Raw genomic sequence first — 55,973 nt, forward strand, 5'->3', positions numbered from 1 at the left:
TGTGATCCACACAGATTCACACTGATGCACCACTGATCCACACTGATCCATCGATGATTTGCCAGTGAGGTGCACCGCGAAGGTGCGCGTGTTGGGCTGACCGGGAGCGGGGGCTCCCGGTCGACCTGTTTTCGGGGGTGGGCGCCCCGTGTGGCAGAATGGACCGCTGAGTACTCGGCAGCCGGGCAGGACCCCTCTCTCCTTCGGCTGGCGTGTCCCTTGAACGGCCCACCGCGCAACCCCACGCGAGGGCGAGGCCGCTCACCCACGTCAACACCAGGAGATTCCACTCCCGTGGCAGTCAAGATCAAGCTGAAGCGTCTCGGCAAGATTCGCTCCCCGCACTACCGCATCATCGTCGCCGACGCCCGCACCAAGCGTGACGGTCGTGCGATCGAGGAGATCGGCATCTACCAGCCGACCTACAACCCCTCGAAGATCGAGGTCGACGGCGACCGCGCCCAGTACTGGCTGTCCGTCGGCGCCCAGCCGACCGAGCCGGTGCTCGCCATCCTGAAGCTGACCGGCGACTGGCAGAAGTTCAAGGGCCTGCCGGCTCCGGAGCCGCTGAAGGTCGCCGAGCCGAAGGTCGAGGACTTCTCGCACCTGTTCGCCAAGGCCGTCGCCGGCTTCGAGGACGCCACCACCGGTGTCGCCATCACCCCGAAGGCCAAGAAGTCGGACAAGGCCGAGGCTGAGGCCGACGCCGGCGCCGAGGCCTGAGCGTGATCGAGGACGCCCTCGACCACTTGGTGAAGGGCATCGTCGAGCACCCCGACGAGGTGCAGGTGCGCTCGCGCAACCTGCGTCGGGGCAACACCATCGAGGTGCGGGTGCACCCCGATGACCTCGGCAAGGTGATCGGCCGTGGCGGCCGCACGGCGCGCGCCCTGCGCACCGTGGTCGGCGCCCTCGGCGGTCGCAACGTCCGGGTCGACCTGGTCGACGTGGACAACATTCGCTGATCAGGCTGCTCGTTCAGCCGTCAGGGTTTTCGAGGCCGGTCGGGACGCATGTCGTCCCGGCCGGCCTTCGCCGTTTCCCGGCTGCGGTTCCGTGGCGGTTCCGCGGCACTCCGCAGTCCATAGAAGTCAGCACTCCGCAGCACTCACCAGGAGAACGATCACCGTGCAGCTCGTCGTCGGCAAGATCGGCCGCGCCCACGGCATCAGGGGGGACGTCAGCGTCGAGGTGCGCACCGACGAGCCGGAGCTCCGGCTCGGCCCCGGTGCCGTCCTGATGACCGACCCGGCCTCGGCAGGTCCGCTGACCGTCGAGTCCGGCAAGGTGCACAGCGGGCGGCTGCTGCTGCGGTTCGCCGGCGTCAAGGACCGCAACGGCGCCGAGGCGCTGCGCGGCACCCTCCTGATCGCCGAGGTCGACCCGGAGGAGCGTCCGGACGACCCGGAGGAGTACTACGACCACCAGCTGATCGGTCTGGACGTGGTCCTGCTCGACGGCACCCCGGTCGGTGAACTCACCGAGGTGATCCACCTGCCCTACCAGGACCTGCTCACCGTGACGAAGCCGGACGGGACGGAGGTGCTGGTGCCCTTCGTCACCAGGATCGTGCCGACCGTGGACCTGGAGAACCAGCGCGCCGTCATCGACCCGCCGGCCGGGCTGATCGACCCGGAGCACGCCGAGGTCGTCCGGAGCGAGGCCGACGACGCGGAGGACTCGCAGTGAGTTCCGAGGACGCCGTGCAGGCCGTGGAGGCCACGGAGGCCACGGAGGTCACGGAGGTCACGGAGGCCGTGGAAGCGGTGGAGAGCGCGGAGCCCGCCGCCGCGCGGCACGGGATGCGGATCGACGTCGTGTCGATCTTTCCCGAGTACCTGGAGCCGCTGAACATCTCGCTGGTCGGCAAGGCGCGCGCCCGCGGCCAGCTCGACGTGCACGTCCACGACCTGCGCGACTGGACGTACGACGTGCACCGGACCGTCGACGACAGCCCGTACGGCGGTGGCCCGGGCATGGTGATGAAGCCCGAGCCGTGGGGCGAGGCCCTCGACGCGGTGCTCGCCGGGGGGCCGGAGGGGGAGGTGCCGACCCTGGTGGTGCCCACCCCCAGCGGCCGACCGTTCACCCAGGAACTCGCGCAGGAGCTGGCCGGCCGGCCGTGGCTGGCGTTCACCCCGGCCCGGTACGAGGGCATCGACCGGCGGGTGATCGAGGAGGCGGCCACCCGGATGCCGGTGGTCGAGGCGTCGATCGGCGACTACGTGCTGGCCGGCGGCGAGGTCGCGGTGCTGGTGATGGTCGAGGCGATCGCCCGGTTGCTGCCCGGCGTCCTCGGCAACGCCGAGTCCCACCGCGACGACTCCTTCGCGCCCGGCGCGATGGCCGACCTGCTGGAGGGCCCGGTCTACACCAAGCCCGCCGAGTGGCGCGGCCGTACCGTGCCGGACATCCTGCTGAGCGGGAACCACGGCAAGATCGCCCGCTGGCGCCGTGAGCAGGCCTTCGCCCGCACCCTGGCCAACCGGCCGGACCTGGTGGCGCGCTGGCGGCACGCGGACTTCGACAAGAAGGACCGCGCGGCGCTCGACGTGCTCGGCCTCGCCTGGGACGAGGGGCTCGGCCGATTTCGGTCCGCGGCCGGTGGTGTGGAAGAATAGGCCGCTGCTGTCTGTCGCTGGGCTCCTCCCGTAGGGGTCACGTGGTTCGGCGCCCCCGCCACGGGGGGATCGTCGGTAGCCGGTGCGGCCCGCAGCAGACCCCATTTGTGACGACTTCCGTGGGCGGCCCGTGGCGCCTGCGATGGAGAGCAACATGAGCAACAAGCTCGCTGCTGTCGACGCGGCCTCGCTGCGTAGCGACATTCCGGCCTTCCGCGCCGGTGACACCCTGAAGGTGCACGTCCGGGTCATCGAGGGCAACCGCTCCCGTGTCCAGGTCTTCCAGGGCGTCGTCATCCGCCGTCACGGCGCCGGCATCGGTGAGACCTTCACCGTTCGCAAGGTCAGCTTCAACGTCGGTGTCGAGCGCACCTTCCCGGTGCACACCCCGGTCGTCGAGAAGATCGAGGTCGTGACCCGCGGTGCGGTTCGCCGCGCCAAGCTGTACTACCTGCGTGACCTCCGCGGTAAGGCCGCGAAGATCAAGGAGAAGCGCGACCGCTGATCCACCGGCCCCCGGCATCGCCGGGGGATCGGATCGCTCTGGGGGGCCGGGTTGCCGCACGGTAAGCTCAGCCCCCGATGAGCACGCACGAACCACCCGCGGACCGCGACGGCCGTCCCGCACCCACCGGTGCGGACTCGCCGACGCGGTCCGCGGTCGTTTCCGCGGAAGGCTCCGGGACCGCCGCTGGGAATGACTCCGAGACCGGCTCCGAGAGCGGCCCCGAGTCCGACTCCGGAGACGCCCTTGTCACGGAGGGTGATGACGCGGAGGGCGAGGCCGCGGAGCGGGAGGTCGGGCGCTCGCGCTCGCGGGACCTGCTGCTGCTCGTCGGGATCTGCCTGTCCGTGCTGCTGCTGGTGAACGCCTTCGTGGCGCGCCCGTTCTCGGTGCCCTCCGGGTCGATGGAGAACACCCTGCGCCCGGGCGACCGCCTGGTGGTGAACCAGCTGTCCTACGCCTTCGGCGACCACCCCCGGCGCGGCGACGTGGTGGTGTTCGACGGTACGGGTTCCTTCCTGCGCAAGCCGCTGGAGCGTGACGGCCTCTGGACCTCGCTGCGCTCCTTCGGTCGCGACGTCGGGCTGGTCCCGGCCGGTGACGCGGTCTACGTGAAGCGGGTCATCGGCGTCGGCGGGGACCGGGTCACCAGTGCCGGACCGGGACACCCGATCACCGTCAACGGCGTGCCGGTCGACGAGTCCGGCTACCTCTTCCCCGGGGACGAGCCGTCCGCCGTGGCCTTCGACGTGGTGGTGCCGTCCGGCAAGCTCTTCGTGCTGGGCGACCACCGAAGTGCCTCCCGGGACTCCCGCGACCACCTCGGCGACCCGGGCGGCGGGTTCGTCCCCGAGTCCAAGGTGATCGGCCGGGCCGCCTGGGTGGTCTACCCGGTCGGACGCTGGGCCACCGTGGACCGGTCGGCGGCCTTTGCCGCGACAGGGGGGACCGGTGGCCATGGGGACCAGAGGTAGGGGGAGGCTCGCCGACCGCCCGCGCGCCGGACCCGCCCCGGACGCCCCGCCCGGCCCCGCGGCCGGGACGGAGGAGGACGCCGCTCCCGCCCCCGCGGTGCGCGGGCGCGCCGAGCGCCGACGCACCGCCCGCCGGGCCGCCCGTCGCCGCCGGCGCTCCCGCCTGCGCGAGATCCCGCTGATCGTCGTGGTGGCGCTGGTCGTGGCGCTGGTGATGAAGACCTTCCTGGTGCAGGTCTTCGTGATCCCCTCCGGCTCAATGGAGCAGACCATCCAGATCGGGGACCGGGTGCTGGTGGACAAGTTCACCCCCTGGTTCGGCGCCGAGCCGGAGCGCGGCGAGGTGGTGGTGTTCAAGGATCCGGGCGGCTGGCTGGAGCGCGAGCACGGGGCCTCGACGGACGGGCCGGTCCTGCGCGCGGCCAAGCAGGTGCTGACCTTCGTCGGGCTGCTGCCCTCCGACAGCGAGCAGGACCTCATCAAGCGGGTGATCGGGGTCGGCGGCGACACCGTCGAGTGCTGCGACGACCAGGGCAGGGTCAGCCTCAACGGCAGCCCGCTGGACGAGCCCTACCTGGCGCTGGGCAACCCGCCGTCCCGGCAGCCGTTCAAGGTGAAGGTGCCGCAGGGGCGGCTCTGGGTGATGGGCGACCACCGGGACGTTTCCGCGGACTCCCGTTTCCACATGGGCAATCCGGGGCAGGGCACGGTTCCGGTGAGTGGTGTGGTGGGAAGGGCGTTCATGATCGCCTGGCCACCGGGCCGGGTTCATCAACTTGAGGTGCCGGTTTCACTCTCCTCGGTGGCGCGGGCTCCGGCGGGCGGCGGAATCGCGCCGAACTCGGCGGGCGGGGGGCCGGTTCCTGAGGAACCGCCGCTCGTTATGGGTGTGTTGGGCATCCTTCCGATCATCGGCCGCCGGGCGGAGCGGGCCCGGTTGTAGGCCCGGGAGGGCCGGTGGACCGCCGGACCGCGCGTGTGGGACCGCGAGCCGGATGCCCTGGAGTGATAGAGAAGTGCTGGGTGCGGCCGACTCCTGCCGGGAGGCCGTTCCCGAAGGCTGTGCCGGTGTCAGGCGGACCCGTCCGGGGCCGGACCTGGCGGGGTGCGGCCGGCGGTGGTACGTGGTGCCCGCTGTGCGGCACTGTGAGCGCGGACGCACGGGCGTCCGCACAGCAGGGAGGAGACGTTGTGGGGGATTTGGTGATCGGCGCCCGCTCAGGCGCCGGCGAGCCCGAGGGCTCCGGCGGCCGGGCGGCCCGGTCCGCGGAGACCGCGGCGCCCTCGGCCTCGGCCGAGGAAGCGGCGGCCCAGTCCGCGGACGGGCACGGCGACGGCACGGGTGACACCCCGCCGCCCCTCCCGGGCGAGCCCGGGCCGGCGGACGGTACCGAGGAGCAGCCGCCGCAGAAGGAGCGCAAGCAGCGTTCGTTCTGGAAGGAGCTGCCGATCCTCATCGGCATCGCCCTCGTCCTGGCGCTGGTGATCAAGACCTTCTTCGTCCAGGCGTTCTCCATTCCGTCGGAGTCGATGCAGAACACGCTGCAGGTCGGTGACCGGGTCCTGGTGGACAAGCTCACCCCGTGGTTCGGCGCCGAGCCCGAGCGCGGCGAGGTCGTGGTGTTCCACGATCCGGGCGGCTGGCTGGGCGACGAGCCCACCACGGAGAGCAGCAACGCCTTCGTCCGGGGCATCCAGGAGGTGCTGAGCTTCGTCGGCCTGATGCCCTCCGACAACGAGAAGGACCTCATCAAGCGGGTCATCGCGGTCGGCGGGGACACCGTCGAGTGCGAGGGCGAGGGCCCGGTGAAGGTCAACGGGATCGCGCTCGACGAGCCCTACGTCTACCCCGGCAACACGCCCTGCGGGACGAAGCCGTTCGGTCCGCTGAAGGTCCCCGACGGCCGGATCTGGGTGATGGGTGACCACCGCGCGGACTCGCTCGACTCGCGCTTCCACATGGACCAGCCGGGCGGCGGGGCCGTTCCGGTGGACGACGTGATCGGGCGGGCCTTCGTGGTGGCCTGGCCGGTCAACCACTGGTCGACGCTGCCGGTGCCGGACACCTTCGACCAGAAGGGCCTGGCGGCGGCCGTGCCGGCGGTGCCGGCCGCGGCCGGTGCCGTGGGCGCCGTCGCCCTGCTCCCGCTGGTCCGCCGGCTGCGGAACCGGCCGGACCGCGACCGGCGGTCCTGAGCCGTACCGGGGGCTCCCGGGTCTTGCGCGGGCCGTGGTACCGACGAGTAATCTGCTCGGACGTGCCACGGCCCGCCGGGTTTTCCGCCCGCGGCCCCGGCACGCCGCCGTGAGCGTTTCCGGGTCGGTCAGGGTTTGGACGGTGTCGATGAGCAGTGTCGTGGAACGGCCGACCGACGATCCGCCGGCCGCCGCCCGCCCCCGGCGCGGGCCCGGCGCCGTCGTTCAGGGAGTACTGCTCGGCCTCGGGCTGGTCCTCCTCATCGGCGGCTTCGCTGTGATCGCGGTGAGCTACCGGCCCTACGGCATCCCGACCGGCTCGATGGAGCCCACCGTCCGGGCCGGGGACACCGTCCTCGCCCGGAAGACCGACGGCGCGGACGTCCGGCGCGGCGAGGTCGTGGTCTTCCGCGACCAGGCCTGGGGCGGCCGGCTCATGGTCAAGCGCGTGGTCGCGATCGGCGGCGACACCGTCGCGGTCGGTACCGACGACCAGCGGCTGACCGTCAACGGCAAGCCGGTGGACGAGCCGTACCTCGCGGCGCAGGGCGCCCAGGGTGCGGCCTTCAGCGTGGAGGTACCGCCCGGCCGCCTCTTCCTGCTCGGCGACAACCGGCTCGGCTCGCTCGACTCCCGCGTCCACCTGGAGGTCGACGGCGGGACCGTCCCGGCCACCGAGGTGCAGGCCAGGGTCGAGGCCACCGTGCTTCCGCTCGGCAGGTCGGGCCTGCTGGCCGGCACCTCGGCGTTCCAGGTGGTCGGCGGGGACCGCCCGGCCGGCCCGGGACCGCTGGAGCCCGCGTTCTGGGCGAGCGTTGTAGGCGCGGCGACGATCCTCGCGACCACGGCGGTGAGCGGGGTGGCGGGGCTGGCTCGCCGCCGCCGTCGCGCGGCCTGACCCCGGTCGGCGCGGTTCGCGCCGGGACCGCTCTGCCCAACCTCGCCCCGGACGACCGCGCCGGGTGGCAGGATCGGGGGAGCGACCGGGGCGGACGAAAGGAACGTGGAGGCTCGTCATGGCGGCACAGCGGCGCAGGGCCTCGCGGATCCTGCTGCTCGACGGGCAGGACCGGCTGCTGCTCTTCCACGGGTCGGACCCGGCGGTTTCCGGCGTCAGCTGGTGGTTCACCCCCGGCGGGGGCTTGGAACCGGGGGAGGACCTCCGGGACGCCGCCGAGCGCGAGCTCCTGGAGGAGACCGGGTTGCGCGGCGTGGAACTGGGACCGGTGGTGGCGTACGGCACGGCTTCGTTCTCCTATCGGGGGCGGCGCTACGAGCAGGAGCAGTGGTTCCATCTGGCCCGCACGTCGGAGACGGCGCTGGACCACTCGGGCATGGGCGAGGACGAGCACGCCCAACTGCTCGCGGCACACTGGTGGACGGTCGGGGAATTGCGGGCCACCACCGAGATGGTCTATCCGCTCGGGCTGGTGGACTTTCTGGAGCGGCTGTTGGCCGAAGGGCCGCCGGCCGTCCCGGTAAGGCTCTGAGGGTGAGTGCGGTGGTCCACAATGGGTGGACGTGACAAGTTGAGGGGACGCCTGGATGAGTGCCGAAGATCTCGAAAAGTACGAGACCGAGATGGAGCTCAAGCTCTACCGGGAGTACCGGGACGTCGTCGGCCTGTTCAAGTACGTGATCGAGACCGAGCGACGGTTCTACCTCACCAATGACTACGAGCTGCAGGTGCACTCGGTCCAGGGCGAGGTGTTCTTCGAGGTGTCGATGGCGGATGCGTGGGTCTGGGACATGTACCGGCCGGCCCGGTTCGTCCGCAAGGTCCGGGTGCTGACCTTCAAGGACGTGAACATCGAGGAACTCGCGAAGAGCGACCTGGAGCTGCCCTCGGACGAGTCCGGCTTCGGGAACTGACGGTGGACCGCCCGGCCCCCGGATGTCCAGGGGAATTCCGGGTATTCCGGGTTAATCACTCCCGAGGGTGACAGGAGTTATCCACAGGCCCGAGTTGTCCACAGGGAAAAAGAACTCTCCGGCCCGATCCCGGAGCGCACGGCAACCTCCCCGGCGGAGGTGGTCACCGTGCAGGAGATCGAGCGCGCCACGCGCAAGCAGACCGCGAAGGCCCGGCAGGACGGGCAGCCGCGCCGGAGGGCGGCGCGGCCCCCGTCGGACGGCCCGCCCCCGGCGGCCGCGCCGGGACCGGGGAGGTCGACCAACGCCGGCCTCGGCCGCTACGGCGAGCAGGTCGCCGCCCGTCGGCTCGCCGAGGACGGGCTGCGCATCCTCGACCGCAACTGGCGCTGCGTCGAGGGCGAGCTGGACATCGTCGCCCTCGACGGCGACACGGTGGCCGTCTGCGAGGTCAAGACCCGCTCCGAGCGGGGCTTCCAGCAGCCCAGCGAGGCCATCGGCCCGACCAAGGCGGACAGGTTGCGCCGACTGGCCGAACGCTGGATGACCGAGCGCTGGCCCGGCCACTTCGCCCAGCTGGCCGGCCCCGACTACCGGCCCGGCGCCACCGACCCGCCATGGGCGCCGGTACCGCCCGGCGGCGTCCGGATCGACCTGGTCGCCGTCATCAATCGCGCCCGCGGCGCCGCCTCGGTCGACCACCTGCGGGGGGTGGTCTGAGGTGGCCTTCGCCAGGACGTGCTCGGTGGCCCTGGTCGGCGTCGACGGGGTGATCGTCGAGGTCCAGGCCGATCTGGAACCCGGGGTGGCGGCGTTCGCCCTGGTCGGCCTGCCCGACAAGGCACTCTCCGAGGCCCGCGACCGGGTGCGGGCGGCGATCGTCAACAGCGGCGAGGCCTGGCCGCAGCGGAAGCTGACCGTCGGGCTGAGCCCGGCCTCGGTGCCCAAGAGCGGCAGCGGCTTCGACCTCGCGGTGGCCTGCGCCGTGCTGGCGGCCGCCGAACGGCTCGACCCGACCTCGATCGCCGACCTGCTGCTCATCGGCGAGCTCGGGCTGGACGGGCGGGTGCGCCCGGTGCGCGGGGTGCTCCCGTCGGTGCTGGCCGCCGCCGACGCCGGCTACCGGCGCGTCGTGGTCGCCGACCAGACCGCCGCCGAGGCCGAGCTGGTCCCCGGGGTGACCGTGCTCGGCGTGCGCAGCCTGCGCCAGCTGGTGGCGGTGCTCACCGGAGCCCCCGAACCGGAGGAGCCAGCCGACCGCTCCGCCGGTCACCCGGACCCGCTGATGGCGGGCCTGATGCTCCCCAGCGCGGGGGTGCGAGGCCTGCCCGACGAGGCGGCCGCCCGGATGAACCTCGCCGACGTCGCCGGCCAGTACGAGGCCCGCCGGGCCCTGGAGATCGCCGCCGCCGGCGGACACCACCTCTATCTCAAGGGACCGCCCGGCGCGGGCAAGACCATGCTGGCGGAGCGGCTGCCGTCGCTGCTGCCACCGCTCACCCAGAAGGAGGCGCTGGAGGTCACCGCGGTCCACTCGGTGGCGGGGCTGCTCCCGGCCGGGCGGCCGCTGGTCGACCGGGCGCCCTACTGCGCCCCGCACCACTCGACCACCATGCCGGCGATCGTCGGCGGAGGCAGCGGGCTGCCGAGACCGGGTGCGGTCTCGCTGGCCCACCGGGGCGTCCTGTTCCTCGACGAGGCGCCGGAGTTCCCCGTCCGGGTGCTGGACGCGCTGCGCCAACCGCTCGAATCGGGCGAGGTGGTGATCGCCCGGTCGGCCGGATCGATGCGGCTGCCGGCCCGGTTCCTGCTCTGCCTGGCTTATGCGGGTGCGGACAAGTCCATCACTCTTTCAGGTGCTTGTTGTCCGCTGGCTACGGCGGCTCGCGAGGTCGGCGACGGCCGCGTTCTGGTGCACTTCGCTACGTGACTCTTCGTAGTCGAGGGTCAGTTGGCGGAGGGCTTCGGCGTACACCGCGACGGTCCGGCGGAGCTGGGTGTTCTCGCGGCGAAGGTCCGCGATGATCTCGTTCGGGGTCTTGCGCCGTCCGGCTTCCGGTTCGGCCCCGGGTGTCTGCTCGTGGGCGCCGGCCTGGGCCTTGAACCAGCCGATCAGGTCGGGGAAGTTGCGGTAGAAGGTGGCGTGCTTGATGCCCAGGCGCCGCTCGACCGCCGAGACTGTCGCGCGGCGCCCTGCCTCCTGGGCTTCTCGCAGCACGATGTTCATGGCCGTCTGGACCTGGTCCTCCGTGATCGTCGGCTGTGTCACTGGGTCTGCTCCGGCTGGCCGGTCGGGATGCTGTTCGCCGCGAGGAACTGGGTGATGTCGTCCCGCTGCTGTTCGAGGCGGTCCCGTACGTACGGGGCGAGGACCGTGGCGTTGGCCAAGCTGGCTTCAAGACGCTGCAGCCAGGCGGTGAAGGCTTCCTTGTTGTCGTTGGTGAGGGCCACATTGCGGCACTTCAGCGGCTGGCAGTCGGGCAGGGAGGGCCCGTCCGTGGCGTCGCGGCGGCACAGGGCCCGGTCGGGGTTGTAGACGCAGGTGACGAACTGGCCCGGGTAGATGTGGGGGTCGTTGCGGCGCATGAAGCGGTCCAATCGTTTGCGGTCGGTGATGATCTTGCCGAGGAACTGGACGTCGCTCTCCATGGCGGCGAGCCGGGCTTCGGCTTCGTCGGCGGCGGGACCGGCGAGCCGCTGCGGGGCCGGGCTGAGGATGATGTCGCCGAGCTTTTCGCCGCGGGCGATGGCTTGTTCTGCCTCGACTTCGTGCCGGAAGCCGGAGGCGGAGGTGCCGGCGTATCCCTCGAACATCTGGATGGAGTGGTGGCGGTACTGGATGGCGCCGGCGATCGATCCGCCGGGCTGCCGGGCGATGGACCAGGCGAGGGTGCGGCGGAACTGCCGCGTGTCGAGTCTCCACTCGCGCCCGTTGACCTGCGGGATTCCGTCGGCGCGTCCACTGCTCGTGCAGAAGGCGTTGACCCATTTCATGAACAGGGCGAGCTGCTGGAGAGTGGTGCTGCCCACTTGGGCGGAGTTGGTCCGTCCCCGGCTGTAGTGCCGAGAGGTGGGCGGGACGGCGAAGAGGTAGGGCTGGTCGGCCGGCTGGAGTGCTTCGAGCACGCGGACGGCCTTGGCCGCGGCGGTGCTGACGACCCAGGTGGCCTCGACGCCGTCGGGGGAGCCCTCGCCCTTGAACGCCTGGCTGGTGACTCGGTAGCGCACCGGGCGTCCCTGCTCGTCGCGCCAGACGCCCAGGCAGCCGCGCTTCATGTGCTTGACCTCGCTGTCGCGCATGCCGGACAGGTAGGCGATGGTGATGTAGCACGCCGCGTGCAGCAGACGGACGTAGGTTTCGATGCGGTCCCAGCGCAGGCCGTCCGTCCACGGTTCGCCGTCGAGCGTGCCGCGGATGTCGGTGTCGACGTAGGCGGTGTCGCCCAGCCCGAGTTCCGCGACGGCTGCCTTGATCAGCTCGAAGTAGCCGCCTTCCTTGCGGGCGGTGCTGTGGTGGATCTGGGCTTGGCGGGCGATGTGCTTGATGTTCACGCCGAGTTCGGGGGCGCTGGCGTGCATCTGCAGGACCTGCTCGTTCAGGGCGGGCAGCGGCCGTCGCGCGGCGCGGTAGGTGTCGAGTACCGCGGTGAGCCGCTGCACCGGCGTGGTGCCGTCGATCAGGCCGTGGCGCGGTAGCGCGCGGCTGCGGGCCTCCTGCCAGCCCTGCTGGGCGCGCAGGACATCGTCGGAGAAGTCCTCCACCCACCGCAAGGCCCAGGTAAGCAGCGGGATCAACACCTCTTCGGGGATGCGCTTGGTGGCGTTCTCGCGGGTGCCCCGGCGGACGGTGGGGTCGGCCGTGGCGGGCGAGTCGTCGAAGGCGATCTGGGGGTCGGAGGTGAGCGCGTCGCCGGTCAGCTTGGAGCGGTAGTGCCACAGGCTCCGAACAGCGGCACGCTTGCCGGACAACGCGGTGGCGCCATTGTGCTGGGCACTGATGTGGGCGTCGTACGCCTCGAAGGCATCCTGGCCGAGCTCGCTCAGGGAACGCGCGCCGCGTTCGTCCGCCCAGACGAGGAACTCCTTGACCTGGCTGAAGCGGCGGTGGACTGTCCCCATCGCGAGTTCAGGCTGGCCGTGCGGGTGGTCGTTGCGCAGGAGCGCGAAGAAGTACTCCTTGGCCGGGAGCCGGAACTGGACGGGAATGACCGGGAAGTTCAGCTTCAGGGCGCGGTTGTGCTGCATGTGGAGGGCCGGGGTCAGCTCCCAGATGTCGTCGGTGAAGCGTGCGCTCGTCCGGAGGTCCGCGCTGGCGACGAGGGTGCGGTTGGCCAGGACGAGTTCGTCGGCCAAGGGGTGGCTGAAGGCGAGTGCCGTGGCTGTGGTCATCAGGCTTCCTTGGGTCCGTCGAGGAGATCGAGCACGAGCGGGGCGGGCTTGGCTCGGGCCGCCTCGGTCTTCTCGGCGTCGGTGAACTGAGGCAGGATCAGGCGGGTCAGGGCGAGCCATGTGCGGCCGTGTTCGTGGACCCAGCCGTCGAGGGCCATGCTCTGCCGGGCCTGCTCGATCTCGGCGGTCAGGGCCAGGAGCACGGGCAGGTGCTGATGGGTGATCAGCGCGTTGGGGCAGCGAAGGCAGGTGCGGAAGGACACGTCGCAGCGGTCCTCGCTGAACGGGCTGTTCTCGATGTCCAGGCAGGAACTGGCAACGGTGTCGAGTTCGCCGTTCAGCGCCTGGCTCAGTGTGGTGGGCGTGGTGCCCAGGTCGGCGGCGGCCCCGTCGAGGTCTTCGCTCAGCTGGCGGCTGAGGGCCGGCGTGAGGACTCGGGGCGTTCGGCCGCGGGCGTGCTCCTCGGCGTCGCTGAGCGCGGTGACGAGGACCTCGTCCGCCCACTCGCGTACGACGGGATCACCGCGCAGGTAGTTGGCGAAGGACACGTCGAGCGTGTTGGTGCGGGAGGCGGAGGGAAGGTGCCCGCCCATGGCCTTGGTGGTCCGCACCTCGACGGTCGTCTTGATCCGGTTGCCGCTGATCTCCAGTGGCTTCCCGTTGTCGTCCATGAGGTTGTGACGCTCGGCGAGCTGCCGCAGGTACAGGTTGCGGGACAGCCGGTCCGCGAACGGGTCGAGGTGGCCGGCGGATGCCGCCTTGAGGGCCCAGTTGGGTCCGGGGCGTCCGCTGCTGCCGGCCCAGATGCTCCAGATCCGCGTGCTTGCGGAGAAGCGGCGGCTGCGGGCGGTGAGTTGCTGCAGCAGCAGGTAGTAGCCGCCGGGGGTGTGCAGCTGGCGGCTGTCACTGCCGCCGGTCTCCCAGTGCACGGTCTCACGGGTCTTGTTCTTGCCGCGGCGGCGCTTGGTGAGGGCGACCGCGACCGCCTGGTTCTCCAGGACACGGTGGTCGGCTGCCAGATCCTTGATGGTCTCGGCGTTGCGGCCGGTCAGGCCGACTCCGAGGACGAACAGGGGGGCGAGGTCGCTGTCGGTGAGGAAGAGGTGGCGGGCGATTTCGAGGCGGCCCTCCATGACCGGCCGACGCAGCTGGGTGCGGACCACCGGTACGTACCCGGTGCGGTCCATCGTGTCCAGGTGTCCGGCCAGCGTCCGCTCGTCGTCGGTGAGGGAGCCGGGGTCGGTGCGGAAGGTCTCCAGCAGGCGTTCACCCCGACGGATACGGTCGCGGATGGCGACGACCTCCGTGCGTGCGGCGCTCATGAGGTCACGGAACTCACGGTCGGAATACCCCGGCACACCCGGCGAGTTGGCGCCGATCTGCCACAGGGGCGCCCGCAGGTAGTCACGCAGGTCCTGGGAGAGCACGTCGGACGGGGTGACCTCGCGCAGCAGCAGCCGGATCGCATACAGCTCGCGCGTCGCGCTGAGCTCCTTCACGGTCTGGAGGCGGTGGAGACGGAAGCGATTCAGGTGCCGGACGGTGAGCTCGGACAGGGAGGCGGGCGGCTCCCCAAGGGTGGTGAGGAAGGTCAGGAACCGTGCGATGCAGCCGAACATGTTCATCGCGCTGGACTGGGTCCGCAGGCCCCCGGTGGGTCCGGTGCGGACGGCGAACGCCGAGGCGAGGTCGGCGTGGAAGGCGGGTGAGGGGAGCGTGGCGAAGTTGAACACATCGCTTCGCCCGTCCTCGCCGGTGAACGTCACCGTCAGGGACTTCACCAGCTCGGCGCGGGTGACATCCGGGGTGTAGGGGCCCTCGGGCATCGCGGAGCCGCGTCCCTTGCCGGGGCGGGGAGCCGGGATCACCCGGACGGGGTCCGTCACGGCGGGGAGGGCGATGCCGGCGCCTGTGGTCTCCAGAGCCGCCCGCAGGTTGGCGGACAACTGGTCGTATGGCCGCACGTTGCCCAGCAAGGAGTGGATGTGCAGGCGCATCCGCCTGGCAGTGTCCGGTGCCACTTCCGCGGCGATCCGGTCCGCGAACTCGGTCAGGTGGCGGGCGTTCAGTTCGCTCACCGACGCGAGGTCGGTGTCCGTCTGTGCCAGGTGCTGCAGGAACCGCCGCAGGGCCGAGTAGTGGCTGTTGGCGTGGTTGAGGCCGATGGGCCCTTCGTCGCGGGTCACCACCTTCTTGAACGCGGCTGCCAACTCCGCGTGCAGGGTGGGGACTTCCAAGGTGGAGAGGTCGAAGATCCGCTGTCGGCCGCCGGCCTCGGTGAACACGATCAGCAGCGGATTGTCGGGGTCCTCCTCGATGCGGGGCGTGGGGTCGAAGTCCTCGGGGGTGCCGTCCCATGCGGCGGCGGCGCGGGACTGGGCGAGGTAGGTCCGCAGCGAATGGCTGAGCAGGTCCGGCGGGCTGACGTGCCGCAGGAGGCTGGAGGCGGCGGTGTGCTGGGCGGTGCGCGAGTTCAGGGAAGCCGTGTCGCTGCGGTGGGTGCGGTACAGCCGCATGTGCTCGGCGGTCAGCTCGCTGATCGAGCCGGGCACCTGGTCGAGCTCGCCGAGGAAGTACAGGAACCTTGCCGTCGAGCCGTGCATCCCCAGCGCGGTCTTCACCGACCTCGTGTCCTGGCAGCGGGAGCGGAAGGCGGCGACCAGGTCGTGGTGCAGGGCCGGGACCGGCAGGTGGGCGAAGGAGAAGACCTGCTGGCGGCCGTCAACTCCGGTGAAGTGCACGTCGAGCGGCCCCAGGGCCGGGGCGTCCGTGTCGGACGGCCGGCTGGTCTCGACAGAGTCGGTGGTCATGCGGGAACCCCCTCCGGGGTGGCAGTAGTGGAGACGGCGGGTGCGGCGGTGGGCTCCCAGTCGTTGGGAATGAGCGCCATGCGGGTCTCCATCTCCAGGTCCTGCAGGGCGTGCAGGTACCGCAGAGTGGTGACGACGCTTCGGTGTCCGAGCCGGATGCGGACCCAGTTGAGCGGGTCACCGAAGACCATCTGGTGGGTCTGGCGCTGGCCGGGGTTCATCGCGGCCATGTCCTGGATGTGGCCGCGCCAGAGCTGTTCGAGGGTGATGACCGCGAAGCTGTGCCGCAGCGCGTGGGGATGGGCCCGTAGGTTCAGCCGGTGGCGGGTGCACCGCCGGTTGGCGGCCTTGAACACCTCCTGCCAGCACGAGCGGGCGCTGGGCAGCCCCTGTTCGTTCAGCCACAGCGCGGCGGGCTCCAGGCCGTCGGGGGTGTCGATCAGCAGCCGTCGGCGCTCGGCGTGGGTGAGCCGTTCCACCGCGATCCGCTGGCCCTCGATCACGACGACCGGATCAAGCGGATCGGCGACGATCAGCGGATTGCGGATACGCTCGTACACACCGCTCTCGCGGGCGTACTCCACGGCCTCGGCCCGCTCCTCCTCGACGTAGTCCCACGTCGCCTTCAGCGAGGAGGCCGGCAGGTAGATCCAGCGGGCGGAGCCCCACTTGGCGATCGCTTCCGGCAGCCAGGTGCGGGTGTTGGCGTTGCCCGGCACCTGGCGCGGCAGCTCGAACAGCGACAGCGAGGTCTGCTCGCACAGCCGCATCCCGGTGCGGATCATCTGATCGGCATAGGTCGCGTTGCGGGTGGCGAAGCGGCCCCGGTAGGAGCGGTCCGCCAAGCCGGCGGGCGTGTAGCCGCGAAGCCCCACGTCCCGCCAGCTGCGGTACATCTGCGGGGTGAGCCAGACGACCTCGTTGCGCGGGCCGGTGTGGGAGGACTCCGCCGGGGTCATCGCCACGGTCCGGTGCCCGTGCGCGGGGTGGGCGCGGGCCTCGCGCTGGATGATCGGGTTCTCCGCCGCGTACGCCCGCCTCGGGTGGACGGCCCACTGGTAGAAGCTGTTGACGGTGGCCACCTCACGGTCCCAGGTGGTCCAGTCCACGTGGGGGCCGCGCGGGTCCGCCGTACGCCACTGCTTGTATGCGGCCCGGTCCTCCGGTGTCGCCCGGCGCCAGTCCTTGCGGCCCCGGCTGATCCACAGGAAGGTCAGCCACAACTTCAGGTCGGAGGCCGCCGCACGCTGGGTGTCCTCGGGCGAGGCGGCCAGAGCGGTGGCGAAGTAGGAGTTCAGCTCGACGTCGTACCGGCCCAGGGGGCTGATCAGGAACGGCTGTCCGTCCAGGACAGCGTGGTCGTCCAGCCACTCGTCCAGGTCCCACAAGATGTCGATCAAGGGGTCCGGCCACTGCGGCCGGGGCAGGGTGCGGCGGGTGTGGAACACCCGCCAGGCGATCTCGTCGCTCATGCTTCCCGTCACTGCTGGTCGGTCGGTGGAGCCGGGCGGCCGGCGCCGCCCGGCGCGAAGCGTCCGGGCCGGTCAGGAGCCGTCGGCCAGACGGGCGGTGGTCCGGACCCGGGACAGAGCCACCGGCAGCGGGTTGCCGTCGTCGCCGACCAGGCGGCGGCTGGCCGCCCACTCGTTCAGCAGCGGCGCCAGGGAGGTGCGGGCGGGCACGCGGGCCCCGGCCGGTGTCCAGACGCACCACAGCCGTTCCGAGCCGCACGCGCGGCGGGCGCCCTCGGTGAGCTGGTGCACCATCAGGTAGAGGTCGCCCGCCAGTTGCGGCCGCTCGCTCTGCCTGCCGCCGACCGGCCAGCGCAGGGTGAAGAGCTCACCGGGCCGGCGGTCGCGGCGGGTGCGGACCTGGACCATCCGGCTGTCCTGGGCGAGTTCGTGCGAGGCGGGCAGGTCATGGATCTCCGAGGGCCGCAGCAGCGTGAGCCGGGTGGCCAGGACCAGCAGCGGGGCCAGGTCCTGGGCCGTCAGGCCCTGGCGGTTGATGGTGCAGGGGCCCTGGGACTCGATCCGGTCGCGGATGGCGGCCGCGTCCTGGCGGGCGGCGTCAAGGACCTGCTCGAACTCGTGCTGCGAGTAGAACAGCGGGGCAGACGGCACGGGGCGGGTGGTGAACTGCCCGCTCTGGCCGGGGCGGCCGGGCTGCAGGACCTGATTGCCCAGCTCCGGGCAGAGGCTGCCATACGGCGCGTTCTTCAGCAGCCGGAACAGCACCGCCATTTCGCGGTACCTGGCGTCCGTGCTGACCGCGACGGCCCGGCTGGCCCGGTACTGGTCGAAGTGCCGGGGCCGGAGCGCGGACAGGGCGTCGAACGTCTCGCCGAGCGTGCCGAGGAAGCTCAGGAAGCGACGCAGGGTGGTGAAGTACACGTCCGCGGTGGACAAGGAGCCGGCCTGCTTGATCGTGGTGGCGAACGCGCGCTTGAGGTCGGCGTGCAGAGCGGGGCACGGCAGCTCGGAGAAGTCGTAGGCGCGTCGTCGGCCGTCCACGCCGCTGAAGTCGACCGTCCAGGGGTCGGGCTCGGAGGTGGTGCCGTCGGAGAACGTGGTGGTCGTGGACATGGCTGCCTTTCGCGCGGCGCTCGGGCCGCTGGAGGATGTGCGTCACCGCGCGCACCAGTGGTGCGGGGACGCGGGGGTGAAGGTGTGAGGGACGCGGAGCCGATGGCTCAGGCGTCGTGCCAGCCGCTGATGCGGACCTGGGCGCCGCCGTGCGAGGCGGTCAGCCGGATCGCCCACCGCCGGCCCATCTCGCAGAGGGCGACCTGGTCGGCCGGGGTGCGGTCGGTGGCCGCCGTCAGCACCATCGCCACCGTCACCGGGCCGCCGGTGTCGTCGGCGGCGAGGAAGACCCGGGGCGTCAGCAGGAGGCCGGCGCCGAATCCGACGGTGGGGGCCTGGGCGGTGACGGTGCGGGTGACGCCGCCGACGGTGACGGTGACCTGCCGGGTGGCGGGCGGCGTGTCGGCGGCGACCGCGGCCTTCTCGCACGGGCAGCCCTCGTGCCGGGGCCAGGCCAGGTGCCACACCTTGCCCACGCAGACCCGAAGCGTGTGGCACGGGCAGTCGGGACAGTCCGGCTCAGCGGGTCTGACCCACTCCGGGCCGTCCAGCTCCGCCGGGTACCAGCCGTCGCCGTTCACGCGCTGAGCTCCTGCGGCTCGGCGAAGGCCAGGCGGCAGGTGTAGGAGCCGAGCTCCTTCAGCGCCGACTCCAGGGCGGCGCAGGCATGGACAGCGCGGGTCACCGCCACCGCGGCGCCGGCCAAGTGGCCGGTCAGCGGCGTCTGGTCGCCCATCGCGTCCAGGCGGACCCTCCCGGCGACGGCCATCGCCGTCAGCGCGGTGCCGCTCTGGCTGATCGCCTGCGGCAGCCGGCCGGTCAGGATGGCCAGGGCCTGGACGGTGGCGTCCACGTCGCCGGGGTAGGCGTACGCGCCGCTGTCCAGCGTGGCGTGGTTGAGCGAGCGGACCAGGTCGCCGGCCTCGGTGGCCAACTGGGCCGGAGACTTCCGGTTCCGGGGCATGATGGTGCCCTCCCTGTCTCGTCAAGGTGATGGGGGAACCCGGGGCGGCCGTCGTGCCGGCAAGCTCTGAACGGCCGCCCCGGGGCTGTGACCAGCCCGGATACGGGCACGGCCAAGACATCCTCACCCGGAGGAAAATTCCCTCGGGGGATCGGTGCTCCACAAGTAAAGAGGCATCCCCCTCGCGGAGTCAAGAGATCCCCTCGGGGAATTAGCTTGCAAGGTGGATCGTCAGGCCGCCATGTCGACGAACCGCGAGGTGTGGAGCTGTGCGGCGACGGTCACGACCGCTGTCGGGCCGTTGCGGTGCTTGGCGATCAGGAGGTCGGCCTCGCCGGCGCGCGGGGACTCCTTGTCGTAGGCGTCCTCGCGGTGCAGGAGGATCACGACGTCGGCGTCCTGCTCGACCGCGCCGGACTCGCGCAGGTCGGACAGCAGGGGCTTCTTGTCGGTGCGCTGTTCGGGGCCGCGGTTGAGCTGGGAGAGCGCGACGACGGGCACGCCGAGCTCCTTGGCGAGGAGCTTGAGCGAGCGGGACATGTCGGCGACCTCCTGCTGCCGGGATTCGGGGCGGCGGCCGCCGTGGGTCAGCAGCTGCAGGTAGTCGACGATCACGAGGTCCAGGCCGCGCTGCTGCTTGACGCGGCGGGCCTTGGAGCGGATCTCCATCAGTGTCAGGCTGGGGGAGTCGTCGACGAACAGCGGCGCCGCCGTGATGGCCTCGCGGTGCCGGCCAAGGCGTTCCCAGTCGTCCTCGGTGAGCGTTCCGGCGCGCATGCGGTGCAGGCCGACGCGGGCCTCTGCGGACAGCAGCCGCATGTTGATCTCGTCAAGGCCCATCTCCAGGGAGAAGATCAGGGCGGTGCGGCCGTGGCGGATCGCGCACGCGCGGGCGAAATCCATGGACAGCGTGGACTTCCCGAGGCCCGGCCTGCCCGCGACGACGACGAGCTGGCCCGGGTGCAGGCCCTGCAGCAGGTTGTCCAGGTCGGCGAAGCCGGTCGGCAGCCCGGTGATCGCGCCCTTGGTGCGGGCGATGCGGTCGAGGGCGTCGAAGGTGGCCTCCAGCGTGTCCGCCGGGGCCTTCGGCTCGTCCTCGGCGCGGACATCGACGGCCGCGTACAGCTCGGCCTGGGCGGCGTCCGCGATCTCGGCGGCGTCGCCGTCGGCCGCGTAGCCCATGTTCGCGATGCGGGTGCCCGCCTCGGTCAGGCGCCGCAGCTGGGCGCGCTCGGCGACGATGTGCGCGTAGTAGCCGGCGTTCGCGGCGGCGGGCACCACGGCGACCAGGTGGTGCAGGTAGGAAGCTCCGCCGGCGCGGGCGAGTTCGCCTCGGCGGGTGAGTTCGGCGGCGACGGTGATCGGGTCGGCCGGCTCGCCGCGGCCGTACAGGTCCAGGGCGGCGCTGAACACCGTGGCGTGGGCCGGGCGGTAGAAGTCGCGGGGCTTGAGCTGGCCGGTCACCTCGCCGATGGCGTCGGCGGACAGCAGCATGCCGCCGAGGACGGACTGCTCGGCCGCGAGGTCCTGCGGCGGGATACGGCCGAAGCCGCCCTGGTCGTCCCCGTCGTCGGGAGCGCCGGGCTGGTCGTTGGTGCTGGGCATGGCAGGGCTCCGAAAGGGCGTGGGCCCGGCGCGGGTGCGGTGGTGGGACCGCCCTCCTGGCCGGGCCGGGAGGGGTCAGGAGGAAACGGCGGCGGGGTGGCAGTCGGGGCAGCGGACGACGCGGCCGTCCGGCCTCTCGCGCATCCGCTCGGCCGGGCCGCCGGGCGGGTGGCCGTTGTTGCACTGCCCGCACCAGGCCGCCGAGGCTTGGACGGGGGCCGGGCTGGCGGGGCGGGGAGTGAAGTGCTCCAGGTGGCGGGCGAGGTCGATCCAGCCGTCCCGGCCGGCCATGTCGGCGGCGGCAGCGGTCAGCAGCGCGGCGTCCAGGCCCTGGGCGAGCAGTCCGGCGGCGGTCGCGGCGATCCTCGCCGGGGCCAGCGGCGGCACCGGGCGGCCGAGGCGCTCGCGGGCCCCGGCCCACGCCGCCGCCACCTCGGCGCCGGTGCGGCCGGTTGGCGGCGAAGCCGGGGTCTCTCTCTCGTCCGCGGGTCCCGGCGGGCCGTCGCCGCCACGGGTGGGGCGGGGGAGAGAGATGGTCTTCTGGATGTTGGTCTTCTTATGCGGATCATCGTCCACAGGTGGAGCGTCCACCTGTGGAAAACCGCACTCTGGGCCGGAGCCGGGCACCTGGTCCGCCGGATCGTCCAGGATGCCGTTTTCGCATTCTGGCTCCGACCTGGGGGCCCCTGCGGCGTCCGTGCCGGGCTCGGCGCCGGGGTCGAGGGTGATCACGATGCCGTCGGGCATGTCGGTGATCCAGTAGCGGGTCTGCTTCAGGTGGCCGGCCTCGTTGCGCTCGCGCGCCCGGACCAGGTAGCGGTGGCGCTCCAGTTCCTGCAGGCCGGTGCGGACGGCGGAGACGCCGTCGGTGGAGGCGGCGGCGATCGACTCCAGCGACAAGCCGAAGCCGTCCTTGTGGGTCGAGATCAGGCCGAAGATGCCCTTGGCCTTGAAGGAGATCCGCGGGTCGCGGAACAGCTGGTTCGCGATCCGGGTGAAGTGCGCCTCGAACTGGTCGGCGGCCATCGGGCCGCGCTCGATGAATCCGTAGCTCACCGCAGTCCCTCGCGGCCGCTGGTGGTGCCCGGGCGGGGCGCCTGGTTGCTACGGTTGGGGCGGAGATGTGGTCGTGTCACAGGCATGGCGCTCTCCCGGCACAAGGATCGCCCCGGATCAGGGCAGGTTGCAGCCTGCACTGGCGTCCCGCGCATGCGGGCGGTGCGGATCGGTGCCGTCATCAGGAGAAGCGGACCCGGATCTGTCGAAGGATGGGGGTCCGCTTCTTCGGTTGCGTGCGTATTCGCTTGAAGGCCCGCATCGTGGGCGGAACCCTGTCCGGACTCATAGAGTTCGGCAATCGGCCACCGTCGCGGTTGCAGCCGCGCGGCCGGCCTTGCGGCGCCGGGCGGGTTACGCGACCGGCACCGAGTAACGCAGGGTCCAGCCCGCGCTGAGGATGTGCCGGGTGACCTCGACGGTGGTGCCCTTCTCGGTCCGGCCGACGTGCAGGATCTGCAGCAGCTTGGAGCCCGGCTCGACGCCGAGAGCGGCAGCCTGCTCGGCGCTGGCCTCCACCAGGGTGACGTCCTCGGTCACCTCGGTCTGGGCGAGCCCGGCCTCGGCGAATCGGCTGATGATGCCGCCGACACCGGTGTCGGCCTGCTCGACCGCGGGCACCAGCATGGCGATGTCGACCGGAATGAACGTGTCGACCAGCTGCACGAGGGTGTCGCCGTTGTACATCGCCCGGGCCCGCACGACGACGGCCTCGGCACCCAGCAGCTGGGCGACGTCGGCCGGAGCGCTGTCGCGGCGGATGGCGACCTCCACGCGCGGGGCCCCGCCGGAGCGCTTGGTCTCGGCGTCGAACGCGCCCCGGGCACCGGACTCCTCCCGGCTGCTGGTGCGGTAGCGGGCGCTGGCGTCACGCAGGATCGCCCGGCCGTCGGTGGTGGTGTTCGGCATGTGCCGTCCTCCTTCTGATCTGGACCCGCGAGTGCCTTGGCCCGGGGTCCTTTCGGTGCTTCGGTGGTTCGTGGTGTCGGCCCGGAACTTGCCCTCTCCGAGGCCTTCGTGCCCGCGCGGGGCGGGCGTGCGGCCTTTCAGCCGTTCTCTATTTCCCAGTCGTAGCTGAACTCCCACAGGCTGGCCGGGAGGATCTGCACCGTCACCTCGATCGGCCGGTCCTCGGCGGTCCAGCCGATGTGGGTGAGCTGGAAGACGCGGTTGTCCAGGTCGAGGCTGAGGAACTCCGCCTCCTCCGGGGTGGGCGTACGCGCCTTGATCTTCTCGCTGATCCGTACCTGGGTGAATCCCATTTCGGACAGGCGGCTGATCATGCCGCCCGCCCCGGTGTCGTGGTCCTCCAGCACGGTGCCGCCGGCGATCTCCAGCGGGATGTACGTGGTGGCGATCTGCACCGGGGTGCCCAGGTCGCCGGGTGCCGCGTCGGTCGGAGCGGCGTACATCCGCCGGTCGCGCACCACGACGCTCACCGCGGTGGGGTCGACGCCGAGGATCTCGGCGACCTCCGGCGGCGGCACCTCGCGCCGCACGCTCGGCAGGCTGCGGGGCACCAGGTCCATGCGCCGCAGTTCGGCCTCGAACGCGCCGCGGGCCTTGGCGCCGTCGGGGCCGCCGTTCTCCTCGCGCCGGGACCTGCGGTACCGGGCGGTGCCCTCACGGGTGATCGTCTGGATGATCCGAGACACGTACGCGCCCGACCCCTGCCGCGTGGTCAACAGCCCCTCGGCCGCCACCACCCGCACCGCGCGCTCGACCGCGCTGCGGTTGCTCCCCAGCTCCTCGGCCAGGGTCGGGGCCGCGGGCAGTCGCTGCCCCGGCTCGTAGGTGCCATCACGAATGCGGTCCCGGATGACCTGAGCCACCCTGCGGAACTCCGCGGAGACGAGGGGATCGGGCTTCTTCATGAGGGAGACATTAGGCCCCCACTGCTACCCAAGCAATCCCCCGAGGGGATCTCTTGACCCCGCGAGGGGATGAGGGCTTTACTGAAGCCACGCAGATCCCCCGAGGGAATTTCTCCGGTGGGCTCTACGTGCCATGCCCTCCTACGGCATCGGCCCCCGACTCTGCGACGCAACCGCAGGTCAGGGGCCTGACCCGTCCCTCACGCAACGAGGAGAACGAGCTGTGCGCAAGAGTAACGAGACCCTCGGCCAGATCGGCCTCATCCCGCAGCCGGCCCGGAGTGTCGCCGTGCCGCCCCCGGGGTCAGCGGACCGCCAGAAGCCCGCCCCCGTGTTCACCGGCATCGACGCCGACGTGTTCACGAAGATGGCCTGGGACCAGCTGGCCGCGAGCCTGCCCGTCGAGCGGCGCATGAAGGCCGTCGAGACAGGCCGGGCCCTGCTGGCCGAGTCGCTGACCCTGCCGCTGCACTCCATGGGCGTCGACGACCTGGCGATGGCCGTGATGCAGCTGCGGTGTTCCCTGGCCCAGCTGCTGACCGTGATCGACCACCACGGCGGCTCCCGCCCAGTGGGGCCGATGAACCAGCTGGACGCCGACGACCTGGTCGCCGACCTGCTGGACGTGATCGCCGGTACGGCCGGCCTGCACGCGGACGTCGCCATCGACGTCGCCCAGCCCCTGCCGCCGTACCTGATCGACACCCTCGCCCGCGCGATCGGCGCGGCCGGACTCCGCCTGGACGGCCCGCTCGTCCAGGCCCTGGGCGCCTGCGGCACCTCCTCCATCCGCGTGACCGCCACCCGGGCCGAGGCGGCGTGATGGCCTTCTTCGGACTCTTCGGCAACGACCGCCAGATGGCGGCCGGCACCTACGCGGGCCGCGAGTCGGCGACCGACCGCAAGGCCCGCAAGCTGGCCGAACGCGCTTCCCGCGACCGCATCCGCCGCAGCCGGGCCGCCGACGCCGCCGACCGCGCGGGCTGGGCCTGGGCGGACGCCGAGCGCCGCCGCCAGGGCTGACCCATGACCCCTCGGACCAGCCCGACCCCCGCCGAGCGCGCCGACGCCGCCCACACCGGCGACGGCGCCACCCGCACCACCCACCAGCGCATCACCGAGGCCCTGGACCGCTCCGTCGCCGCCGACGCAGCCGACCGCCTCGCCGCCACCTGGACCAAGGAATCCCCCCGGTGACACAGACCCGCCCCGTTCCCGACATCCCTGGCGCCCACCGCGCCCACCTCTTCGAGGCCCACCGCCCCGAGCCCACCGCCTCCGACATCCTCCAGGCTGCCCACGCCGAGGCCGCCGACCTGCTCGCCGGCACCCGCCGCGAGGCCCAGACCCTGCGACGGGAAGCGGCCACCGCAGCCGCGCAGGCCGAGGCCGACGCGGACGGTGCCGACCGGCGGCGGCTCGTCGCCGACCTCCACACCCAGCAGGCCCACCAGGCCGCCCGCGAGCAGGGCGAGGCCGCCGTGGCCGCCCTCGTCCAGGCCCGCGAAGCAGCCGAGGAGATCCTCACCGACGCGCGCATCCTCGCCGCCGGCCTGCGTCAGGCCGCTGACGCGGACGCCGCCAAGGCCGCCGAGGCGCACTCGGCCGCGGTCGAGATCGCTCTGCAGATCCGTGAGCAGGCCCAGGACCAGGCGAAGGAGGTCCACGCCGCCGCCGAGGACCTCCTGAGCCAGGCCGAGGCGAAGACCCGTGAGGCCGAGGCCCTGCGGGCGGCCGCCGACGCCGAAACCGGGATCAGCCGTCGCCAGGCCAAGCTCGACCTGGAAGAGGAACGCGCCGCCCGCACGGCCGAGATCGACGCCGAATTCGCCCAGGCCCGTGAGGCCGCCGCCGACGCCCTCGCCGACCTCAAGAAGCGGCGCGAGGTGCTGGCCGGTGAACTGGAGCGGATGCGCAAGGCCGCCGAGACCGAGGCCCGGCGGCTCGCCGAGAGCGCGAAGGCCGACGGAGAGAAGGACAGGCAGCGGCTGTTGGGCGAGGCGGCCGAGACCGTCCGGGCAGCCGAACACCAGCGCCGCACCGCCGAGGCGATGCTGGCCAAGGCCCGCGCGATCAAGGCCCGCCGCACCTCCTGGTCCGCCCGCGCACGCGGGGCTGGCCGCTGGTTCTGGCGCACGGTGCCGTGGGTCGGACTCGGCTCCGCGGTCGGTCTCGCCGCCCAGGGCGAGTACGAACTCGCCGTCCTGGTCGGCATCGACCAGCGCGCGGCCCCGCTGCTGCCCGTGGCGATCGACGTGTACGCCGTCACCGCGTTCCGCCGCAAGAAGGACGTGCCGTGGGCGCTGGGCATCATGGCCGCCGCCAACATCGCCGCCCACCTCGCCACCCCGCACGCCAGCGGACCCAAGCAGCTCATCGTCGGCGTCGTCCTCGTCTTCGTCACCGTCGTCTGGCGGGTGCACAACCTCATCGACCACCACGACGACGACCCGCACGACCACGGACCGCACGACGGTGAAGGCGTCGACGGCGACCCGGTAGAGGACACCACCGGGGACGAGCCGCACCCCCTCACCTCCGGCGGTAGGGGCGGTACTCGCCCGGCCCTCACCGCCGGTGACCCGAGCGGTAGCGCCAGCGGTGGCCCGTCCGCTGTCGGCACCGGTAGCGCCAGCGGTACCCCGGCCCTGGGCGCGGGCGGTAATCCGTCCGGTACCGCCACCGGTAACGCCGCCGCTACCGGTGCGGCCACCGCAACCGGTAACCGTCAGCGCCAACGGCTCCGGGTGCAGAAGAAGACCGGTAACAGCGCGGCCGGTTCCGGTGGCCGTGAGGAGTTGCGCGACGAGGTCCGCGACCGGATCACCGCTTTGATCACCGCCGGTGAAGTCCCGTCCCCGACCGCGCTCGGCCGCGAGTACGACGCGGACCCGGAGTGGGTCCGCAACCAGATCCGCGCGGTGCGCAAGAGCACTGGCTGACCGGCCGGTCACGACCGCCCTGGGCCCGGCAACGCCACCCGCACCGGGAAGAGCACCGGCCCCAGGACGGCCACGGCCGACCGGCCCGCCCCGACACCGCAACCGCTGACCGCCGGAAGAGGAAGCCCCGATGTTCTCCCGCATACGCCGATGGCGGCGCTCCCGCCGCACACACCGCACCGCCGCCCTCGCCGACTCCGCCGTGATCGTGATCCTGCCGACCCGCCCCACCGACCGCGAGAGCCGCCCGAGCGGCACCGAACGAAACCGGCCGAGCGCCGACGAACAGCGCGTACGCGCCGCGCTCTTGAGCGCACTCGGCGAACACCACGCACCAGGAGGTGACCTTCGATGACCGACACACAGAGCCCCACCGGCCCCGCCGAGCGAAACCAGCCCTGGTGGCTTCAGGCCGTCCCCGGATGCTGCACCACCTGCCCGGTTCGCACCAACTGCCGCCTGTACGACGCGAACGCCACCGCCTGCGCTCTCACCGGCCACCTGCCGCCCCCGCCGCCGCCCGCCCACCCGGCCGGGCAGATCCCCGGCGCCGAGCACGCCCTGTCCGACACCGTGACCGCGCTGCTGCAGCCCGGCTGGTCGGACGTCGCCGAGCAGGTCATCGCCCGCACCGACACCACCGGCACCAGCGACCTCGCGCGCCTGCAGATCGGCCGCAACCTCACCTGCCTCGCGCTGGTCACCCTCGTTTCGGTGGGCGGCACCACGGCGGCCGGCTGGGTCGCCCACGCCATCACCACCGGCGGCATCACCGCCCCCGTCCTCGGCCCGGCCGGAGCCGTGCTCTGCGTGACCGGCTCCCTCTGGCTCGCACGCCACGTCCCCGGCCCGCTCGGCGCCGTGAGCGCCATCGCCTGGTCCGTGCTGTCCGCAACCGGCACCGGCCTGTGGCGCCTGGCCCGCTCACCGTACGGCTGGATCCTCACCCGGCCGCTGATCTGGGCCGCGGCCTGCGGCGTGCTCACCGTCTTCTGGCGCGTCATCGTCCACACCCTGACCGGAGCCGACCTATGAACCTCTTCAACAACGCCACCGCGAACGCCGGGTTCGGCGCGCTGCTGTTCGGCGCCATGGCCACCGTCGCCATCGTCGCCGGATTCAAGTACAAGATCCTGCGCAACAAGAAGACACTCATCCTGGTCTTCGTCTTCATGCTGCTGGTCACCATCAACTCTGGCGGCCTGCTCGGCGAGATCGCCGGCGCGCTCCGCCACGGGATGAACGCCGCCGGAAGCGTCGCCGCCGACGGCCTGGCCGGAGCCAAGACCACCCCCAACCCGCCCACGACCACCGTCACCCCGGTCAGCGCGGGCGGTGCCGCGATCGGCCTGTGCGGCCTGACCTGGTTCGTCATCAAGCTCATCGCCACCCGCGGCAAGCCCAAGGACTGGAAGGAGATGGCCGGCGGCACCATCGCGGCCGTCTGCTACGGCACCAGCCTCGGCTTCATGGGCGTGATCGTCGGAGCCGCCACCATCACCGGCAACAACATCGGCCTGTACGTCTTCGGCGGCTGACCCGCCCGGGCCCCGCAGCCGGTGCCGCCGGCTGCGGGGCCTTCCCCCCGCCCCACCTTCCCCGCCTGGAACCGACTGGAGCTGGAAGCCATGACCACCCGCCACCTGGGCGAGCTGCTGCCCGAGGCCATCGTCTACGAGGGCGAGTTCGTCGACGACGACACCCCCGGTGCCCCAACGGCGGGAACCGATGAGCGCGTCGGCGCCCGGCCCGGTGCCGCCGGCCGGGCCGCGCGCCGCATCGCCCGGGCCGCGGCCACCGTCGTCCGTGCCGTCGCGGGCCGCACCCTTCCGGGGCTGGGGCACGGATGGGCCCTGACCCTCCACTGGACCGGCCTGCGCTACATGACCCGTGAGGAGATCCGCCGCCGCATCGTCCACAAGCAGCTCGAACACCACACCGGCCTGCGTGACGACGCCCGCACAACCCAGAGCACCACGCTCAAGAAGCTCAACAAGCTGGTGAAGAAGGCGTCGGAGGACGGACTGACCGGCCCGGAGAAGAAGCGCCTGCGGGACCTGGGCGCCGAAGCCGACCGCCGCACCAACGGCCTGGCCGCCTTGGACAAGATGCCGTTCAACCCCACCCAGCCCACCACCGAGCAGATCGACCGCTGGCGAGCGATGCGGGCAGCGGCGCGGTTCACGCTCGTCACCGCCCCCGCCCTCACCACCCTCGCGGCCGTCACCGTCACCGCTCCGGTCACCGCCCCCGTCACCGGCCTCACCCTGCTGGCCGCAGGCTGGTGGCTCGGCACCCACCCCGTCCCCCTGACCACCCGGCAGGTTCCCGCCGACCTGCTGACCCCCGCACTCGACGCCCCCGACGGCCACCGCCTCGAAGAGCCCCGGCCCGGTCCGGCCGACACCACCGCTCCCGGGCCGGACCCGGCCGCCCCCGGCACCGGTGAGACCCAGGACGCGCCGGTGCGGTCCCTGCGCGAGGCCACCACCGTCGAGCAGGCCGCCGCCGTGCTGGCCCAGGCGATCCGCGCCGAGGGCGGGGACCTGGCCGAGGTCGCCCAGGCCACCCAGGAGCCGTGGGGCTGGTCCTTCTACATCCGGTTCAACACCGGCACCCCCGACAGCCTCAACAAGGACGACACCTACAAGGCCCTCCTCACCCGCCTGCGGCTGCGGCGGGGCGGCCTGCTCATCGAGGGTGACCCGGACGCCGGCGACGGAGCCCACATCCGTGCCCTGCTTCGCAGCCCCTTCTCCCCGGAGGTCGTCGGCCCGCTGCCCACCCGGCCGCCGCTGTCCGCGTCCATCGTGGATGCGGCCGACTTCGGTGTGGCCATGGACGGCAACGCGCTCGTCTTCAGCCTCGCCGGGCTGATGCTGCTGATGGTCGCCGACTCCGGCGGCGGCAAGTCCGGCGTCATGCTCGCCATGGCGGAGGTCGCCACCGCCTGCCGGGACGCCGTCGTCTTCAACCTCGACCCGGTCGGCACCGGCGTCGGCTCCCTCGGCGAGGCCATCACGCTGAACGCCTGCATGGACGAGAAGAAGATCACCGCCGTCCTCACCTACCTGCTCGACCTGTGCTCCGCACGGGCCCGTCAGCGCGCCCGCTACGGCTGGGGCAACAAGTGGCGCGTGTCCGCCCAGCACCCCGCGATCTGCGTGTTCGTCGACGAGTGGCCCCAACTCAGCGAGGCCAACAAGGCCCTGCTGATCCGCCTGCTGCTGCTATGCCGCAAGGAGGCCATCTGGTTCTACGGCGGCAGCCAGTTCGGCACCAAGGACTTCCTCGGCCAGGCCATCGGACCCAAGCTGTCCGCCCGTCTGCTCGGCGCCTGCCGCCGCGTCGACGTCACCGAACTCCTCGGCGGCGGCGCCATCGCCGAGGGCTATCGAGCCGACCTCATCCAGGCCGCCACCCACACCCAGGCCAACGACGCCGGACAGATATACGCCCAGGGCCTGCCGGGCATGCCCAACCGCCCCATCCGCTACCAGGTCCGCGAAGTCGACGACGCGTACGCCGCCCGCGTCGGAGCCGAACGCGCCGCAGCCGGCCTGCCCGACCTCACCCACACCCTCACCGAGGCCAGCCTGCTGCAGCCCTACCTCGACCTGGTCGCGCTCTGCCGCACCGACACCGGCCCCAAGGCCGTCCCCGACATCCTCGCCGTCATCCGCCAGGCGTTCCGAGCCGAGGGCGACCCCGACAGCCTGCCCGTCGCCAGGCTCCTGGACCACTTGCGCTCCGACGACCCCGCCCGGTGGGGGAAGTGGGACCACCGGGACGACCGCCTCGCCATGGTCGGCCGCAACCTCAGCAAGGCCCTCAAGGACTCCGGCGTCGACCTGTCCTCCACCCGCCTGCGGGACCTGCCCGGCGAGCCGACCGGCTACCGCCTCACCGACGTCACTGCGGCCGTCGACACGCTCGGCTGACCTGCCGGGCACCCGCACGCCCCGGCAGGCCGACGGCAGGCCGCCGTACACGTCATGACCTGCGAAAACAGGCCGCGCAGGTCGTAACGGCACATCCCCCGATCCGACGCCGGACACACGCCGGTCCACCCACCCGAGCCACCCGAGGAGACCAACGCCATGACCACCGCGACGCCACCGGCCTTCCCGCCGAGCTGGACTGTCGGACAGCTCCGCGCCGCCCTGGCGGCGTTCGACGACACCCTGCCACTACAGGTCGCCGTCCCCGACCTCGACCAGCCCGCCGAACTCGTCGACGACGGCTTCGTCGTCACCGGCGCCGGCATCGGCCAGGCGGTCTACCAGGACGGGCGCGGCACCGTCCCCAACCCCTACCTGACGATCGAGCTGTACCCGCTCACCTGAACCACCACCCCGCATCCCCTTGGTGCCCGCACTCGGTTCGAGTGCGGGCACCAAGGCGTTCTCCGGGCATTGTTCGTTTCCGTCCCCAGGCGCCCGCTGTTGGGGCAGGCTAGGTCCTCGACCACGCCGACCCAGGGGGGAACCAGTGGGCACGTACGACCCGACACACCTGATCAAGGACGCCGCCAAGTCCGTCAGCCGTACCGCCGAGGACCTCGCCGATGGCCGTGCGGCCTGGGACCGGCCCCGCGATGTCGCCAAGTCCCTCGAACTGCTGCGGGACTTGGTCGGCGACCTCTCCCAGGTGCTGCTGCAGCAGGCCGGGGCCTTGCCGCGCATGACCAGGGACTCGGACGCCCCCGCCGCCGGTCAGCACATTGCCGAGGCCGCGGCCATCGCCGCCCAGCTTGGGAACCAGCTCCGCCGGGCCCACGACGCGACCGACGGCGTCCGCTGATGGCCGTCGTGGGGGAAGCGCCGGCCGTGATGACGGTGCGGGCACCGCGGTCGAGGGGTCGCTTACGGAGGAGGTGGCGGCTGACGACGTCGGCGCCCGGAGGGGCGGCCGCACGCAAGCTCACCCGGGAGGCACAGGGCGCGCTTGACGCGGTCGCGTCCGGACGGCGACTGTCAGCCGACCTGCGGACCGAGATCCGGGCCGCGCACAAGCTCGAGCCCTGGTTCAACTTCTTCTCGTTCGGGTGCACGCTCTTCGGCTTTGTGGTCTTCCAGATCGAAGTCGGCATCGCGAAGAGGTTTGATGTCTTCGACCGGCTGATCGCACTCCAGAGCCAGGTTTTCGCCCTGCTGGCGGCACTGCTGCTCTACGGCATGCTCTTCGTGGCCGTGTGGGCCACGAGGTGGGCCGCGAACAAGATAGTCAGCAGCCTGGACGGGAAGTGGCAGTCCTACCGGACCTTGAATCCCGTTCTTAAGGCGATTTCGGCCTGTGCCTCGCCGGATCGTGTCGAGGACCTTCCGAAGCTTCTGCGAGCCTGCGAACGGGCCGTCCGGCAGGCCCGCGTCCGACGCGGGACAGTACCCCGCTTCTCGCACCGACAGCGTGCGCTCAGGGACCACGCTGGCCGTGTGGTCGCTGCCCTCCGGGCGGCCGAATCAGGTCTGGACACCTATCCGGAGCTCGCGCGGTGCGACCTGGCGGCCAAGCTGCACTCGATCGCGGAGGCGTACGTCGAGGGGCGGCTGGCAGCCCTGCTGCCTGACTCCGACCTCAAGGACGTCCAGCCCTTGCGCGAGTTCGAGACCACACGGCTGGTCGCCCTCGCGGCGGCCTACCCCGCACTGACATGGACCGCCGGCATCGCCGGCCTGGCTGGTGATGTGCAAGCCCAGACCGCGGTGGTGGGGATGCTGATCGCGGCCGCCCTGCTGTTCGGCCGCCGGGCCCTCGGCACCCTCCAGAAGATCTGGGTGCTGTTCGGGCGCTGAACCCGGAACGCGCGACTACGGAATCCATGCCGCAGACGTGTCCCGATGACGCCCGCCGCCAGCGGGCCGGGAGACTACGTGTGCGTCGCCGCCGATGCGGCGGCATGGAACCCAAGACAGTTGAAGGAGCCGGCCAGTTGGGCGACTACGAGGTACTCACGGCCGCTGCCCGGCCGTACCTGTCCACCGTTCTGGCCAGGGCGCTGGGCGAGGGGCTGCCGGTCACCGGGACTGAGATGCTCGACGGCGGGCCTGCGGCCGACCTGGAGGCCGAGACCGAGGGCTGGATCGAGCTGGACCAGGAAGCCGTCGCGCACCGCTACGGGGCCAAGGTGTTCGACCTGACTGTCTACTGGGACGCCTTGTCCGGGTGGCACATCCAGGCAGAGCGGCCCGGCAGCCCGGATGGTGATCTTTACCGGTGGATGGGCGCCGGCCTGGTGCCCGCCCCGGAGCGGGTGACCACGTTCATCGCCACGATGCTGGTCGACTACACCATGACGGGCTCCGAAGAGCGCCCCTTCTACCGGCGTGTCCGTCAGGAAGTCCCCTCGCTGACACAGCGGCTGCGGCCCTACGGAAGCTGACCGATATCGGCTGCGGCAGCATGGCCGGGGCGGCTGGCGGGTACGTGTGCAGAACACGCCGAGGGCCGCTTCCCCCTGCTTGGGACGGGGGGAAGCGGCCCTTTGCGGTTCAGACGGGGAAGGTCGCGGCGAACGCCACGAAGGCGGCGCTTGCCTCGGGGCTGACGAGCAGGACCGGTCCGTCGGGGTCCTTGGAGTCGCGGATGGCGATTTTCTTGAGGTGGGTCTGGGTCAGGTCGGCGAACTCGACGCAGTTGTTGCCCGAGCCGCTGAACTTCGATTTCCTCCAGATGATCGGGTTGCCGACGATGCCGACGAGTTCGGCGGCGGTGATGTGCTTGGTCATGGAGTGAGGATCTCTCGGGTGAGTTGGTGCAGGAACTCCGGTGTCGCCTCGGAGGGCAGGGCCGAGCGGGACAGGGCCTCGAACATCCGGGTGAACCGGCCGACCTCGCGGGGCTTGTCCGTGAGGGACATGCCGGCCCCGGCGGTGTCGACCTGGACCGTCGTGGGCAGGGTGCTGCCGAGGTCCAGGAGCGTGAAGTCGGAGAGCGAGAGGTAGCCGCGGACCGACTGGGGCAGGATCTGCACGGTCACGTTGTCGCGGCCGGCCAAGTCGGCGATCTCCTCGTACTGCTCGCGCATGACGTCGGTGTCGCCGACCACGTACCGCAGCGCGGGCTCGTAGAGGATCGCCCAGAGCTTGACCGGCTCCTCCGATGAGGTGAGCCGCTCCTTGCGGCGCATCCGCAGGGCGACGCTCTTTTGGATGAACTCGGTTGTGGTCTCCTCGATCGGCTTGGCGAGTTCGTGGACCACCTGCGCGTACCGCTCGGTCTGCAGCAGGCCCAGCACACATGTCGGGTGGTAGGCCCGTATGGCCTGGGCTGCGGACTCGACGCCGAGGAAGCGGGGCATCGACGGCGCCATCGTGGCCATCGTGTAGGGCGTCCACCAGTCCTGGCGGGAAGCGGTCCTCTGGGTCTCCACCAGGCGGTCGACGGCGTCCTCGTCGGTGACGCCGTACCGGGTGAGGAGCTTGCGCAGGTCACCGGCATTGCGGAGGTCCTGGAGCCCGGTCTCGACGCGCTGGAGCTTCGTCTCGCTGAACGTCAGTCCCTTGACGGCGTCTTCGAGAGTGAGGCCTGCCTGCTGACGTAAGTGCCGGAGCTCATGGCCCAGTTCGATCCGCCGTGCTGTCGGCCTCGGCCGTGCTGCCACGTGCTTACCTCCCGGGTGCATGCGTCTGGTGCCGGTGTCGATTCGCGCAGTGTCGCACGTCACACGCGCGCCGTTCCAGGCCATGCGTTTGCGCTGGCATGTGCCACTTCTCCTTCGCCCGGTGATTCAGCGCCGATTCCGTTGCAGATTCAGCGTAGGGGCGACACCTTGGTGAGGCACCCCAGTTGACGGGGTATCAGCGGCGGCTCCGTGAGACGCCCCCCGACGCCCGGGGCCGCCGCTCCAATCCACAGGACTGCCGGAGGTCTCCGTGCGCCAGTTCGCCGATGCACCACCACGCCAGCGGGCGACCACCCGCGTCCCGCTCGGCTCCGGCCTGGGCGGAGCGGCGCGTGTGGCGACCCCGTGGGGAGCATGGCGGCCACGGCCCGACGGCACCGAGGAGTACGTCGAGAGCGTCGAGCGGGCCCGTCGACGGGCCGCGGTCCTTCGCAGCGTGCAGGAGGGCCGGCGGCGCAGGCGGAGCCGGGGGCTTCGATGACGGCGGCCACGCTCGCATCGCTCGCTGAGAGGACGGTTCTGCCTGGTCCCTCGACCGCCTTGCTCCGCTATCGCCCCGAAGCGGCGCGGACCGCCCGCCTGCTGGTAAAGGGAAAGCTGGGCGAGTGGGGCCGGGACGACCTGACAGACGCTGCCGAGGTCGTCATCTCGGAGCTGGTCGCCAACGCGGTGAGGACTGGCTGCCAGGCCTTCATGCTGGTGGCCGTCCGCCGCACCGCCGACGGCGGGGTCCGCATCCTGGTCCGCGACGGCTCCCGCGAACTGCCCGTGCTGATAGCGGCCGGCAACGACGAGGAGTGCCACCGCGGCCTCGTCCTGGTCGACGAACTCACCGGCCACCACTGGGGCGTGACGCTCCATCCCAGGGGCAAGACCATCCACGCGGACCTCGCCGCCCCCTGATCAGCACGAACACCGGTCAACCCGGCCAACCGCTTGGCCACCCCACTGTCCGTCGCGTTCCGCGATCACGCAACTACTATCCGCTATTCCCCGCTCGACCCCTGAGGAGAACCTGTGGAACGAACCACACCGACCGTCAGCCCGCCCGGGAGGCTCGGGCAGCCCACCGTCCGGGACACCTGGCAAGCGCTCGCTGATGCCCTGCACGTTCAGCGGGTGCATCTGCACCTTGAGCAGTGGCGCAAGGCCGCCGAGCTTGCGGCCGACCAACTCGCGCTACCCGCCGAACTGGACCCCGCCGACCTGGTGTCGCGGCCCGCCCTTGTCGTCCCGGTGGACGACATCCTGATCCAGTCCGCCGGCCTACAGCCGTGGATCACGGTGCCGCAGCAACTCGGCCACCACCGCGTCGCCACCGGAGGGCTCACCAGCGGGGTGGATGACGTCGCCCGGCAGCTGACCGACGGCCTCGACGGCGCGACGGAAGCCGCCGTTCACGGAGCCACGCGCGCCAGTGCCTGGTGGGTCGGGGTGTTCGCTGTGATCCACCACGAGAGCGGCCGCACCGCGACACTGCCGATGCTGCAGAACGCCTCCCGCGCCGTTGCCCTCGGCACCGCGATCCGCGTCCTGCGCGCGGCACTGCGACACCAGGGCGAGGAGGACCCGGTGCTGCGGGCCGCGTACTGCCGGGCAATCGCCGAAAGCGTGGTGCTGGAGCAGACACTGCCCAGCCTGCTGGCGGAAATCGGCGGGATGCGCCTGACCGACCTGGTGACCACCTCGGTCCCCTGGCGCGGACAGTTCACCAAGTACCAGTCGGGTACCGGAGCGGGGCAGGTGGAGTAGGCGATGGACCGTTTTCCCTTCATCGTGATCGAGGGCTTGGACGGCAGCGGCAAGACCACGCTCCGCAAGGGCCTGTTCCGGCTGCTGGAGAACCTGTACGGGGTGACGCCGCTGGCGGTCCTCACCACGAACTGGCTCGACCCCGCGGTGGCCGCGGACCTGGCGGAGGGCAAGTACGCGCCGAGCCCTGCGAACCGGGACCGCTACCTGGCGGCGCTCGCCGCCGACAAGCGGGCCACCGTCGAGCGCCTGATCACCCCCTCCCTCCCGGTGCGGCCGGTGATCGCCGACCGGTGGCTGCTGTCGGAGCTGGCGTTCTTCCACGTCAAGCACAGTCAGGAACCCCAGCGCACCTACGAGGAGCTCGCCGCCGCGATCGACCTGGTCCCGGACCTGACGTTGATCCTGGACGCCGAGACCAGCACCTCCATGGAGCGCGCTGCCTCCCGCGCCGCCGGCGACTCGGTGCGCGCGGACTGGGACGTCGACCACGTGCAGACCACCGTCCGCGACACCTACCGGGCGGTCACCGCCGACCCGGCCAGCTTCCCGAAGATCGGCCCGACCGCGCGGATCGATGCCTCCCAGTCCCGGGCTGCCGTGCTCGCCGACGCCTGGACCGCACTGCTGGAGCGCGACCTGACCCCCAACCTTGCAGGGAGCCCCCGATGAGCACGGTCATATCCCCGCTCTCCCCGGCCGGCCGCCTGCGTGCCGCCCTCACCGCCGGCACCCGGCTGCCGCTGCAGGCGATCGGCGCGGTCAACGCGATCGCCGCCCGCGTCGGAGTCGAGGCCGGGTTCGACGCACTGTGGGTCTCGGGCCTGGAGGTCTCCGCGGCCTCCGGGCTCCCGGACGAGAACGTCCTGACCTCCCGGGACCTGGCCGACGTCGTCACCTCGCTGTGCCGCGTCACGGACCTGCCGGTGATCGTCGATGTCGACAACGCCGGCGGCACCGGACCGTCGGCCGCCCGGTACGGCTTCGACCTCCAGGCAGCCGGCGCCGCCGCCCTGTGCCTGGAGGACTCCCGCTACCCCAAGTGCAACTCCTTCTCCGAGCACCGGGCCCAGCAACTCGCGGACACCGACACGGTGTGCGCCCAGATCAAGGAGGTGCGGGCCGCCGCCCCCGACCTGCTGCTGATCGCCCGCACCGAGACGCTGATCTGCGGCGAAAGCCTCGCCGACGCGCTGGCACGCGCCCGCAGGTACGAGGAGGCCGGAGCGGACGCCGTGCTCGTGCACAGCAAGGACACCACCGGTCGCCAGGCGCTGGACGTCGGACGTCAGTGGGACGGGGTGCCGCTGGTCACCGTGCCCACCGCCTTCCCGCACCTCGGCCACCAGGCCCTCGCCGACGCAGGGTTCCGCCTGGCGATCTACGCCAACCAGCTCTCCCGCGCCGCGCTGACCGCGATGCGCGAGGCAGCCGGCGAGTTCCGCACCACCGGCGTGTTCGAGAGCGGCCGGCTCGCCGACGTCCAGGACCTGATGCGCGTCGGCGACCCCGACGCCCGCGCCGCCCTGTGAACGGCACCTCTTCCCGTCCCAAGACCCCTGCCAGGAGGCACCAGTTGAGCGAACTGCCCAGCATCAGCGTGTCCGTGAAGGCCGCGATCGTCCACGACGGCAAGATCCTGCTGCTGTCCTATGACGACAGCGACGACGGAGGCTGCTTCCACTACAACCTGCCCGGCGGCAAGGCGATCGAGGGCGAGCCGCTGCGGGAAGCGGTCGTGCGCAAGGTCCTCCAGGAGACCGGCCTTACCGTCCGTACCGTGCGGGAGATGTTCGTCGTCGAGTACGTGCCCGGCCGTTTCGGCAAGAACCTCGGACCGCAGCACAAGACCCAGCACAACTTCCTCGCCGAGATCACCGACGGTCGCACCGAACCCCGCTTCTCCGACCCGCGCGACCCCGACCAGGTCGGCTTCGAATGGGTGCCGCTGGCCGAGCTCACCGGCCGAACCCTCATCCCGCAGGTGGCCCCCGCGATCCTCGACGGCCTCGCGGCCAACCGGGATGTACTCGTGGACCACGCCCAGGTCAGGTGGGACCGGTGAGGGCACCGACGATCCTCGTCGCCAAGGGCGCGTGCGACCCGGGCGCGCTGGTCCGTCGCATCAGCTCGCACGACGTCTACGAGTTCACCGACCTCACGGACGTGGTCGGGCCCGCGCGCCGCGCGGAGCTGATCGTCATCCGCTCCGGCACCCGCCTCGGCGCCGACCAGCTGGCCGCCCTGCCGAACCTGCGGCACGTGGTGCGGGCCGGCTCCGGCCTGGACGGCATCGACACCGTCCTCCTCGACGAGCGCGGGATCGGACTGCACCGCAACCCCGAGGCCTCCGCCCAGGCCGTCGCCGAGTGGTGCCTTGCGGCCCTGCTCTGCCTCGCTCGGCGCATCCCGCTCGGCGCCCAGGGCCTCGCGTCCGGTGACCACCTCAAGGCCGCCTGCACCGGGACGCCGTTGGCGTCGGCGAACGTCGCGATCTGGGGCGCCGGACCGGTCGGCCGAGCCGCGGCCGCCATCCTCGCCCCGTTCGTCGGCGAGATCGTCTTCGCCGCCAGGCCGAGCATCACCGACCTGCCGCAGATGCCCGCCGACGATCTGCCGGGCTGGGCGGACGTCCATATCGTCGCGCTTCCCGCCACCGCCGAGAACACCGCCCTGCTCGACTCCGCCTTCCTCCACGCGGCCGCCGGCCGGGCACCCCTGCTCGTCGTCGTCGGCCGCCTGGCCACCATCGACACCGAGGCCTGCCTTCAGGCGCTGACCGACGGGCACCTGTCCGGCTTGGCCGTCGACCCCGTCGAGACCGCCGACGCCCACCACTTCCGGACCGGGCCGAAGCCGCTGAACCTGCTGGCCACCCCCCACATCGGCGCCCAACGCCGGGACGTGCGCCGTCGGTTGGACGACTGGGTCACCGACACCGCCCGCGCCCTCCTTCTCCGCCCGGCGGCCGCCAGCGTGAACGAGCTGGTGGACGTGCGGGTTCGGGCCGCCGGCGAGGTCGCCTCGCAGCTCGCCGAGGAGTACCCCAGCTCGTCGGTGTGGATGACCGGTCCCGTCGCCTGCGGTTTCGCCCACGCCCGCAGCGACGTCGACCTGCGAGTCCTGTTCCCCGCCGGCCCCGTGCCGGTGCTGCAGTCCCGCATCGTCGACGGGGTGCGCGTCGATCTGGAAGCCCAGGCGATGGCCGAGGTGGACGAACTGCGCGGCCTGCTGGGGCAGTTCCACATCCTCGGCGACGACGTCGACCTGTTCCGCACCGCCCGGCGCCGCCTCGCGGCCCTGACAGTGCTTCGCACCGCCCGCGCTCCGCACCACGACGGACAACCGCTCCTCGATGAGGCCGAACGCGACGTCTACCGCCGTTGGGCGCTCGCCGACCGCATCCAGCATGCGATCAGCCTGGTCGAAGACCTCGACGGCCTGATGCAGGCCGGGCTCACAGACGCAGCCGATCTGGTCGCCCGACAGCTGCAGACCACCGTCCAGCAGGCCGAGAACACGGCCGCCGGCCACCCGCTGCTGGGCGACAAGTGGACACCCGTCCTCGCCGCAGGCGCGACACCCTCGCCGCCCACGGGGCCCCTCGACCAAGCCCTCCGCCAGGCCCGGGCCCGGCTGCTGGCCGCGCTCCTTGAGGTGTGGCCGGAGAGCGCCGAACCGCACGGCCCCGTGCCCTCGCACCGGCTGGAGCCGGGCTGGCTACCCCAGCGCTACAGCGACGGCTGGCGGATCAAGCGGGCCGACGCCACCATCCGCCTCACCCCCGGCCAACTGGCCGCGTGGCAGCAGGCGATCCACCCCTGACCGGGCCCGGCCGGACCCCTTCTTCCTCTTCTTCGGGAGGCACCCGTTGCACCCCACCACCGTGAACGAGCGGATAGCCCACCTGTACCGGACGCTGGAGACATCCGAGGACGACGCTGTCTCAGTGATCCTCAAGGTCCGCGGCGAGACCTGCGACATCGACTGCCTGCACTGCTACGAGAAGCGCAAGGAAGCCCCCGGCGGACGGGTCATCACCTCCGATCAGGTCCACCTCCTCCCCGAGGCGTTCGGTGGCAGGCCGCTCGCCGTCGAACTCCACGGCGGGGAACCGCTCACCGCCGGCAAGGAACACATCGCCGACCTGTTGCAGGCCCTCGCCGCGATGCCGCAGGTCAAGCGGGTGTCCCTGCAGACCAACGGCGTCGCCCTCGATGCCGAATGGTGTGAACTCTTCGACGCCCACTACCCAGGGCTCGAGATCGGGATCTCCCTGGACGGAGACGCCAAGGGCAACCGGTGGCGCGTCGGCTACGACGGCGAACCCACCTACCCGGCCGTCCTCAAGGCCCTCGGACTGCTGGCCGAGCGCGGACGCCGCTGCGGGATCATCACCACCGTCACCCCCGCCGTCCTGAACCGCGCGGCCGAAGTCCTGGACCACCTGGCCGCGTTCGACGCCGTCACCTCGGTCAGCTTCGTGCCGTGCTTCGACACCGCGATCACCCGCCCCACCGCCCACCCCGGCCGGCGCCGACCGGCCAGCCGGACCCTGCAGCGGGCCGCGCTCGACGCACCCGGCGGACCCGCGTGGGCGATCACCCCTGACCAGTACGCCGACTTCGTCCTCGCCGCCACCGCCCACTGGATCACCAGCGGCCTCTTCCGCCGCATCAAGCTCTCCCCGGCCGTGCCCACTATCCGCCGCCTGCGCGGCCTCGGCGTGTCGTTCTGCCACTTCTCCGACATGAAGTGCGACCACGTCTTCACCCTCTACCCCGACGGCCGACTCGGCAGCTGCGACGAACTCCCCTGGCCACAGGCCCAGCTCACCGTCCTGGAACCCGGCACCAGCCCGGCCGACATCACCACCCCACAGCGCACCTCCAACCTCCTCGGCCAAGGCCGCGGCCTCATGACCGGCTGCCTGACCTGCGACTACCGCACCACCTGCGGCGGCGGCTGCATCGCCACCCGTTGGCGCATGAACCTCGCCGGCCAGCACGAGGAGTACTGCGACCACCGGATGCGGCTCATCGACGGCACCGCCGCCCTCCTCGCCGCCCCCGAACACCCCGAAGGCGCCCAGTGCCGCACCGCACACTGGCGTCCCACCCCCGTCAACCGGATGCGCGACGTCGAGGACTTCCTGGCCACCTGGGACAACCCGGCCGCCGCACGCAATCCGGCCCGGCTCGTGACCAGCGCTTTCGGCAACATCAACACCGCCGGCCTGCCCGGCACCCAGGTGGCCGACGACCTCGACCCCACCCACCCCCAGTGGGACGACGCGATCGAACCCGGCATCAAACCCCTCGTCGAACACATCACCTCTCGCCGCAACCTCGTCACCTACGACAGCTGCGAAGGCCACCAGTACGACGATCCGGCACGTAAGAACCAGACCCGCGAGGTCGGCATCCTCCCGCGCACCAGCGCCGAGTACACCGCCACCGCGGCCGCCCTGTGCCGGGCAGCCCGGCGGTGCGAGAGCGCCATGCCGTCCACCGTCCGCCTCCTGGTCGCCCGCAACAACCTGACCTGCGAGAACACCGGCCGCACCCACCCGGTCCTCGACCTGCGGCTGCTGCCCGCCACCGGCCAGGCGGACACCGCCTACTTCGCCGCCCTCGACCAGGCCACCGCACTCCTGGTCGCCGCTCTCAAAGCTGAAGCCCCCGACACCGAAACCGGCTGCGGCTGCCCGGCCCCGGCAGGCGTCCTCCCCGAGCCTCTTCCGGCGGCATGAGCCCGCCGGCGCGGGCGAGAGGCCCGCCGCACCCGGGCCGAACACCCAGCACATCCCCAACCGACCCGTACGGAAAGGAACCCACGATGAGCGACAGCTGGGCCAAGGACTTCCTCGACGTGGTGGAGGAGCTCCGCGAGGACGACGGCTCTGTCCGCTTCACCATGCACTCCTCCCGCGAGGGCGCCGACGACTGGCCGACCGAGCCGACCGTCCACGCCTGACGGTGAAACCGCGGGTGCCCGGTGGGACGGGCACCCGCCGGGGCCAGGGCCCACCCCGCCCTGGCCCCACCCGACCCCGCGTCAAGGAGACCGCGATGGACCTCAGCACCGTCTTCCACCTGCCCGCGATCCACGACCATCACCAGGCCAAGACCCAGCGCATCCACCATGCCCTCAGCCAAGGCACGGGCCGCACCGTCGCCGCGCCGACCCAGAGCACGGCCGCCGCGTACGCGCTCGCCCACCACGTCCTCGAAGGAGCCGAACTTGCCGCCCGTAATGGAGACCAGGACTCGTTCACCTGGTACGCCGAGCACCCCGACGCCGGTGCTGACCGCTTCACCGGGGCCGGCGGCCCGCTGACGGTCGAGCCCGGCGCGCAGGCATTGCTCACCTCGGCCATCTCCGACACCCCGTACTACGTCCTCGGCCCCGCCTCCCAGGCCGCCCCCGAGCACCTGCCCAAGCTCACTCTCGATGCTGCCAGCGTCGCCGCCGACCACGGCTTCGGCGACCTGATCGCCGGCCACGCCCCCGTCGTCGTCCTCCTCGACGGCAAGCCCCTCGGCAGCCCCCTGCGGAGCTGGACCATCAGCCGGATGCCCGGCACCGTCGTCCTCGACTACGTCCCCGACAACCCCGTCATGGTCGGCCGCGACCTCGTCCACGAAGCCGGCCACAACTGGCTCAACGACGCGCTCACCGCCACCAGGTGCGAGATCGACAACACCCAGACCTTCTACTCCCCGTGGAAGAAGACCCACCGCCCCGCGTACGGGTTCATCCACGGCTGCTGGTCGTTCTCCCTCGTCTCCCTGTACGTCGCGGCCGTGCTGCCCACCACCAGCGGCGAGACCTACACCTTCCTCGCCGCCTACCTCGACCGGCAGCGCAACCAGCTCCGCACAGTGCAGCCCGACCACGAGACCGCCCTGAAGACCGTCGCCGACAGCACCCTCCGTACCAAGCTCCGGGCCGTCTACCGGCACGCTCTCGCGTTGTGACGGCGAGTCCACAGCAGCGGCACTCCTCGGGCCGGCGGCCGCAGCCCGCCTCATGCTGATGATGGCCACGCAAGGAGGACCAGGGCCACCGGAATGAAACCCGGTGGCCCTGGTCCTCCCTTGCGTGGCCATCACCCAAGCGTCGGCGGCTCCGGTGCTGCCTGGTCGGCGTCCGTGTCGTTGCCCCAAAGCAGCTGTCCGAGGAAGTACATGCAGGTCATCCCGGCGAAGCAGAACATGCCCCAGCCAAGAGCGAGCACGATGACGTTGCCATCGGACCCGCGATCAAGGCTGTACATGATCCCGTGCAGTGCGATGTACGCGCCGAACATCCATGCGTTGAGCGCAACCTTCGGCGGCCGACGGCGCCCGTCCGGGCCGGTCGGCCGGGACCTCCATGCCAACAGCGGCAGCAAAGCCACTCCGGTGACGAACACCCCGTAGCACGCGGCGAAGAAGGCGCTGTCAATGATCCGGTTGCCCATCGCGAATCCGACCGCCGCAGTAATCGCGAGGTAGCAGATGGCGGCCAGCCCGAGCCCAGCGACAGCAGGTTGCCGGCCTCGGTGCCTTGGGCTCGTCGGGTCGCTCTGAACTTTTGCCATGCCCTCCCCTTCCCCGGTCATTCGACACCGTGCCGTTGCCGCCTGAAGGCGAGCACAGCCAGCTTGGCGGTCTCCCCTCTGAGCTCAGGGTGGGAGTCCAACTGGTCCAGCATCCGTCTCACCAGCGGCTCATCCATGTGTGCCACAAGCGCCGACAGGAACGCACTGACCAGCGCATCAGCCCGCGGCGACCGCTTCATCGCTATGAGGAAGTCTGCGGCATTGGATGGATCGAGCTTCCGCGCTGCAGCCCGCAGCAGGCCCTCAAATCCCACACGATCGCTGCGGTCGTCCAGGAATTCCAGCACTTGAACGATGTTGTCGAAGAGCCCGCCGTGAACCACGACCGCCTGCATCACTGCGTCCACGGAGTCCCTGCCGCGCCACGTCTCTGGCGGCACGCGATACACCTCAGTCAGGAGGTCGGCGAGAGTATCGAACCCGCGCGCTGCTTCGACGCCGAGGAAGTACAGCGAGCGCATCGCATCGTCCGGATGAGTGGCCATCAACGCGGCCACCAACGGGACGCTCTCACTTGGGCCACGTTCAGCCGCTTGCGCGAACATCTCGTGTGCCCTGTCATCGTGGCCCTCGGCAAACAGCTCGTTGATGATCCACGCCAGATGCTCTGGCGACGAGTGGCGGCTCGGACCAGCCGAGGCCGAATCCCCTGGGCCAGGGGCAAGGGTGGTCACTGCCCTCTGCCACAAGCTGTGGACTCGCAAGACCTCCTGGTCGATGTCCTTGCTACGGACAATGCTCCAGGTGAGGTACTGGCGAACGAGAGCTTCGAGCTTGAGCCACTGCGTCGGGACCACCTCACCTCGGAGGATCTTGCTGATGCCCTCGTGGCTGATCGTGTCGTTGAGGTCGTCTCGGGCCTTGATAGCCGTACTGGTCTTCTGCAGGCCCGGCCAGCCGGCTTCCTCATGGAGCACATGTACCGCGTGCAGTAGGTCACGGTGCGGACCAGCAGGCAACTGATCGGGACTTGGCATCGGGACACGCGCCATGGCTCTCCCCTGTTGATGGCACTTGAGACTTGTTGAGACTAGTCCGCAGTGTCGTCAACTTCACTCAGTTCAAGTCCACTTGTGCCGACCCTCTCTGCTGGTGGCCAGACGCTTTATCTCGCGGGGCTGCGTAGCTCCCGCAGTGATGGACTGGTAGATGCACCTATGGGGAGGGCTCAGTGGCAAGGTCAGACAGGCGCGTTCGGGTCCGCAGGCTCGGCAGGGCGGCCTTGTATGCGTTCGTCCGAGGCGGTGCGGGAGCCGCCGGTAGCGCCGCGATCGCGGGAGTCCTCTGGCTCCTGCACAACCGCTAGAGCCACGCCGGCCTATCGAAGATCTGGCTGGTGGCTGTACCTGACTTCGGCAGAGATCGCGCTGAGTGACCGAAGGACAGTAAGGAGGGCCTGCGCCAACGGCTGGCGCGGGCCCTCCGATGGCGACGGCAGGCAGAAGGGGGTGAGTGTCGGACCGGACAAACGGACAGGATGAACGACCCCCATAACCTGGCCGCCAACCCGTGCCCGTGCGGGCGCCACTCGCGGCGGGGCGAGGGCTGCGAGTGCACGCCCGCCATGGTCAGCCGCTACCAGGGCAGGCTCTCCGGGCCGCTGCTCGACCGGGTTGACCTCCAGGTCCAGGTCGCCCCGGTGACCAGGGCCGAGCTGATGCAGCGCGACACCTCGGCGGAGACCACCGAGGTCGTCGCGGCCCGGGTGCTGTCGGCCCGCGAACGCGCGGCGGCCCGGCTGACCGGCACACCGTGGCGGACCAACGCCGAGGTCCCCGGCCACGAGCTGCGCACCCGGTGGCAGCTGGCGCCGGGCGCGCTGAACGACGCCGCACGCCAGCTCGAACGGGGCCTGCTGACCGCCCGCGGTCTGGACCGGGTGCTGCGGGTCGCCTGGACGGTCTCCGACCTGGCCGGCCGGGACCGCCCGGAGCAGCGCGACGTCCGGACGGCCCTCGTCCTGCGCACCGGCGTCGAGCAGGGGCTCCCGCTGACGGAGCGCTTCTTCGACCGGCCGGACGGGGCCGGTGACGGGGCCGAGCCCCGCGCGGCGCGGTCCCGGCCCGCCCGTCGGACCGCCGGTCCGCGCCCCGCGCCCGAACCCGAACCGAAGCCCGAACCCGAGGAGGCCGCCCCGTGAGCCGCACCGCGAACGACCTCACCCACGGTCAGCCCGTCGCACCGGGGACCGCCCCTCGGCCCGGGGCGCCGCCCGAGCCCGGGCCTGCACCCCAGCCGCAGCCCGAACCCGAGCGCCTCGCCCGCGCGGTGCTCAGCCGGCTCGGCGAACCCGGGGACGCCGCGCTCGGCCGCTGGCTCGCCGACTCCCACGCCCTCGACGTGGTCCGGGCGATCCGGGACGGCACGGCCCCCGGCCGACCGGGACCGGACGGTGCCCGGCTGGCGGCCTACCGGGCCCGGCTGCCCGGTCTCGACCCGGCCGCCGATCTGGAACGGGTGCGGGCGGCCGGCGGTCGCTTCATCATTCCGGGCGACACGGAGTGGCCGAGCCAGCTGGACGACCTCGACGAGAGCCGGCCCACCGGCCTCTGGGTGGTCGGCACCGGATCGCTGCGGCTGCTCGCGCTGCGTTCGGTCGCGGTGGTGGGCGCCCGCGCCTGCACGGCGTACGGCGCGCACGTCGCCGGGGACCTCGCCGCCCAGCTCGCCGAACGCGGCTGGGTGGTCGTCTCCGGCGGGGCCTACGGCATCGACGCGGCCGCCCACCGGGGCGCACTGGCGGTCGGCGCCCCGACGGTCGCCGTCCTCGCCTGCGGGGTGGATGTCGCCTACCCGAGGGGCAACACCGGGCTGATCCGCCGGATCGGCGAGCAGGGGCTGCTGCTGAGCGAACTCCCGCCGGGGGAGCACCCGACCAGGTTCCGGTTCGTGCTGCGCAACCGGGTGATCGCGGCGCTGACCCGCGGCACCGTGGTGGTCGAGGCGGCGCTGCGCAGCGGGGCGCTCAGCACCGCCCGACGCGCCCGCGACCTCAACCGGCACACCATGGGCGTGCCCGGCCCGGTGACCTCGGAGCTGTCCGCCGGGGTGCACGCCCTGATCCGCAGCGGCGCCGCCACCGTGGTCACCGACGCGGCCGAGGTCGGCGAGCTGATCGGTGCGATCGGCGACGACCTCGCACCGCAGCGCAGTGGGCCGGTGCTGCCCAGGGACCTCCTGGAGCCGGCGGCGGCCCGGGTCCTGGAAGCGGTGCCCGCCACCCCGGACGGCGCGCCGGTGGAGCGGCTGGCCCGGCAGTCCGGGCTCCCGCCGGACGAGGTGCTCCAGAGGCTCTACGAGCTGGGATCGCTCGGCCACGTCGAACGGCACGGCGCGCACTGGCGTCTGGTGCGCAGGAGGTGACGGCGGCCGCGGAGGGCCGACGGCGCGGGACGGCCACCCGGACGAGTGGGAGGGAGAACGGGGATTGACGGACCGGGGGCGGAAGGGCGTAGGCCGGGGCCCGGCATCCGGTTTGTCCGTCCCGGGTACCCCGGGGCGGTGACACGAACGCCACCGGATCGGGGGACGACCGGGTGGTGGTAGCACTGCGCAGTGAGTCGGTCACGCTACGCTCGCCATGCCTTCCCTATCAGCACATGACTCGGCAGAACGGCGCAGACCAACGTATGCCCACACACATTCCCGGACACCGAGTGACCGGTGGCGCCCGGTCCTCGGGAGGGCCGCGCACCGAGCGGCGCACCGTGACCGAGATCCCGCCCAAGGCCGCGGGCGGGATGGGGGCCCTCGCACGGCAGGGCGGCCGGCCGGCGCACCCGGGGGCTCACGACGACCGGCCGGACGCGCCCGGCGCGTCCGCCGACACGGCCGCCCCCGCGCCGGCCGAGGCGCCGGGCCCTCGCCGGGAGGCGGCCGGCCGGGAGCGCACGGCGCTCGAGGAGCTCTGGCGCGCCTACAAGGAGACGGCCGACCAGCGGCTGCGGGAGCAGCTGATCCTGCACTACTCACCACTCGTCAAGTACGTGGCCGGCCGGGTCGGGGTCGGCCTGCCCTCCAACGTCGAGCAGGCCGACTTCGTCTCCTCCGGGGTCTTCGGGCTGATCGACGCGATCGAGAAGTTCGACATCGAACGCGCGATCAAGTTCGAGACGTACGCCATCAGCCGGATCCGCGGCGCGATCATCGACGAGCTGAGGGCGCTGGACTGGATCCCGCGCTCGGTGCGGCAGAAGGCGAAGGCCGTCGAGCGGACGTACGCGACGCTGGAGGCCCGGCTGCGGCGGACGCCGAACGAGCCCGAGGTGGCGGCCGAGATGGGCATCGCCATCGAGGACCTGCACGCCATCTTCAGCCAGCTCTCGCTCGCCAACGTGGTAGCGCTCGACGAGCTGCTGCACCCCGTCGGCGAGGGCGGCGACCGGCTCAGCCTGATGGACACCCTGGAGGACCACGGCGCCGACGACCCGGTCGAGGTGGCCGAGGACCGGGAGCTGCGCCGACTGCTGGCGCAGGCCGTGAACACCCTCCCCGAGCGGGAGAAGACCGTGGTCACGCTCTACTACTACGAGGGCCTGACCCTCGCCGAGATCGGCCAGGTGCTCGGGGTGACGGAGAGCCGGGTCAGCCAGATCCACACCAAGTCGGTCCTCCAGCTGCGCGCCAAGCTGTCGGACATCCGGTAGCGGCCGGGCGGTGCGGGACCCCTGCGGGGGTGCGCCGCGCACACCCGGCCCGCGCCCCGCGCCCCGGTACGCAACCCTCCGCATCGCGGCGGCGCGCGGCACCGTACCGCCGGGATGTAGGGCTCCGTACAGTGGAGTGCGTGCCGAAGATCCGAGCGGCCAGTGTGGCCGAGCACCGTCAGATGCAGCGGGCAGCCCTCCTCGACGCTGCCCGCAGTCTCCTCACCGAGGGAGGCATGGAAGCCCTGACCTTCCCCGCGCTCGCGGCGCGCACGGGGCTCGCGCGGTCCTCGGTGTACGAGTACTTCCGCTCGCGGGCGGCCGTGGTCGAGGCGCTCTGCGAGACCGACTTCCCGCTCTGGGCCGCCGAGATCGAGGCCGGGATGGCGAGCGGGGACACCGCGGCCGAGCGGATCGAGGCCTACGTCCGGGGCCAGCTCGCGCTGGCCGCCGACCCGCGCCACCGGGCGGTCGCCGCGATCTCCGCGCTGGAGCTGGACGACGCGGCCCGCGAGCGCATCCGGGCGGCGCACGGGACGCTGGTCGGGCTGGTGGTCCAGGCCCTGGAGGACCTCGGCCACGAACAGCCCCGGCTGGCCGCCGCGCTGCTCCAGGGCATCGTCGAGGCGGCCGTCCGGCAGTCCGAGCAACGGGCGGCGGGGGGTCGGGCCGAGAGCCCCGAGGTGATCGCGGACGCCGCCGTCGCCCTCGCGCTGCACGGTCTCGGCCCGAGCTGATCGGCCGCGCCGGGGCCGGAGGGAGCGGGCCCTGGGACAGCGGGTCCCGGGGGAGCGGGTCCGTGAGCGGCAGCAGCCGGGCCCGGCCGGCGCCGAACAGGGCCGGCGGATCGAGGTAGCGCCGCCCGCGCAGCAGCCCCCAGTGCAGGCAGACGCCCTCGGCGCAGTGGCCGGTCCCGTCGGCGAGCCGTCCGATCACCCGGCCCGCCGCCACCGCGGTGCCCACCGGGACGGTGCCGGTCACCGGCAGATAGGTGGTCCGCAGCGGGGGCGCCGGGGGAGTGTCCGCCGTCGGGTGGGTGACGGTGACCACCGGCCGTCCGGCCACCGGCCCGGCGAACGTCACCACCCCGGGAGCCGCGGCCCGGACCTCGGCGCCGGGGACGGCGGCCAGGTCGACACCCCGGTGCCCGGCACCCCACGGCCGCGCCGGTGCCTCGAAGCGGCGGACCACGGCGCCCGGCCCTCCGCCCGGACCGTCCACCGGCCACGCCCGCCCGCCGCCGGCACCACCGCCCGCGCCACCGTCCCCGGCGTCCCCGCCGTCGGCGCGCACGGCGCCGCCCGCCGCGGGCCCGAGTGCCCCGGCCCACCCGGCGGGCAGCAGCGCGACCAGCACCGCCAGGACGACCACCAGGACCCGCCGTCCGGACGGAGACCGGTCCAGTGGCCGACACATCGACCGGCCCAGAGACCGGCCCAGAGACCGGCCCAGGGACCGGTCCAGTGGCCGACACATCGACCGGCCCAGGGAGCGGCCCAGAGGCCGACCCGGCGACCGGAACGACGAACAGCACGACGACCGTCGGCCCCCACACGACCCCCCGGGGCCGCCCGCAACCCGAGCAGCAGCACTCATGCCGCCGAGGCTCCCCGGCCCGCGCCGACCCGGCCACCCCCGCCCCGGTTCCTGTGGACAACCGGCCCCTGTGGACCACGGCCGTCCCTCCAACGGGTGTACCCCTCAGGGTTTACGGGGGCCCGACAGGGCCGCCCGAGCGCCCCGGACCAGCCCTGTCCCCGCCCGCCCGCCCGCCGCGGAGTCGCCCCGCGCTCGGCGCTTCCCGTACACTTCACACGCGACCCGGTCCGCCGGGTCGACTTCGCACGCCCCGCCACCGGTGGACGGAAGCGGCCTCGCCGCCACCTCCGCCAGGTGCGAGTGCCGCTCGGTCCGCCGAGCCCGGCCGGTCCCAGGACCACCGGGCCGAAGCGGCTCGGCACGTTCGGGGCGTCAGGCGTGGCTGTCACCTGGCCGCCACGGACAAACCGAGCCTGACCCGGCCGTTCGCACGAGCCGAGCGGGGAGCGCCACCGCGCGCCGACCGCGACGCCGCTGCGCCGGAGCCGGGCGTAACACCTGAGGAGCACGGCCATGGCCGTCGTCACGATGCGGGAGCTGCTGGAGAGCGGCGTCCACTTCGGTCACCAGACCCGCCGCTGGAACCCGAAGATGAAGCGCTTCATCATCACCGAGCGCAACGGCATCTACATCATCGACCTCCTGCAGTCGCTGAACTACATCGACCGCGCCTTCGAGTTCATCAAGGAGACCGTTGCCCACGGCGGCAGCGTCCTCTTCGTCGGCACGAAGAAGCAGGCCCAGGAGGCCATCGCCGAGCAGGCCACCCGCGTGGGCATGCCCTACGTGAACCAGCGCTGGCTCGGCGGCATGCTGACCAACTTCTCGACCGTCTACAAGCGCCTGCAGCGCCTCAAGGAGCTCGGCGAGCTGGACTTCTCGGACGTGGCCGGCTCCGGCCTCACCAAGAAGGAGCTCCTGGTCCTCCAGCGCGAGCACGACAAGCTGGAGAAGACCCTCGGCGGTATCCGCGACATGCAGCGCGTTCCCAGCGCCGTCTGGATCGTGGACACCAAGAAGGAGCACATCGCGGTCGGCGAGGCCCGGAAGCTCAACATCCCGGTCGTCGCCATCCTCGACACCAACTGCGACCCCGACGAGGTCGACTACAAGATCCCGGGCAACGACGACGCGATCCGCTCCGTCACCCTGCTGACCCGTGTGATCGCCGACGCCGTCGCTGAGGGCCTCAAGGCCCGCGCGGGTGTCGCCAAGGGCGACGTCAAGGCCGAGCCGGGCGCCGACCAGCCGCTGGCCGACTGGGAGAAGGACCTCCTGGAGGGCGAGAAGAAGGCCGCCGAGGCTCCCGCTGCCGAGGCTCCCGCCGCGGAGGCCCCCGCCGACGAGGCTCCGGCTGCCGAGGCTCCGGCCACCGAGGCGCCGGCCGAGCAGGCCTGACGTACCAAGGGTGAGGGGCACCCACCGGTACGACACCGGTCGGTGCCCCTCTCTCCCGTGCCTGGGCCGAACCACCGGCCCCGGCGCTACCCCACGCAGACACGCGAGACGCGAGAAGAGATTCACACCATGGCGAACTTCACCGCCGCGGACGTCAAGAAGCTCCGTGAGCTCACCGGCGCCGGCATGATGGACTGCAAGAAGGCCCTGGACGAGGCCGAGGGCAACGTCGAGAAGGCCGTCGAGCTCCTTCGCATCAAGGGCCAGAAGGGCGTTGCCAAGCGCGAGGGCCGCGACGCCTCCAACGGTGCCGTCGCCGCGCTCATCGCCGAGGACAAGAAGTCCGGCGTCCTGGTCGAGCTGAACTGCGAGACCGACTTCGTCGCCAAGGGTGACAACTTCGTCAAGGTCGCCGACGCCATCGCCGCCCACGTGGCCAAGACGGCCCCGGCCGACCTGGACGCCGCCCTCGCCTCCGAGATCGAGGCCGGCAAGACCGTCCAGCAGTTCGTCGACGAGGCCAACGCGACCCTGGGCGAGAAGATCGTCTTCCGTCGCTTCGCGCAGTTCGACGGCGACGGCTTCGTCGCGGTCTACCTGCACAAGACCAGCCCCGACCTGCCGCCGGCCGTCGGCGTCCTGGTCGAGCTGGACAAGGAGAACGCCGAGGTCGCCAAGGACGTCGCGCAGCACATCGCCGCCTTCGCCCCGAAGTACCTGTCCCGCGAGGACATCCCGGCCGCCGACCTCGAGAACGAGCGCCGCGTCGCCGAGGCCACCGCTCGCGAGGAGGGCAAGCCGGAGGCCGCCCTGCCGAAGATCGTCGAGGGCCGCGTCACCGGCTTCGTGAAGGAGCACTCCGTCCTGGAGCAGGCCTTCGCGAAGGACAACAAGAAGACCGTCGCCAAGGTGCTCGAGGAGAACGGCGTCGCCCTCAAGCGCTTCGCCCGCTTCCGCGTCGGCGCCTGAGCCACGTTCCATCCGGGCTTCCGGCCGTAGGCTGGAAACCGCCCCCGCCCGCTGACCAGGGCGGCAGGGAACGCGCCGTACGGGCTCACCCAGCGCCATCCGTCCATGGGCGAGCCGCGTCGGCAGCATGAACGACGAGGAGGCCATTGCCGTGCAGGACACCGAACCGGTTCCCGCGGCAGTGGCCTCCTCTCGTGTACGCGCAGGCCGGGGATCCGCACGTCCGCGCCTGTGAACCAGTAGGTGTAGAAGGAGAAGTCCATGCAGGAGACGCAGGAGACCGCGCAGGACACCCACGACGGCACGCGCCGCCGGGTGCTGCTGAAGCTGTCCGGTGAGGCCTTCGCCGGCGGCGGCGGGCTCGGCGTCGATCCGGACGTCGTGCACGCGATCGCCCGCGAGATCGCCACGGTCGTCCGCGCGGGCACCGAGGTCGCCGTGGTGATCGGCGGCGGCAACTTCTTCCGCGGCGCCGAACTCCAGGTCCGCGGCATGGACCGGGCCCGCTCGGACTACATGGGCATGCTCGGCACGGTCATGAACTGCCTCGCGCTCCAGGACTTCCTGGTCAAGGAGGGCATCGAGACCCGGGTCCAGACCGCCATCACGATGGGCCAGGTCGCCGAGCCGTACCTGCCGCTGCGCGCCGTCCGGCACCTGGAGAAGGGCCGCGTGGTGATCTTCGGCGCCGGTATGGGCATGCCCTACTTCTCCACCGACACCACCGCCGTGCAGCGGGCCCTGGAGATCCACGCCGACATCCTGCTGATGGGCAAGAACGGTGTGGACGGCGTCTACGACGCCGACCCCCGGACCAACCCGGACGCGGTCAAGTTCGACGCGCTGGAGTACTCCGAGGTCATCGCGCGCGACCTCAAGGTCGCCGACCTCACCGCGATCACGCTGTGCAAGGACAACAACCTCCCGATGCTGGTCTTCGAGCTGCTTGCGGAGGGCAATATCGCGCGGGCGGTGAAGAGTGAGAAGATCGGCACACTCATCAGCCAGGATTCTGTCCGGGCCTGAGCAGCAACCAGCCGCACCGGACGGCGCCGCCGCCGCGAGGCCCCGGCGCCGACACCGGTCGGGACAACAGCAGATGAACCGGACAGGGAGATCACAGTGATCGAAGAGACCCTCCTCGACGCCGAGGAGAAGATGGAGAAGGCCGTCGCCCACGCGAAGGACGACTTCGCCGCCATCCGCACCGGCCGTGCGCACCCGGCGATGTTCGCCAAGATCGTCGCGGAGTACTACGGCGCCGTGACGCCGATCAACCAGCTGGCCTCCTTCTCCGTGCCGGAGCCCCGGATGGCGGTCGTCTCGCCGTTCGACAAGACCGCGCTGAAGGCCATCGAGCAGGCGATCCGCGACTCCGACCTGGGCGTCAACCCGTCGAACGACGGCTCCATCATCCGGGTCGTGCTCCCCGAGCTCACCGAGGAGCGCCGCCGGGAGTTCATCAAGATCGCCCGCGGCAAGGGCGAGGACGCCAAGGTCTCGATCCGCGCCGTGCGCCGCAAGGCCAAGGACGCCATCGACAAGCTGGTGAAGGACGGCGAGGTCGGCGAGGACGACGGCCGCCGCGCCGAGAAGGAGCTCGACGACACCACGGCCAAGTACGTGGCCTCCGTCGACGAGCTGCTGAAGCACAAGGAAGCCGAGCTGCTCGAGGTCTGATGAACGACGCCCCTGACGCCCCTGGCTACTGGGGCTCGTCCGACCAGCAGTACCAGCCGTACCGGCCGTACCCGCCTGCGCAGGGACCCGCCGCTCCTGCGCAGGCCGGCGGCATACCCGGCCACCCGGCGCAGCCGCCGGGCCGGCCCGCGCCGTACGGGTCGTACGGCGCGAACGACCCCGGCCACCGAACGGGTCACTCCCAGCAGCCTCCGGTGTACTGGGACCCGGACGCGGAGGAGACTCAGGTCATGCCTCCCGTACCGGCCGACCCGGGCCCGCAGCCCGCGCCCCCGCCCGGGGCCGACCCCGCCGAGGGGCCGGCCCGGGAGGCGGGTCGGCTGAGCGGACCGCTGTTCCGCGACGAGCAGCCCGGAGCGCCGGAGCCGGGCGCGTCGGAGACGGTCGTGCTGCGCGCGATCACCGACGCCGCCCCGCCCGCCCGCGCGGGCGGGCCGTACCCCGGCGCGCCGGGTGGACCGGCGGCGGGGCAGCCCTTCCTCGTGCCGTCGTCCCACCCAGGGCAGGAGACACCCGTGGCCCAGGCCGATCCGCAGCCTCAGCCTCCGCAGCGCAAACAGCGCGGTGGTCGCAACCTCCAGGCCGCGATAGGCGTGGGCGTCGGTCTCGGCGCGGTGATCGTCGCCTCGCTGTTCGTCGTCAAGGCGCTGTTCCTGGTCGTGGTGATCGCGGCGGTGTCGGTCGGGGTCTGGGAGCTGACCAGCCGGCTGGCCGAGCGCAAGGAGATCAAGGCGCCGCTGGTCCCGCTGGTCGCGGGCGGCATCGCGATGGTCGCCACGGGCTACTGGTCGGGGATCCAGTGGGCGGCGGCGTCGCTCGCGCTCACCGGGCTCGCGGTGATGGTGTGGCGGATGGCCGAGCCTCCCGAGAACTACCTGCGGGACATAACGGCGGGCATCTTCACCGCCTTCTACGTCCCGTTCCTCGCCACCTTCGTGGCGATGATGCTGGCGGCCGACGACGGTCCGCAGCGGATCGTGCTCTTCCTGATCGTCACGGTGTGCAGCGACACCGGGGCGTACGCGGTGGGCTACAAGTTCGGCAGGACCAAGCTGGCGCCGACCATCAGCCCGGGCAAGACCCGCGAGGGCCTGGCCGGCGGCATCGGCCTGTCGATGCTGGCGGGCGCGCTGCTGATGGAGCTGATCATCGACGGCGGCAGCTGGTGGCAGGGCCTGATCCTGGGCGGCTGCGCGGCGGTCACCGCGACCCTGGGCGACCTGGGCGAGTCGATGATCAAGCGCGACCTGGGCATCAAGGACATGGGCACGCTGCTGCCCGGCCACGGCGGCATCATGGACCGGCTGGACTCGCTGCTGCCGACCGCTCCGGTGGTCTGGCTGCTGCTGGCGGCCTTCGTCGGCAGCTGAGCCGCCCCACCCCGCGGACAGGGGCCCCGGACGCACGGCGTCCGGGGCCTCCGCGCGTCTGCGACACTGGACGGACCATGCCTAAGCCCGGAGAACTCACCTTTGTCGCGCCGCGCGGCGCCAAGCCCCCGCGACACCTCGCCGACCTGAGCCCCGCCGAGCGCAAGGAGGCCGTCGCCGAGCTGGGCGAGCAGCCGTTCCGCGCCAAGCAGCTCTCCAACCACTACTTCGGCCGGATGTCCAACGACCCGGCGAGCTGGACGGACATCCCCGCCGCCAGCCGGGAGAAGCTCACCGGGAGCCTGCTGCCCGAGCTGATGTCGGTGGTGCGGCACGTGTCCTGCGACGACGACGCCACCCGCAAGACGCTGTGGAAGCTGTTCGACGGCACGCTCGTCGAGTCGGTGCTGATGCGCTACCCGGACCGGGTCACCATGTGCATCAGCTCGCAGGCCGGATGCGGCATGAACTGCCCGTTCTGCGCCACCGGCCAGGCGGGGCTGACCCGCAACCTGTCCACCGGCGAGATCGTCGAGCAGATCGCCGCCGGAATGCGCTCGCTGAAGGCCGGCGAGATCCCGGGCGGCGAGGCCCGGCTCTCCAACGTGGTCTTCATGGGCATGGGCGAGCCGCTGGCCAACTACAACCGGGTGCTGGCCGCGATCCGCCGGCTGACCGACCCGGCGCCGGACGGCTTCGGCCTCTCCCAGCGCGGCATCACCGTCTCCACCGTCGGCCTGGTCCCGGCGATGAACCGGTTCGCGGACGAGGGCCTCAGCTGCCGGCTGGCCCTGTCGCTGCACGCGCCGGACGACGAGCTGCGCGACGAGCTGGTGCCGGTCAACACCCGCTGGAAGGTCGCCGAGGTGCTGGACGCGGCGTGGAACTACGCCGAGAAGTCCGGCCGCCGGATCT

General features: G+C 71.9%; 56 protein-coding genes and 3 pseudogenes (1 of these 59 cut by a window edge). 43 read left to right on the forward strand and 16 right to left on the reverse strand.

Annotation, left to right across the window (positions count from 1 at the left end; translation table 11 throughout):
• Positions 1-294: 294 nt before the first annotated feature.
• From rpsP to ACFC0B_RS32045, 13 genes and pseudogenes are all read left to right on the forward strand, one after another.
• Complete coding sequence (gene rpsP, locus ACFC0B_RS31985) at positions 295-723, forward strand: 30S ribosomal protein S16 (RefSeq protein ID WP_376093766.1); 429 nt, start codon at positions 295-297, stop codon at positions 721-723.
• Between the two features lie 2 nt (positions 724-725).
• The gene (locus ACFC0B_RS31990; RefSeq protein WP_030056773.1) at positions 726-965 is read left to right on the forward strand and encodes an RNA-binding protein; all 240 of its coding nucleotides are present in this window, start codon (positions 726-728) and stop codon (positions 963-965) included.
• 163 nt (positions 966-1,128) lie between these two features.
• The gene (rimM, locus tag ACFC0B_RS31995; RefSeq protein WP_376093769.1) at positions 1,129-1,689 is read left to right on the forward strand and encodes a ribosome maturation factor RimM; all 561 of its coding nucleotides are present in this window, start codon (positions 1,129-1,131) and stop codon (positions 1,687-1,689) included.
• A 113-nt stretch (positions 1,690-1,802) separates the two neighbouring features.
• Positions 1,803-2,621: a tRNA (guanosine(37)-N1)-methyltransferase TrmD gene (trmD, locus tag ACFC0B_RS32000; RefSeq protein WP_376093964.1), complete on the forward strand. Its 819-nt coding sequence runs from the start codon at positions 1,803-1,805 to the stop codon at positions 2,619-2,621.
• A 154-nt stretch (positions 2,622-2,775) separates the two neighbouring features.
• A complete protein-coding gene (gene rplS / locus ACFC0B_RS32005; RefSeq protein WP_030306736.1) occupies positions 2,776-3,126 on the forward strand; it encodes a 50S ribosomal protein L19 in 351 nt (116 codons plus the stop codon).
• A 77-nt stretch (positions 3,127-3,203) separates the two neighbouring features.
• Positions 3,204-4,100, forward strand: coding sequence for a signal peptidase I (lepB, locus tag ACFC0B_RS32010; protein WP_376093772.1), 897 nt, complete (start codon positions 3,204-3,206; stop codon positions 4,098-4,100).
• Positions 4,084-5,043, forward strand: coding sequence for a signal peptidase I (gene lepB / locus ACFC0B_RS32015; protein ID WP_376093775.1), 960 nt, complete (start codon positions 4,084-4,086; stop codon positions 5,041-5,043). Before lepB (ACFC0B_RS32010) ends, lepB (ACFC0B_RS32015) begins: the two co-directional genes overlap by 17 nt.
• 248 nt (positions 5,044-5,291) lie before the next feature.
• A complete protein-coding gene (lepB, locus tag ACFC0B_RS32020) occupies positions 5,292-6,296 on the forward strand; it encodes a signal peptidase I (protein ID WP_376093778.1) in 1,005 nt (334 codons plus the stop codon).
• Positions 6,297-6,444: 148 nt separating this feature from the next.
• The gene (gene lepB, locus ACFC0B_RS32025) at positions 6,445-7,194 is read left to right on the forward strand and encodes a signal peptidase I (protein ID WP_376093781.1); all 750 of its coding nucleotides are present in this window, start codon (positions 6,445-6,447) and stop codon (positions 7,192-7,194) included.
• Between the two features lie 118 nt (positions 7,195-7,312).
• The gene (locus tag ACFC0B_RS32030; RefSeq protein WP_376093784.1) at positions 7,313-7,786 is read left to right on the forward strand and encodes an NUDIX hydrolase; all 474 of its coding nucleotides are present in this window, start codon (positions 7,313-7,315) and stop codon (positions 7,784-7,786) included.
• A 55-nt stretch (positions 7,787-7,841) separates the two neighbouring features.
• Positions 7,842-8,168, forward strand: coding sequence for a DUF2469 domain-containing protein (locus ACFC0B_RS32035; RefSeq protein ID WP_030056781.1), 327 nt, complete (start codon positions 7,842-7,844; stop codon positions 8,166-8,168).
• A 168-nt stretch (positions 8,169-8,336) separates the two neighbouring features.
• On the forward strand, positions 8,337-8,888 hold the full coding sequence (locus ACFC0B_RS32040) for a YraN family protein (protein WP_376093787.1): 552 nt from the start codon (positions 8,337-8,339) through the stop codon (positions 8,886-8,888).
• 1 nt (position 8,889) lies between these two features.
• Positions 8,890-9,990, forward strand: a pseudogene (locus tag ACFC0B_RS32045) (YifB family Mg chelatase-like AAA ATPase); the annotation flags it as partial.
• A gap of 30 nt (positions 9,991-10,020) precedes the next feature.
• On the opposite strand, the gene ACFC0B_RS32050 reads toward ACFC0B_RS32045, so the two are convergent.
• From ACFC0B_RS32050 to ACFC0B_RS32100, 11 genes are all read right to left on the reverse strand, one after another.
• Complete coding sequence (locus ACFC0B_RS32050; protein ID WP_376093790.1) at positions 10,021-10,437, reverse strand: hypothetical protein; 417 nt, start codon at positions 10,435-10,437, stop codon at positions 10,021-10,023.
• Complete coding sequence (locus ACFC0B_RS32055) at positions 10,434-12,557, reverse strand: hypothetical protein (RefSeq protein WP_376093793.1); 2,124 nt, start codon at positions 12,555-12,557, stop codon at positions 10,434-10,436. Before ACFC0B_RS32055 ends, ACFC0B_RS32050 begins: the two co-directional genes overlap by 4 nt.
• Complete coding sequence (locus tag ACFC0B_RS32060; RefSeq protein ID WP_376093796.1) at positions 12,557-15,367, reverse strand: hypothetical protein; 2,811 nt, start codon at positions 15,365-15,367, stop codon at positions 12,557-12,559. Before ACFC0B_RS32060 ends, ACFC0B_RS32055 begins: the two co-directional genes overlap by 1 nt.
• Positions 15,364-16,839, reverse strand: a complete 1,476-nt coding sequence (locus ACFC0B_RS32065; RefSeq protein ID WP_376093799.1) for an integrase — start codon at positions 16,837-16,839, stop codon at positions 15,364-15,366. The genes ACFC0B_RS32060 and ACFC0B_RS32065 overlap by 4 nt, the downstream gene beginning before the upstream one ends.
• 72 nt (positions 16,840-16,911) lie before the next feature.
• Positions 16,912-17,952, reverse strand: coding sequence for a hypothetical protein (locus tag ACFC0B_RS32070; RefSeq protein WP_376093802.1), 1,041 nt, complete (start codon positions 17,950-17,952; stop codon positions 16,912-16,914).
• Positions 17,953-18,059: 107 nt separating this feature from the next.
• Positions 18,060-18,533 (reverse strand): hypothetical protein, encoded by a 474-nt coding sequence (locus ACFC0B_RS32075; RefSeq protein WP_376093805.1) that lies wholly within the window; start codon positions 18,531-18,533, stop codon positions 18,060-18,062.
• Positions 18,530-18,916 carry a hypothetical protein gene (locus ACFC0B_RS32080; protein WP_376093808.1) on the reverse strand — a complete coding sequence of 129 codons (387 nt, stop codon included), beginning with the start codon at positions 18,914-18,916 and terminating at the stop codon, positions 18,530-18,532. Before ACFC0B_RS32080 ends, ACFC0B_RS32075 begins: the two co-directional genes overlap by 4 nt.
• A 231-nt stretch (positions 18,917-19,147) precedes the next feature.
• Entirely contained in the window at positions 19,148-20,521 is a 1,374-nt protein-coding gene (gene dnaB / locus ACFC0B_RS32085; protein ID WP_376093811.1) for a replicative DNA helicase, read from the reverse strand.
• A 75-nt stretch (positions 20,522-20,596) separates the two neighbouring features.
• Positions 20,597-21,577 (reverse strand): hypothetical protein, encoded by a 981-nt coding sequence (locus tag ACFC0B_RS32090; protein WP_376093814.1) that lies wholly within the window; start codon positions 21,575-21,577, stop codon positions 20,597-20,599.
• 354 nt (positions 21,578-21,931) lie between these two features.
• Entirely contained in the window at positions 21,932-22,486 is a 555-nt protein-coding gene (locus ACFC0B_RS32095) for a UTRA domain-containing protein (RefSeq protein ID WP_376093817.1), read from the reverse strand.
• Between the two features lie 137 nt (positions 22,487-22,623).
• Positions 22,624-23,451, reverse strand: a complete 828-nt coding sequence (locus ACFC0B_RS32100; RefSeq protein ID WP_376093820.1) for a GntR family transcriptional regulator — start codon at positions 23,449-23,451, stop codon at positions 22,624-22,626.
• Between the two features lie 223 nt (positions 23,452-23,674).
• On the opposite strand from ACFC0B_RS32100, the gene ACFC0B_RS32105 reads away from it, so the two are divergent.
• From ACFC0B_RS32105 to ACFC0B_RS32155, 11 genes are all read left to right on the forward strand, one after another.
• Positions 23,675-24,274 carry a hypothetical protein gene (locus ACFC0B_RS32105; RefSeq protein WP_376093822.1) on the forward strand — a complete coding sequence of 200 codons (600 nt, stop codon included), beginning with the start codon at positions 23,675-23,677 and terminating at the stop codon, positions 24,272-24,274.
• Entirely contained in the window at positions 24,274-24,474 is a 201-nt protein-coding gene (locus tag ACFC0B_RS32110) for a hypothetical protein (RefSeq protein ID WP_376093825.1), read from the forward strand. The genes ACFC0B_RS32105 and ACFC0B_RS32110 overlap by 1 nt, the downstream gene beginning before the upstream one ends.
• Before the next feature lie 3 nt (positions 24,475-24,477).
• Complete coding sequence (locus tag ACFC0B_RS32115; protein ID WP_376093828.1) at positions 24,478-24,648, forward strand: hypothetical protein; 171 nt, start codon at positions 24,478-24,480, stop codon at positions 24,646-24,648.
• A complete protein-coding gene (locus ACFC0B_RS32120; protein ID WP_376093831.1) occupies positions 24,645-26,393 on the forward strand; it encodes a hypothetical protein in 1,749 nt (582 codons plus the stop codon). Before ACFC0B_RS32115 ends, ACFC0B_RS32120 begins: the two co-directional genes overlap by 4 nt.
• A 351-nt stretch (positions 26,394-26,744) precedes the next feature.
• Complete coding sequence (locus ACFC0B_RS32125; RefSeq protein WP_376093834.1) at positions 26,745-27,428, forward strand: hypothetical protein; 684 nt, start codon at positions 26,745-26,747, stop codon at positions 27,426-27,428.
• Positions 27,425-27,931 (forward strand): hypothetical protein, encoded by a 507-nt coding sequence (locus tag ACFC0B_RS32130; RefSeq protein WP_376093837.1) that lies wholly within the window; start codon positions 27,425-27,427, stop codon positions 27,929-27,931. Before ACFC0B_RS32125 ends, ACFC0B_RS32130 begins: the two co-directional genes overlap by 4 nt.
• A 90-nt stretch (positions 27,932-28,021) precedes the next feature.
• Positions 28,022-30,334 carry a DUF3631 domain-containing protein gene (locus ACFC0B_RS32135; RefSeq protein WP_376093840.1) on the forward strand — a complete coding sequence of 771 codons (2,313 nt, stop codon included), beginning with the start codon at positions 28,022-28,024 and terminating at the stop codon, positions 30,332-30,334.
• 159 nt (positions 30,335-30,493) lie between these two features.
• Positions 30,494-30,739, forward strand: coding sequence for a hypothetical protein (locus tag ACFC0B_RS32140; protein WP_376093843.1), 246 nt, complete (start codon positions 30,494-30,496; stop codon positions 30,737-30,739).
• A gap of 145 nt (positions 30,740-30,884) precedes the next feature.
• Positions 30,885-31,196: a hypothetical protein gene (locus ACFC0B_RS32145; RefSeq protein WP_376093846.1), complete on the forward strand. Its 312-nt coding sequence runs from the start codon at positions 30,885-30,887 to the stop codon at positions 31,194-31,196.
• Positions 31,196-32,188, forward strand: a complete 993-nt coding sequence (locus tag ACFC0B_RS32150; protein WP_376093849.1) for a hypothetical protein — start codon at positions 31,196-31,198, stop codon at positions 32,186-32,188. Before ACFC0B_RS32145 ends, ACFC0B_RS32150 begins: the two co-directional genes overlap by 1 nt.
• A 137-nt stretch (positions 32,189-32,325) precedes the next feature.
• Positions 32,326-32,775: a DUF6292 family protein gene (locus ACFC0B_RS32155; protein ID WP_376093852.1), complete on the forward strand. Its 450-nt coding sequence runs from the start codon at positions 32,326-32,328 to the stop codon at positions 32,773-32,775.
• Between the two features lie 109 nt (positions 32,776-32,884).
• Here the strand turns inward: ACFC0B_RS32155 and ACFC0B_RS32160 are convergent, their stop codons facing one another.
• Complete coding sequence (locus ACFC0B_RS32160) at positions 32,885-33,121, reverse strand: DUF397 domain-containing protein (protein ID WP_376093855.1); 237 nt, start codon at positions 33,119-33,121, stop codon at positions 32,885-32,887.
• Entirely contained in the window at positions 33,118-33,996 is an 879-nt protein-coding gene (locus tag ACFC0B_RS32165; RefSeq protein WP_376093858.1) for a helix-turn-helix domain-containing protein, read from the reverse strand. The genes ACFC0B_RS32160 and ACFC0B_RS32165 overlap by 4 nt, the downstream gene beginning before the upstream one ends.
• 561 nt (positions 33,997-34,557) lie before the next feature.
• On the opposite strand from ACFC0B_RS32165, the gene ACFC0B_RS32170 reads away from it, so the two are divergent.
• The 9 genes from ACFC0B_RS32170 (at position 34,558) to ACFC0B_RS32210 (ending at position 42,749) form a co-directional block, all read left to right on the forward strand.
• Entirely contained in the window at positions 34,558-34,920 is a 363-nt protein-coding gene (locus tag ACFC0B_RS32170) for an ATP-binding protein (RefSeq protein ID WP_376093861.1), read from the forward strand.
• A 114-nt stretch (positions 34,921-35,034) separates the two neighbouring features.
• Positions 35,035-35,769: a hypothetical protein gene (locus ACFC0B_RS32175; protein WP_376093864.1), complete on the forward strand. Its 735-nt coding sequence runs from the start codon at positions 35,035-35,037 to the stop codon at positions 35,767-35,769.
• 3 nt (positions 35,770-35,772) lie between these two features.
• A complete protein-coding gene (locus tag ACFC0B_RS32180; RefSeq protein ID WP_376093867.1) occupies positions 35,773-36,441 on the forward strand; it encodes a dTMP kinase in 669 nt (222 codons plus the stop codon).
• Positions 36,438-37,301, forward strand: coding sequence for an isocitrate lyase/phosphoenolpyruvate mutase family protein (locus ACFC0B_RS32185; RefSeq protein ID WP_376093870.1), 864 nt, complete (start codon positions 36,438-36,440; stop codon positions 37,299-37,301). Before ACFC0B_RS32180 ends, ACFC0B_RS32185 begins: the two co-directional genes overlap by 4 nt.
• A gap of 44 nt (positions 37,302-37,345) precedes the next feature.
• A complete protein-coding gene (locus ACFC0B_RS32190; RefSeq protein ID WP_376093873.1) occupies positions 37,346-37,834 on the forward strand; it encodes an NUDIX domain-containing protein in 489 nt (162 codons plus the stop codon).
• Positions 37,831-39,594 carry an NAD(P)-dependent oxidoreductase gene (locus ACFC0B_RS32195; protein ID WP_376093876.1) on the forward strand — a complete coding sequence of 588 codons (1,764 nt, stop codon included), beginning with the start codon at positions 37,831-37,833 and terminating at the stop codon, positions 39,592-39,594. The genes ACFC0B_RS32190 and ACFC0B_RS32195 overlap by 4 nt, the downstream gene beginning before the upstream one ends.
• Positions 39,595-39,640: 46 nt before the next feature.
• Positions 39,641-41,521, forward strand: a complete 1,881-nt coding sequence (locus ACFC0B_RS32200) for a radical SAM protein (RefSeq protein WP_376093879.1) — start codon at positions 39,641-39,643, stop codon at positions 41,519-41,521.
• 86 nt (positions 41,522-41,607) lie between these two features.
• The gene (locus tag ACFC0B_RS32205) at positions 41,608-41,745 is read left to right on the forward strand and encodes a hypothetical protein (protein WP_376093882.1); all 138 of its coding nucleotides are present in this window, start codon (positions 41,608-41,610) and stop codon (positions 41,743-41,745) included.
• Positions 41,746-41,840: 95 nt separating this feature from the next.
• The gene (locus ACFC0B_RS32210; RefSeq protein WP_376093885.1) at positions 41,841-42,749 is read left to right on the forward strand and encodes an HEXXH motif-containing putative peptide modification protein; all 909 of its coding nucleotides are present in this window, start codon (positions 41,841-41,843) and stop codon (positions 42,747-42,749) included.
• Between the two features lie 131 nt (positions 42,750-42,880).
• On the opposite strand, the gene ACFC0B_RS32215 is transcribed toward ACFC0B_RS32210, so the two are convergent.
• Positions 42,881-43,354 carry a hypothetical protein gene (locus tag ACFC0B_RS32215; RefSeq protein ID WP_376093888.1) on the reverse strand — a complete coding sequence of 158 codons (474 nt, stop codon included), beginning with the start codon at positions 43,352-43,354 and terminating at the stop codon, positions 42,881-42,883.
• Positions 43,355-43,371: 17 nt separating this feature from the next.
• Positions 43,372-44,367: a hypothetical protein gene (locus ACFC0B_RS32220; RefSeq protein ID WP_376093891.1), complete on the reverse strand. Its 996-nt coding sequence runs from the start codon at positions 44,365-44,367 to the stop codon at positions 43,372-43,374.
• A gap of 503 nt (positions 44,368-44,870) precedes the next feature.
• On the opposite strand from ACFC0B_RS32220, the pseudogene ACFC0B_RS32225 reads away from it, so the two are divergent.
• From ACFC0B_RS32225 to ACFC0B_RS32240, 4 genes and pseudogenes are all read left to right on the forward strand, one after another.
• Positions 44,871-45,368, forward strand: a pseudogene (locus tag ACFC0B_RS32225) (ATP-binding protein); the annotation flags it as partial.
• A gap of 143 nt (positions 45,369-45,511) precedes the next feature.
• Positions 45,512-46,738 carry a DNA-processing protein DprA gene (dprA, locus tag ACFC0B_RS32230; protein ID WP_376093894.1) on the forward strand — a complete coding sequence of 409 codons (1,227 nt, stop codon included), beginning with the start codon at positions 45,512-45,514 and terminating at the stop codon, positions 46,736-46,738.
• Positions 46,739-47,115: 377 nt separating this feature from the next.
• The gene (gene whiG, locus ACFC0B_RS32235; protein WP_376093967.1) at positions 47,116-48,021 is read left to right on the forward strand and encodes an RNA polymerase sigma factor WhiG; all 906 of its coding nucleotides are present in this window, start codon (positions 47,116-47,118) and stop codon (positions 48,019-48,021) included.
• Between the two features lie 164 nt (positions 48,022-48,185).
• A complete protein-coding gene (locus ACFC0B_RS32240; RefSeq protein ID WP_376093970.1) occupies positions 48,186-48,758 on the forward strand; it encodes a TetR/AcrR family transcriptional regulator in 573 nt (190 codons plus the stop codon).
• A 166-nt stretch (positions 48,759-48,924) separates the two neighbouring features.
• Here ACFC0B_RS32240 and ACFC0B_RS32245 read toward each other — a convergent pair.
• Positions 48,925-49,617, reverse strand: a pseudogene (locus tag ACFC0B_RS32245) (peptidoglycan DD-metalloendopeptidase family protein); the annotation flags it as partial.
• 516 nt (positions 49,618-50,133) lie between these two features.
• Between ACFC0B_RS32245 and rpsB the strand changes: the two are divergent.
• The 6 genes from rpsB to rlmN form a co-directional block, all read left to right on the forward strand.
• Positions 50,134-51,018 carry a 30S ribosomal protein S2 gene (gene rpsB / locus ACFC0B_RS32250; RefSeq protein ID WP_376093897.1) on the forward strand — a complete coding sequence of 295 codons (885 nt, stop codon included), beginning with the start codon at positions 50,134-50,136 and terminating at the stop codon, positions 51,016-51,018.
• A 129-nt stretch (positions 51,019-51,147) separates the two neighbouring features.
• Positions 51,148-51,987 (forward strand): translation elongation factor Ts, encoded by an 840-nt coding sequence (gene tsf, locus ACFC0B_RS32255; protein WP_376093900.1) that lies wholly within the window; start codon positions 51,148-51,150, stop codon positions 51,985-51,987.
• 261 nt (positions 51,988-52,248) lie between these two features.
• Complete coding sequence (gene pyrH / locus ACFC0B_RS32260) at positions 52,249-53,013, forward strand: UMP kinase (protein WP_350568694.1); 765 nt, start codon at positions 52,249-52,251, stop codon at positions 53,011-53,013.
• A 96-nt stretch (positions 53,014-53,109) separates the two neighbouring features.
• On the forward strand, positions 53,110-53,667 hold the full coding sequence (gene frr / locus ACFC0B_RS32265; RefSeq protein ID WP_350568693.1) for a ribosome recycling factor: 558 nt from the start codon (positions 53,110-53,112) through the stop codon (positions 53,665-53,667).
• On the forward strand, positions 53,667-55,058 hold the full coding sequence (locus tag ACFC0B_RS32270; protein ID WP_376093904.1) for a phosphatidate cytidylyltransferase: 1,392 nt from the start codon (positions 53,667-53,669) through the stop codon (positions 55,056-55,058). The genes frr and ACFC0B_RS32270 overlap by 1 nt, the downstream gene beginning before the upstream one ends.
• 77 nt (positions 55,059-55,135) lie before the next feature.
• Positions 55,136-55,973: the 5' portion of a 23S rRNA (adenine(2503)-C(2))-methyltransferase RlmN gene (gene rlmN, locus ACFC0B_RS32275; RefSeq protein ID WP_376093907.1), read on the forward strand. Its footprint extends 263 nt past the window's final position; 838 of the gene's 1,101 nt are visible here — the first part of the coding sequence; its start codon is at positions 55,136-55,138; its stop codon lies off the right edge, out of view.

It is taken from the genome of Kitasatospora sp. NPDC056184 (assembly GCF_042268405.1).
Taxonomy (GTDB): domain Bacteria; phylum Actinomycetota; class Actinomycetes; order Streptomycetales; family Streptomycetaceae; genus Kitasatospora.

Excerpts from the sequence above, each read along its gene's own strand:
- trmD (WP_376093964.1), top strand. The coding sequence starts at position 1,803 with ATGCGGATCGACGTCGTGTCGATCTTTCCCGAGTACCTGGAGCCGCTG.
- rplS (WP_030306736.1), top strand. The coding sequence starts at position 2,776 with ATGAGCAACAAGCTCGCTGCTGTCGACGCGGCCTCGCTGCGTAGCGAC.
- lepB (WP_376093772.1), top strand. The coding sequence starts at position 3,204 with ATGAGCACGCACGAACCACCCGCGGACCGCGACGGCCGTCCCGCACCC.
- lepB (WP_376093775.1), top strand. The coding sequence starts at position 4,084 with ATGGGGACCAGAGGTAGGGGGAGGCTCGCCGACCGCCCGCGCGCCGGA.
- lepB (WP_376093781.1), top strand. The coding sequence starts at position 6,445 with ATGAGCAGTGTCGTGGAACGGCCGACCGACGATCCGCCGGCCGCCGCC.
- ACFC0B_RS32030 (WP_376093784.1), top strand. The coding sequence starts at position 7,313 with ATGGCGGCACAGCGGCGCAGGGCCTCGCGGATCCTGCTGCTCGACGGG.
- ACFC0B_RS32035 (WP_030056781.1), top strand. The coding sequence starts at position 7,842 with ATGAGTGCCGAAGATCTCGAAAAGTACGAGACCGAGATGGAGCTCAAG.
- ACFC0B_RS32055 (WP_376093793.1), bottom strand. The coding sequence starts at position 12,557 with ATGACCACAGCCACGGCACTCGCCTTCAGCCACCCCTTGGCCGACGAA.
- ACFC0B_RS32060 (WP_376093796.1), bottom strand. The coding sequence starts at position 15,367 with ATGACCACCGACTCTGTCGAGACCAGCCGGCCGTCCGACACGGACGCC.
- ACFC0B_RS32065 (WP_376093799.1), bottom strand. The coding sequence starts at position 16,839 with ATGAGCGACGAGATCGCCTGGCGGGTGTTCCACACCCGCCGCACCCTG.
- ACFC0B_RS32070 (WP_376093802.1), bottom strand. The coding sequence starts at position 17,952 with ATGTCCACGACCACCACGTTCTCCGACGGCACCACCTCCGAGCCCGAC.
- ACFC0B_RS32080 (WP_376093808.1), bottom strand. The coding sequence starts at position 18,916 with ATGCCCCGGAACCGGAAGTCTCCGGCCCAGTTGGCCACCGAGGCCGGC.
- dnaB (WP_376093811.1), bottom strand. The coding sequence starts at position 20,521 with ATGCCCAGCACCAACGACCAGCCCGGCGCTCCCGACGACGGGGACGAC.
- ACFC0B_RS32095 (WP_376093817.1), bottom strand. The coding sequence starts at position 22,486 with ATGCCGAACACCACCACCGACGGCCGGGCGATCCTGCGTGACGCCAGC.
- ACFC0B_RS32100 (WP_376093820.1), bottom strand. The coding sequence starts at position 23,451 with ATGAAGAAGCCCGATCCCCTCGTCTCCGCGGAGTTCCGCAGGGTGGCT.
- ACFC0B_RS32110 (WP_376093825.1), top strand. The coding sequence starts at position 24,274 with ATGGCCTTCTTCGGACTCTTCGGCAACGACCGCCAGATGGCGGCCGGC.
- ACFC0B_RS32115 (WP_376093828.1), top strand. The coding sequence starts at position 24,478 with ATGACCCCTCGGACCAGCCCGACCCCCGCCGAGCGCGCCGACGCCGCC.
- ACFC0B_RS32125 (WP_376093834.1), top strand. The coding sequence starts at position 26,745 with ATGACCGACACACAGAGCCCCACCGGCCCCGCCGAGCGAAACCAGCCC.
- ACFC0B_RS32130 (WP_376093837.1), top strand. The coding sequence starts at position 27,425 with ATGAACCTCTTCAACAACGCCACCGCGAACGCCGGGTTCGGCGCGCTG.
- ACFC0B_RS32135 (WP_376093840.1), top strand. The coding sequence starts at position 28,022 with ATGACCACCCGCCACCTGGGCGAGCTGCTGCCCGAGGCCATCGTCTAC.
- ACFC0B_RS32140 (WP_376093843.1), top strand. The coding sequence starts at position 30,494 with ATGACCACCGCGACGCCACCGGCCTTCCCGCCGAGCTGGACTGTCGGA.
- ACFC0B_RS32150 (WP_376093849.1), top strand. The coding sequence starts at position 31,196 with ATGGCCGTCGTGGGGGAAGCGCCGGCCGTGATGACGGTGCGGGCACCG.
- ACFC0B_RS32160 (WP_376093855.1), bottom strand. The coding sequence starts at position 33,121 with ATGACCAAGCACATCACCGCCGCCGAACTCGTCGGCATCGTCGGCAAC.
- ACFC0B_RS32180 (WP_376093867.1), top strand. The coding sequence starts at position 35,773 with ATGGACCGTTTTCCCTTCATCGTGATCGAGGGCTTGGACGGCAGCGGC.
- ACFC0B_RS32185 (WP_376093870.1), top strand. The coding sequence starts at position 36,438 with ATGAGCACGGTCATATCCCCGCTCTCCCCGGCCGGCCGCCTGCGTGCC.
- ACFC0B_RS32205 (WP_376093882.1), top strand. The coding sequence starts at position 41,608 with ATGAGCGACAGCTGGGCCAAGGACTTCCTCGACGTGGTGGAGGAGCTC.
- ACFC0B_RS32210 (WP_376093885.1), top strand. The coding sequence starts at position 41,841 with ATGGACCTCAGCACCGTCTTCCACCTGCCCGCGATCCACGACCATCAC.
- ACFC0B_RS32215 (WP_376093888.1), bottom strand. The coding sequence starts at position 43,354 with ATGGCAAAAGTTCAGAGCGACCCGACGAGCCCAAGGCACCGAGGCCGG.
- ACFC0B_RS32220 (WP_376093891.1), bottom strand. The coding sequence starts at position 44,367 with ATGGCGCGTGTCCCGATGCCAAGTCCCGATCAGTTGCCTGCTGGTCCG.
- whiG (WP_376093967.1), top strand. The coding sequence starts at position 47,116 with ATGGGGGCCCTCGCACGGCAGGGCGGCCGGCCGGCGCACCCGGGGGCT.
- rpsB (WP_376093897.1), top strand. The coding sequence starts at position 50,134 with ATGGCCGTCGTCACGATGCGGGAGCTGCTGGAGAGCGGCGTCCACTTC.
- tsf (WP_376093900.1), top strand. The coding sequence starts at position 51,148 with ATGGCGAACTTCACCGCCGCGGACGTCAAGAAGCTCCGTGAGCTCACC.
- pyrH (WP_350568694.1), top strand. The coding sequence starts at position 52,249 with ATGCAGGAGACGCAGGAGACCGCGCAGGACACCCACGACGGCACGCGC.
- ACFC0B_RS32270 (WP_376093904.1), top strand. The coding sequence starts at position 53,667 with ATGAACGACGCCCCTGACGCCCCTGGCTACTGGGGCTCGTCCGACCAG.